The sequence below is a fragment of the Pseudomonas sp. OA65 genome, assembly GCF_017498305.1.
Lineage (GTDB): Bacteria > Pseudomonadota > Gammaproteobacteria > Pseudomonadales > Pseudomonadaceae > Aquipseudomonas > Aquipseudomonas zanjanensis.
In genome coordinates, this window is record NZ_JAGDEZ010000044.1 from 1 (window position 1) to 48759 (window position 48759).

49 protein-coding genes, 4 tRNA genes and 2 pseudogenes are annotated in these 48759 nt (G+C 59.2%); 37 read left to right on the forward strand and 18 right to left on the reverse strand.

The features are described 5' to 3' along the window. Positions 1 to 720 precede the first annotated feature (720 nt). Positions 721 to 1680: a tRNA-dihydrouridine synthase gene (locus tag J3361_RS24970; RefSeq protein ID WP_186707432.1), complete on the forward strand. Its 960-nt coding sequence runs from the start codon at positions 721 to 723 to the stop codon at positions 1678 to 1680. Positions 1681 to 1799: 119 nt separating this feature from the next. Continuing rightward, a complete protein-coding gene (locus tag J3361_RS24975; RefSeq protein ID WP_053123476.1) occupies positions 1800 to 2252 on the forward strand; it encodes an Hsp20 family protein in 453 nt (150 codons plus the stop codon). Positions 2253 to 2461: 209 nt separating this feature from the next. Here J3361_RS24975 and J3361_RS24980 read toward each other — a convergent pair whose 3' ends face one another. Together J3361_RS24980 and J3361_RS24985 are read right to left on the reverse strand one after the other, a co-directional pair. Next, positions 2462 to 5740: an EAL domain-containing protein gene (locus J3361_RS24980; protein WP_207966794.1), complete on the reverse strand. Its 3279-nt coding sequence runs from the start codon at positions 5738 to 5740 to the stop codon at positions 2462 to 2464. A 71-nt stretch (positions 5741 to 5811) separates the two neighbouring features. Continuing rightward, positions 5812 to 6702, reverse strand: a complete 891-nt coding sequence (locus J3361_RS24985; protein WP_207966795.1) for a LysR family transcriptional regulator — start codon at positions 6700 to 6702, stop codon at positions 5812 to 5814. Positions 6703 to 6859: 157 nt separating this feature from the next. On the opposite strand from J3361_RS24985, the gene leuC reads away from it, so the two are divergent. The 19 genes from leuC to J3361_RS25080 all read left to right on the forward strand — a co-directional run bounded on the left by leuC (position 6860) and on the right by J3361_RS25080 (position 26023). Next, positions 6860 to 8278: a 3-isopropylmalate dehydratase large subunit gene (gene leuC, locus J3361_RS24990; protein ID WP_003203866.1), complete on the forward strand. Its 1419-nt coding sequence runs from the start codon at positions 6860 to 6862 to the stop codon at positions 8276 to 8278. Positions 8279 to 8289: 11 nt separating this feature from the next. Further along, positions 8290 to 8934, forward strand: a complete 645-nt coding sequence (gene leuD / locus J3361_RS24995) for a 3-isopropylmalate dehydratase small subunit (protein WP_003203864.1) — start codon at positions 8290 to 8292, stop codon at positions 8932 to 8934. A gap of 138 nt (positions 8935 to 9072) precedes the next feature. Next, a complete protein-coding gene (locus J3361_RS25000) occupies positions 9073 to 9837 on the forward strand; it encodes a methyltransferase domain-containing protein (RefSeq protein ID WP_186707437.1) in 765 nt (254 codons plus the stop codon). A 66-nt stretch (positions 9838 to 9903) separates the two neighbouring features. Next, positions 9904 to 10986, forward strand: coding sequence for a 3-isopropylmalate dehydrogenase (gene leuB, locus J3361_RS25005; RefSeq protein WP_207966796.1), 1083 nt, complete (start codon positions 9904 to 9906; stop codon positions 10984 to 10986). Positions 10987 to 11040: 54 nt separating this feature from the next. Further along, positions 11041 to 12153, forward strand: coding sequence for an aspartate-semialdehyde dehydrogenase (asd, locus tag J3361_RS25010; RefSeq protein WP_207966797.1), 1113 nt, complete (start codon positions 11041 to 11043; stop codon positions 12151 to 12153). Between the two features lie 305 nt (positions 12154 to 12458). Beyond that, positions 12459 to 13469: an aspartate-semialdehyde dehydrogenase gene (locus J3361_RS25015; RefSeq protein ID WP_207966798.1), complete on the forward strand. Its 1011-nt coding sequence runs from the start codon at positions 12459 to 12461 to the stop codon at positions 13467 to 13469. A gap of 210 nt (positions 13470 to 13679) precedes the next feature. Next, positions 13680 to 16277 carry a FimV family protein gene (locus J3361_RS25020; RefSeq protein ID WP_207966799.1) on the forward strand — a complete coding sequence of 866 codons (2598 nt, stop codon included), beginning with the start codon at positions 13680 to 13682 and terminating at the stop codon, positions 16275 to 16277. Between the two features lie 307 nt (positions 16278 to 16584). Next, entirely contained in the window at positions 16585 to 17409 is an 825-nt protein-coding gene (gene truA / locus J3361_RS25025; RefSeq protein WP_003203852.1) for a tRNA pseudouridine(38-40) synthase TruA, read from the forward strand. A gap of 63 nt (positions 17410 to 17472) precedes the next feature. Beyond that, positions 17473 to 18096 (forward strand): phosphoribosylanthranilate isomerase, encoded by a 624-nt coding sequence (locus tag J3361_RS25030; RefSeq protein WP_207966800.1) that lies wholly within the window; start codon positions 17473 to 17475, stop codon positions 18094 to 18096. A gap of 265 nt (positions 18097 to 18361) precedes the next feature. Beyond that, positions 18362 to 19282 carry an acetyl-CoA carboxylase, carboxyltransferase subunit beta gene (gene accD / locus J3361_RS25035; protein ID WP_003179765.1) on the forward strand — a complete coding sequence of 307 codons (921 nt, stop codon included), beginning with the start codon at positions 18362 to 18364 and terminating at the stop codon, positions 19280 to 19282. Next, positions 19279 to 20586 (forward strand): bifunctional tetrahydrofolate synthase/dihydrofolate synthase, encoded by a 1308-nt coding sequence (folC, locus tag J3361_RS25040; protein ID WP_207966801.1) that lies wholly within the window; start codon positions 19279 to 19281, stop codon positions 20584 to 20586. Before accD ends, folC begins: the two co-directional genes overlap by 4 nt. Further along, positions 20570 to 21244, forward strand: a complete 675-nt coding sequence (locus J3361_RS25045) for an SPOR domain-containing protein (protein ID WP_207966802.1) — start codon at positions 20570 to 20572, stop codon at positions 21242 to 21244. Before folC ends, J3361_RS25045 begins: the two co-directional genes overlap by 17 nt. Positions 21245 to 21333: 89 nt before the next feature. Next, positions 21334 to 21894: a CvpA family protein gene (locus J3361_RS25050; RefSeq protein WP_030142022.1), complete on the forward strand. Its 561-nt coding sequence runs from the start codon at positions 21334 to 21336 to the stop codon at positions 21892 to 21894. A 40-nt stretch (positions 21895 to 21934) separates the two neighbouring features. Next, positions 21935 to 23440, forward strand: coding sequence for an amidophosphoribosyltransferase (gene purF, locus J3361_RS25055; RefSeq protein WP_207966803.1), 1506 nt, complete (start codon positions 21935 to 21937; stop codon positions 23438 to 23440). A gap of 57 nt (positions 23441 to 23497) precedes the next feature. Continuing rightward, positions 23498 to 24709: an O-succinylhomoserine sulfhydrylase gene (locus J3361_RS25060; RefSeq protein ID WP_207966804.1), complete on the forward strand. Its 1212-nt coding sequence runs from the start codon at positions 23498 to 23500 to the stop codon at positions 24707 to 24709. Then, positions 24706 to 25479, forward strand: a complete 774-nt coding sequence (locus tag J3361_RS25065) for an SDR family oxidoreductase (protein ID WP_207966805.1) — start codon at positions 24706 to 24708, stop codon at positions 25477 to 25479. Before J3361_RS25060 ends, J3361_RS25065 begins: the two co-directional genes overlap by 4 nt. A 167-nt stretch (positions 25480 to 25646) precedes the next feature. Next, positions 25647 to 25722 (forward strand) — tRNA-Val (locus J3361_RS25070). Positions 25723 to 25780: 58 nt separating this feature from the next. Further along, positions 25781 to 25857 (forward strand) — tRNA-Asp (locus J3361_RS25075). Positions 25858 to 25946: 89 nt separating this feature from the next. Continuing rightward, positions 25947 to 26023: transfer RNA gene (locus tag J3361_RS25080), tRNA-Asp, on the forward strand. 191 nt (positions 26024 to 26214) lie between these two features. Here the strand turns inward: J3361_RS25080 and J3361_RS25085 are convergent. Continuing rightward, on the reverse strand, positions 26215 to 27498 hold the full coding sequence (locus J3361_RS25085; protein WP_207966806.1) for an FAD-binding oxidoreductase: 1284 nt from the start codon (positions 27496 to 27498) through the stop codon (positions 26215 to 26217). Positions 27499 to 27681: 183 nt separating this feature from the next. Here J3361_RS25085 and J3361_RS25090 point away from each other — a divergent pair. From J3361_RS25090 to J3361_RS25100, 3 genes are all read left to right on the forward strand, one after another. Then, positions 27682 to 27758 (forward strand) — tRNA-Val (locus J3361_RS25090). Positions 27759 to 27893: 135 nt separating this feature from the next. Then, positions 27894 to 28217 (forward strand): DUF2388 domain-containing protein, encoded by a 324-nt coding sequence (locus tag J3361_RS25095; RefSeq protein ID WP_207966807.1) that lies wholly within the window; start codon positions 27894 to 27896, stop codon positions 28215 to 28217. A gap of 326 nt (positions 28218 to 28543) precedes the next feature. After that, on the forward strand, positions 28544 to 29197 hold the full coding sequence (locus J3361_RS25100; protein ID WP_207966808.1) for a hypothetical protein: 654 nt from the start codon (positions 28544 to 28546) through the stop codon (positions 29195 to 29197). A gap of 261 nt (positions 29198 to 29458) precedes the next feature. Here J3361_RS25100 and J3361_RS25105 read toward each other — a convergent pair whose 3' ends face one another. The 4 genes and pseudogenes from J3361_RS25105 to J3361_RS29605 all read right to left on the reverse strand — a co-directional run. Continuing rightward, positions 29459 to 30382 (reverse strand): hypothetical protein, encoded by a 924-nt coding sequence (locus J3361_RS25105; protein WP_207966809.1) that lies wholly within the window; start codon positions 30380 to 30382, stop codon positions 29459 to 29461. A gap of 325 nt (positions 30383 to 30707) precedes the next feature. After that, the gene (locus J3361_RS25110) at positions 30708 to 31058 is read right to left on the reverse strand and encodes a type II toxin-antitoxin system RelE/ParE family toxin (RefSeq protein WP_207966810.1); all 351 of its coding nucleotides are present in this window, start codon (positions 31056 to 31058) and stop codon (positions 30708 to 30710) included. Continuing rightward, entirely contained in the window at positions 31048 to 31335 is a 288-nt protein-coding gene (locus J3361_RS25115) for a type II toxin-antitoxin system Phd/YefM family antitoxin (protein WP_207966811.1), read from the reverse strand. Before J3361_RS25115 ends, J3361_RS25110 begins: the two co-directional genes overlap by 11 nt. A 594-nt stretch (positions 31336 to 31929) precedes the next feature. After that, positions 31930 to 32245: pseudogene (locus J3361_RS29605) on the reverse strand (DNA cytosine methyltransferase); the annotation flags it as partial. A gap of 454 nt (positions 32246 to 32699) precedes the next feature. On the opposite strand from J3361_RS29605, the gene J3361_RS25120 reads away from it, so the two are divergent. Then, positions 32700 to 33935 (forward strand): FYVE zinc finger domain-containing protein, encoded by a 1236-nt coding sequence (locus J3361_RS25120; RefSeq protein ID WP_207966812.1) that lies wholly within the window; start codon positions 32700 to 32702, stop codon positions 33933 to 33935. A gap of 133 nt (positions 33936 to 34068) precedes the next feature. Here the strand turns inward: J3361_RS25120 and J3361_RS25125 are convergent, their stop codons facing one another. Continuing rightward, a complete protein-coding gene (locus tag J3361_RS25125) occupies positions 34069 to 34938 on the reverse strand; it encodes an AraC family transcriptional regulator (protein ID WP_207966813.1) in 870 nt (289 codons plus the stop codon). Positions 34939 to 35357: 419 nt separating this feature from the next. On the opposite strand from J3361_RS25125, the gene J3361_RS25130 reads away from it, so the two are divergent. After that, a complete protein-coding gene (locus J3361_RS25130) occupies positions 35358 to 35630 on the forward strand; it encodes a hypothetical protein (RefSeq protein WP_003203821.1) in 273 nt (90 codons plus the stop codon). 261 nt (positions 35631 to 35891) lie between these two features. Here J3361_RS25130 and J3361_RS25135 read toward each other — a convergent pair whose 3' ends face one another. Next, complete coding sequence (locus J3361_RS25135; RefSeq protein ID WP_207966814.1) at positions 35892 to 36416, reverse strand: DUF2867 domain-containing protein; 525 nt, start codon at positions 36414 to 36416, stop codon at positions 35892 to 35894. Positions 36417 to 36440: 24 nt separating this feature from the next. Continuing rightward, positions 36441 to 37085, reverse strand: coding sequence for a DJ-1/PfpI family protein (locus tag J3361_RS25140; RefSeq protein ID WP_207966815.1), 645 nt, complete (start codon positions 37083 to 37085; stop codon positions 36441 to 36443). Positions 37086 to 37211: 126 nt separating this feature from the next. On the opposite strand from J3361_RS25140, the gene J3361_RS25145 reads away from it, so the two are divergent. The 5 genes from J3361_RS25145 to J3361_RS25165 all read left to right on the forward strand — a co-directional run bounded on the left by J3361_RS25145 (position 37212) and on the right by J3361_RS25165 (position 39978). Further along, on the forward strand, positions 37212 to 37781 hold the full coding sequence (locus J3361_RS25145; RefSeq protein WP_207966816.1) for a TetR/AcrR family transcriptional regulator: 570 nt from the start codon (positions 37212 to 37214) through the stop codon (positions 37779 to 37781). Between the two features lie 103 nt (positions 37782 to 37884). Continuing rightward, entirely contained in the window at positions 37885 to 38634 is a 750-nt protein-coding gene (locus tag J3361_RS25150) for a hypothetical protein (RefSeq protein WP_207966817.1), read from the forward strand. 201 nt (positions 38635 to 38835) lie between these two features. Next, positions 38836 to 39381: a DUF4410 domain-containing protein gene (locus J3361_RS25155; RefSeq protein WP_207966818.1), complete on the forward strand. Its 546-nt coding sequence runs from the start codon at positions 38836 to 38838 to the stop codon at positions 39379 to 39381. A 60-nt stretch (positions 39382 to 39441) separates the two neighbouring features. Next, the gene (locus J3361_RS25160) at positions 39442 to 39660 is read left to right on the forward strand and encodes a hypothetical protein (RefSeq protein WP_207966819.1); all 219 of its coding nucleotides are present in this window, start codon (positions 39442 to 39444) and stop codon (positions 39658 to 39660) included. A 117-nt stretch (positions 39661 to 39777) separates the two neighbouring features. Next, positions 39778 to 39978, forward strand: coding sequence for a hypothetical protein (locus J3361_RS25165; protein ID WP_207966820.1), 201 nt, complete (start codon positions 39778 to 39780; stop codon positions 39976 to 39978). A gap of 133 nt (positions 39979 to 40111) precedes the next feature. Here the strand turns inward: J3361_RS25165 and J3361_RS29610 are convergent, their stop codons facing one another. Both J3361_RS29610 and J3361_RS25170 read right to left on the reverse strand, forming a co-directional pair. Further along, positions 40112 to 40327: a DUF6434 domain-containing protein gene (locus J3361_RS29610; RefSeq protein WP_243459013.1), complete on the reverse strand. Its 216-nt coding sequence runs from the start codon at positions 40325 to 40327 to the stop codon at positions 40112 to 40114. Positions 40328 to 40365: 38 nt separating this feature from the next. Next, positions 40366 to 41214 (reverse strand): AraC family transcriptional regulator, encoded by an 849-nt coding sequence (locus J3361_RS25170; protein WP_207966821.1) that lies wholly within the window; start codon positions 41212 to 41214, stop codon positions 40366 to 40368. A 139-nt stretch (positions 41215 to 41353) separates the two neighbouring features. Here J3361_RS25170 and J3361_RS25175 point away from each other — a divergent pair. Further along, positions 41354 to 41627 (forward strand): annotated as a pseudogene (locus J3361_RS25175) (AAA family ATPase). A 140-nt stretch (positions 41628 to 41767) separates the two neighbouring features. Beyond that, positions 41768 to 41980 carry a hypothetical protein gene (locus tag J3361_RS25180; protein WP_053123419.1) on the forward strand — a complete coding sequence of 71 codons (213 nt, stop codon included), beginning with the start codon at positions 41768 to 41770 and terminating at the stop codon, positions 41978 to 41980. A 151-nt stretch (positions 41981 to 42131) separates the two neighbouring features. Here the strand turns inward: J3361_RS25180 and J3361_RS25185 are convergent, their stop codons facing one another. From J3361_RS25185 to J3361_RS25195, 3 genes are all read right to left on the reverse strand, one after another. Beyond that, on the reverse strand, positions 42132 to 42464 hold the full coding sequence (locus J3361_RS25185) for a type II toxin-antitoxin system HicB family antitoxin (protein ID WP_186730986.1): 333 nt from the start codon (positions 42462 to 42464) through the stop codon (positions 42132 to 42134). Further along, positions 42461 to 42724 carry a type II toxin-antitoxin system HicA family toxin gene (locus J3361_RS25190; RefSeq protein ID WP_347709643.1) on the reverse strand — a complete coding sequence of 88 codons (264 nt, stop codon included), beginning with the start codon at positions 42722 to 42724 and terminating at the stop codon, positions 42461 to 42463. The genes J3361_RS25185 and J3361_RS25190 overlap by 4 nt, the downstream gene beginning before the upstream one ends. Before the next feature lie 195 nt (positions 42725 to 42919). After that, a complete protein-coding gene (locus tag J3361_RS25195; protein ID WP_207966823.1) occupies positions 42920 to 43804 on the reverse strand; it encodes a LysR substrate-binding domain-containing protein in 885 nt (294 codons plus the stop codon). Positions 43805 to 43910: 106 nt separating this feature from the next. Here J3361_RS25195 and J3361_RS25200 point away from each other — a divergent pair, with 106 nt between their 5' ends. After that, entirely contained in the window at positions 43911 to 44360 is a 450-nt protein-coding gene (locus J3361_RS25200; RefSeq protein ID WP_207966824.1) for a PACE efflux transporter, read from the forward strand. A 159-nt stretch (positions 44361 to 44519) separates the two neighbouring features. Here J3361_RS25200 and J3361_RS25205 read toward each other — a convergent pair whose 3' ends face one another. Next, complete coding sequence (locus tag J3361_RS25205; RefSeq protein WP_207966825.1) at positions 44520 to 44948, reverse strand: DUF2628 domain-containing protein; 429 nt, start codon at positions 44946 to 44948, stop codon at positions 44520 to 44522. Positions 44949 to 45252: 304 nt separating this feature from the next. Between J3361_RS25205 and J3361_RS25210 the strand changes: the two genes are divergently transcribed. Both J3361_RS25210 and J3361_RS25215 read left to right on the forward strand, forming a co-directional pair. Next, entirely contained in the window at positions 45253 to 45963 is a 711-nt protein-coding gene (locus tag J3361_RS25210) for an AzlC family ABC transporter permease (RefSeq protein ID WP_207966826.1), read from the forward strand. Beyond that, positions 45960 to 46268: an AzlD domain-containing protein gene (locus tag J3361_RS25215; RefSeq protein ID WP_003203770.1), complete on the forward strand. Its 309-nt coding sequence runs from the start codon at positions 45960 to 45962 to the stop codon at positions 46266 to 46268. Before J3361_RS25210 ends, J3361_RS25215 begins: the two co-directional genes overlap by 4 nt. Before the next feature lie 53 nt (positions 46269 to 46321). Here J3361_RS25215 and J3361_RS25220 read toward each other — a convergent pair whose 3' ends face one another. Then, complete coding sequence (locus J3361_RS25220) at positions 46322 to 46528, reverse strand: hypothetical protein (RefSeq protein ID WP_207966827.1); 207 nt, start codon at positions 46526 to 46528, stop codon at positions 46322 to 46324. Between the two features lie 223 nt (positions 46529 to 46751). Continuing rightward, positions 46752 to 47963, reverse strand: a complete 1212-nt coding sequence (locus J3361_RS25225; protein WP_207966828.1) for an MFS transporter — start codon at positions 47961 to 47963, stop codon at positions 46752 to 46754. A gap of 128 nt (positions 47964 to 48091) precedes the next feature. Between J3361_RS25225 and J3361_RS25230 the strand changes: the two genes are divergently transcribed. Further along, positions 48092 to 48604, forward strand: coding sequence for an anti-virulence regulator CigR family protein (locus J3361_RS25230; RefSeq protein WP_207966829.1), 513 nt, complete (start codon positions 48092 to 48094; stop codon positions 48602 to 48604). The last annotated feature ends 155 nt before the right edge of the window (positions 48605 to 48759 follow it).

Below are 48759 nucleotides of genomic sequence, written 5' to 3' on the forward strand. Positions count from 1 at the left end.
GCCCTGGACCCCCTGTGGGAGCGAGCTTGCTCGCGATGGCGGCAGCCCATCCAGCATCCCTGCAAACTGCCCCACCGCCATCGCGAGCAAGCTCGGCTCCCACAGGGATTGATGGTGGACTCCAATGCCATGATCGCCCTGGACCCCCTGTGGGAGCGAGCCTGCTCGCGAAGACGGCAGCACATCCAGCATCCCTGCAAACTGACCCACCGCCATCGCGAGCAAGCTCGGCTCCCACAGGGATTGATGGTGGACTCCAATGCCGTGAACACCTCGGAACCCTGTGGGAGCGGGCCTGCTCGCGAAGACGGCAGCCCATCCAGCATCCCTGCAAACTGACCCACCGCTTTCGCGAGCAAGCTCGGCTCCCACAGGGATTGATGGTGGACTCCAATGCCATGATCGCCCTGGACCCCCTGTGGGAGCGAGCCTGCTCGCGATGACGGCAGCACATCCAACATCCCTGCAAACTGACCCACCGCCATCGCGAGCAAGCTCGGCTCCCACAGGGATTGATGGTGGACTCCAATGCCGTGAACACCTCGGAACCCTGTGGGAGCGGGCTTGCTCGCGAAGACGGCAGCCCATCCAGCATCCCTGCAAACTGACCCGCTGCCATCGTGAGCAGGCTCGCTCCCACAGGGTTTGGTGGTGAATTCCAATGTCGTGGGTAAAATCCGGTAAACTGCCGCACGTTTTTTCGTTCGAGTGTGTGTTTCCATGCAAATTGCCCTGGCGCCCATGGAGGGGTTGGTCGACAACATCCTGCGGGACGTCCTGACCCGTGTTGGCGGTATCGACTGGTGTGTCACCGAGTTCATCCGCGTCAACGACCGTCTGCTCACGCCGGCCTATTTTCATAAGCTCGCTCCTGAGCTGCTGACCGGTGCCCAGACCGCTGCCGGCGTGCCGTTGCGGGTGCAGTTGCTCGGCTCCGATCCGGTATGCCTGGCGGAAAACGCCGCGTTGGCGTGTGAATTGGGCTCGGAGGTGATCGACCTGAACTTCGGTTGCCCGGCCAAGACCGTGAACAAATCCCGGGGCGGGGCGGTATTGCTCAAGGAACCGGAACTGCTTAACGAAATTGTCGAGCACGTGCGCCGCGCCGTGCCGAAACACATTCCCGTCACCGCCAAGATGCGCCTGGGTTTCGATAGCCCGGATGGCGCACTGGTCTGTGCCACGGCGTTGGCCGAAGGCGGCGCGGCGCACATCGTGGTGCATGCGCGGACCAAGGTTGATGGCTACAAGCCTCCGGCCCATTGGGAGTGGATCCCCCGTGTCCAGGAAGTGGTCAAGGTGCCGGTGTTCGCCAATGGCGATATCTGGAGTGTCGAGGATTGGCGCCGTTGCCGTGAAATCAGCGGTGTCGAGGACATCATGCTCGGTCGCGGCCTCGTTTCCCGCCCTGACTTGGCCCGGCAGATCGCCGCCGCCCGAGCTGGCGAAGAGGTGGTCGAGATGTCCTGGGCCGAGCTGCAACCGATGCTCCATGACTTCTGGGTGCAGGTGGTTGAGCAACTGACACCGCGCCAGGCGCCGGGCCGTCTGAAGCAGTGGCTGGCGATGTTGACCCGCAATTACCCCGAAGCGGTGGCACTGTTTACCGCCCTGCGCCGGGAAACCGACCTCGACGCGGTGGGGCATTTGCTGGGTGTTCAGCGCACCGAAGCCGCCTGAAAAAATTTCAAAAAAACCTCTTGAAAAGTTTTTGGCGAACCCTAGATAGGGGTTACGCGATGCCGAATTCGGGTCGCGGAGACAAAAAACCTTGCTGATTTTTTCAGGAGATTTGAATCATGAGTACTGCATTTTCGCTGGCCCCTCTGTTCCGTTCCTCGGTAGGCTTCGACCGTTTCAACGATTTGTTCGAAACCGCCCTGCGCAACGAACCAGGCAGCAGCTATCCACCCTACAACGTGGAAAAACATGGTGATGACGAGTACCGCATCGTGGTCGCCGCCGCCGGTTTCCAGGAAGAAGACCTGGACCTGCAAGTGGAAAAAGGTGTGCTGACCATCAGTGGCGGCAAGCGTGAAGCCAGCAACGACAGCGTCACCTTCCTGCACCAGGGCATTGCCCAGCGTGCGTTCAAGCTGTCCTTCCGGTTGGCGGACCATATCGAGATCAAGTCCGCTGGCCTGCGCAACGGTCTGTTGAGCATCGACCTGTTGCGGGTGGTTCCGGAAGAGGCGAAAGCCAAGCGCATCCCGATCAACGGTGCGCAGCAGCAACCTGCGCTGCAAAACTGAAGCATCGCAACTGAAGAAGGGCGCCAAATGGCGCCCTTCTTCATTTTGGAGTGATTGCCAGATTAATTGTGGCGGGGGGCTGTGGGAGCAAGGCTTGCCCGCGATAAAAGCGATGCGGTCCTTCAGATACCGAGTCAGCTGCAGTCGCGAGCAAGCTTTGCTCCCACATAACCCCTCTCGCCACAAGGGTTCCCCGCCGCGTTTCCATGTCACGGCAACAACCGCTCAAACGCCTCCAGCGGCAACGGCCGACTGTGCAGGTAACCCTGGTACAAATGGCAATCGAGCCCTTGCAGGAAGTGCAATTGCTCCAGGGTCTCCACGCCTTCGGCAATCATCACCAGGTTGAGGCTGCGGGCCATGGCGACGATGGCGCGGATGATTTCGGCGTCGTTGGGGTCGCTGGTGGCGTCGCGCACGAATGACTGGTCGATTTTCAGCGTGTCCACCGGCAGGCGCTTGAGGTAGGTCAGCGACGAATAACCGGTGCCGAAATCGTCCATGGCGAAGCTCACCCCCAGTTTTTTGAGCCGGCGCATCTTGGCGATGGTGTCGTCGAGGTTCTGGATAACGATGCCTTCGGTGATCTCCAGCTTCAGCAGCGAGCAAGGCAGGCCGTGGCTGGCCAGGCTGTTTTCGATGCGCTCGACGAAGTCACTCTGGCGGAATTGCCGTGGGCTGATGTTCACGCACAGGCTGAATCGCTGCGGGTCGATCTTGCCCTTGGCGATCAGTTGCTTGAAGCCGTCGCAGGCTTCATCGAGGATCCAGGTCCCGACTTCGAGGATCAGGCCGCTGTCTTCCAGCACTTTGATGAATTCATTGGGCGATTGGGCGCCGAGGTCCGGGTGATGCCAGCGTACCAAGGCTTCGGCGCCGATGATGCGATTGTCCCGGGCATCGACCTGGGGCTGGAAATGCACGCTGAACTCGCCACGGGCCAGGGCCTGGCGCAGGTCGGTTTCCATGCGCAGCCGTTCGCTGGCAGCTTTTTGCATGGTGGTGTGAAACATCTGCGAGGTGTTGCGTCCCGAATCCTTGGCACGGTACAGCGCAATATCCGCGCGCTTGAGCAAATCGGTGGGCGTGGAACCGTGGTCGGGGATCAGCGCGATGCCGATGCTAGGCGTGACCTGCAGGCGTTGGCCATCGAGAAACATGGGTTCCGAGAGCAGTTCACGCAGGGTGTCGGCCAGGGTCTGCACTTGCTTGCTGACCTGGCTGCGCGAGCCTTCCAGGCCGCTGAGCAAGACCACGAACTCGTCGCCGCCCAGGCGCGCGACGGTGTCTTCCAGGCGCACGCTGGCTTCCAGGCGTGCGGTGATGATTTTAAGCACGGTATCGCCCACCGGGTGACCGAGGGAGTCGTTGATGTGCTTGAAGTGGTCCAGGTCGAGAAACAGCAGAGCACCTCGCAAGTTGTGACGCTTGAGCAGGGCGATCTGCTGGCTCAGGCGGTCCATCAGCAAGGCCCGGTTGGGCAGGTTGGTCAGCGAGTCGTGATAGGCCAGGTGACGGATCTGGGCTTCAGCGTTGCGCAGCAGGCTGACGTCCCGGGCGGTCAATAGCAGGCACGCGGTTTCATTGAGGGTGATGGGCTCGACCGAGACTTCTACCGTGAGAATTTCCCCCCGTTTATTGCGCCCGAGCATTTCCTGGTGGATCACGCGGCCCTTGAGTTGCAGTTCGGCCAGCAGGGCGGCGCGCTGTTTTTCTTCGGCCCAGATACCCACCTCATGGACTGTACGCCCGATCACTTCATCGGCGCGGTAGCCGGTCAACCGACAAAAACCGTCGTTGACTTCCAGGTAGCGACCGCTTTCGAGCTCGGTGATGGTGATGGCGTCGGGGCTGGAATGAAACGCCTTGGCGAACTTCTCTTCACTGGCCTTGAGGGCGGCTTCGGAGCGTTGCTGCTGTGTAATGTCGCGCAAGGTCGTAACGATGCAGGGTTGGTTGCCAACGTTGATTTGCCGGCTGGAAATCACGCAGGTCAGCGGCTGGCCGTTCTTATGGTGAACGACGATGGCGACATTGTTCAGCGATTGTTCGCGGATCACCCGCTCGATGCGTTGCAGGCTGCTGCCCGAGGCATCCCAGAGGCCGATCTCGTCGGCATTGAGGCCATTGACGTCGCTGGCAGTCCAGCCGAAGGTCTGGGTGAAGCTGGAGTTGATCTCGAGGAATCGGCCGCTGTCCTGGTGAGTGACGCAGATCGGGTCGGGACTGACCTGGAACAGCGTGGCGAATTTCTCTTCCGAGGCGGCCAGGCTTTGTTCGCGCTCCACCTGGTCGGTGATGTCCAGCAAGGTCCCGGCCATGCGCAGGGGGCTGCCGTCGTCGTTGCGGTAGAGGCGGGCGCGGCTTTCCAGGTAGCGCGAGCTGCCGTCCGGCAGTTGCACGCGGTAGGTCAACTGGTAGTTGCCCGCCGGACCTTCGCGCAGGCTGCGATAGGCGTTGCGCATGTTGTTGCGTTCTTCGGTGGGGACCCCCTCGAAAAACGCATCGAACGATTCGTGGAACGGCTTGGGTTCCAGGCCATGGAGCTGCGCGGCCCGGGCCGAGCCGTAGAGCATGCCGCTGGGAATGTGCCAGTCCCAGGTGCCCAGTTGCGCCGAGTCGAGGGCCAGGTCCAGGCGTTCCTGGCTGTCCTTGAGGGCCTGTTCGGCGAGTTTGCGCTCGGTGGTGTCGAGGAACGTGCTCAGCAGGTACGGCTGGCCTTCGAGTTCGACTTTCTGCGCACTGAGAATCCCGTTATGGATCTGACCGTTACTGGCTCGGAACTCCACTTCCATGCTGATCAGCTCGCCCTTGGCTTTGGTCGCCTCCACCAGTTTCGCCCGCTGCTTGGGGTCAACCCACAAGCCCAGCTCCAGCGTGGTGCGGCCGACCACGTCATGCACCGGCCAACCGAACAGACTTTCGAAATACTGGTTGGCCTCGCTGATCAGGCCGTCTTCCTGGCGGGTCAGCAGGACCATGTTCGGGCACAGGTGAAAGAGCGTGGCGAAGCGTTTTTCCGAACTGCGCAGCGCCTGTTCCCGCTCGCGCTGATGGGTGATTTCGCGAATCACCCCGATCATGCGCGGCCGGCCGTGCTTGTCGGGCAGGACGCTGCCACTGATCTCCAGCCAGTGCAGGCTGCCGTCGGGCCAGACGATGCGATGGTGCATGGCCTGTTCCAGCGGCGCCCCGGCCACCGCCGCATGAAAGGCGCGCACGGCCCTGGCCCGGTCTTCGGGCAACAGCAGGTCGAGGTAGTCCACGTCCGCCGGCAACGGCTGGCGCGGATCGAAGCCGAACAGTGCCTGGGTGCCGCGGGACCAACTGATCCGTCCGCTCTCGATGTCCCACGACCAGGCGCCCAGCCGCGCGCCGTTCAGGGCGGCCAGCAACTGTGGCGCGCTGTCCCAGCTTTGCTCGGACCGCTTCGGGTCGAGCGCCTGGATGCGCGGCAGGGGCGGGAGATGGTCAGCGGGTTTGGGCATTTTTCTAGCGAGCCTTGAGCGGGTTTGGGCATTAAACACAAGCATTCAAGGCCCTACAGGCGCGGCACAACCTATGCCTTTGTCCCTGGCAAATCGATTTGTGCGTCCAGTAAGGCCATGAAAGCCCGTGCGGCGTTCGATAGCGTCCGTTCGGTGTGCAAGATATAGCCTAGCTGGCGACTGAGCTGTATGCCTGGCAAAGGAATGCGCGCGACCTGTTCATCGAGCATGGTGCGCGGCAGAACGCTCCAGGCCAGGCCGATGGAGACCATCATCTTTATGGTTTCCAGATAATTCGTGCTCATGGCGATGTTCGGCGTCAGGCCCTGGGCCTCGAACAATCGTTGCACGATGTGATGGGTAAAGGTGTTGCCCCCCGGGAATACCGCCGGATGCAAGGCGATGTCCGCCAGGCTCACCGCGCCGTTTTCCAGCAAGGCATGCTCCGGGGCGACGACGAAATCCAAGGGGTCGTCCCACACCGGCGTAGCCCGTACCAGCGTGTGGGGTTCGGGAGCGAGGGTGATGACGGCCAGTTCCGCCCGGCCATGGAGGATTTCTTCGTAGGCCACTTCCGAATCCAGGAACTGGATGTCCAGCGCCACCTGGGGATAGCGCCGGGTGAACTCTCTCAATAAAGGCGGCAGGCGGTGCAGGCCGATGTGGTGGCTGGTGGCGAGGGTCAGGCGCCCGGTCACTTCGCCGGTCAGGTTGGTCAGGGCGCGGCGGGTGTCGTCGAGCACGTTGAGGATCTGATAAGCCCGTGGCAACAGGGCCCGGCCGGCCTCGGTCAGGCCCACTTCACGGCCCAGGCGGTCGAACAGGCGCACCTTGAGCTGCTGCTCAAGACCGGCAATGCGCTTGCTAATGGCCGGCTGTGTCAGGTGCAGGCGTTCGCCGGCGCCGGAGAAACTGCCCGTCTCGGCGATGGCAATAAAAGCATTGAGGTTGGCGAGGTCCATGGCGGTTCCGGTCAGATTCCAGTTGGTTATGCAAAGTATGAAAAATATGAATTTGAGTTATTTAATGTAACCCCATAGGATCAGCCTCACAAGCCAAGGGGTTATTGATTCGTTCAAGGCCCGGGGCATAGAAACAAGCTGATGAGGAAACCGTCTGATGGCCGGCAAAACGCTCTACGACAAGCTCTGGGATTCGCATTTGGTCAAGCAGCGCGACGATGGCTCGGCGCTGATCTACATCGACCGTCACATCATTCACGAAGTGACGTCGCCGCAGGCCTTCGAAGGCCTGCGCCTGGCCGGGCGCAAGCCGTGGCGCATCGATGCCAACATCGCGACCCCGGACCACAACGTACCGACCACGCCGGAGCGCAAGGGCGGCATCGAAGCGATTGCCGACCAGGTCTCGCGCCTGCAAGTCCAGACCCTCGACGATAACTGTGACGAATACGGCATCGTCGAATTCAAGATGAACGATGTGCGCCAGGGCATCGTCCACGTCATCGGCCCGGAGCAGGGCGCGACCTTGCCCGGCATGACCGTGGTCTGCGGCGACTCGCACACCTCGACCCACGGTGCTTTCGGCGCCTTGGCCCATGGCATCGGTACCTCCGAGGTGGAGCATGTGCTCGCCACCCAGTGCCTGGTCGCCAAGAAAATGAAAAACATGCTGGTGCGCGTCGAGGGCAAGTTGCCGTTCGGCGTGACCGCCAAGGACATCGTCCTGGCCGTGATCGGCAAGATCGGCACCGCCGGCGGTAACGGCCATGCCATCGAGTTCGCCGGCAGCGCGATCCGCGATTTGTCCGTCGAAGGCCGCATGACCATCTGCAACATGTCCATCGAGGCCGGCGCCCGTGTCGGCCTGGTGGCTGCCGATGAAAAAACCGTGGAATACGTCAAGGGCCGTCCGTTCTCGCCAAAAGGCGCGGAATGGGACATGGCGGTCGAGGCCTGGAAAGACCTGGTTTCCGACGCCGATGCCAAGTTCGACACCGTGGTCGAGCTCGACGCGACGCAGATCAAGCCGCAAGTCAGCTGGGGCACTTCCCCGGAAATGGTTTTGGCCGTGGACCAGAACGTACCGGATCCGGCCAAGGAAATGGACTTGGTCAAGCGCGACTCCATCGTCCGCGCCTTGAAGTACATGGGCTTGAGCGCCAACCAGGCGATCACCGACATTCAGCTCGACCGCGTGTTCATCGGTTCCTGCACCAACTCGCGGATCGAAGACCTGCGCGCCGCTGCGGTGATCGCCAAGGGCCGCAAGGTGGCCTCGACCATCAAGCAGGCCATCGTGGTGCCGGGCTCGGGCTTGGTGAAGGCCCAGGCCGAAGCGGAAGGGCTGGACAAGATTTTCCTCGAGGCCGGTTTCGAGTGGCGTGAGCCAGGGTGCTCGATGTGCCTGGCGATGAATCCCGATCGCCTGGAGTCGGGCGAGCATTGCGCCTCCACCTCCAACCGTAACTTCGAAGGCCGTCAAGGCGCCGGTGGCCGTACGCACCTGGTGAGCCCGGCCATGGCCGCCGCGGCCGCCGTAAACGGCCGTTTCGTCGACGTCCGCGAATTGATCTGAAGGAGCGCAGCATGAAAGCTTTTACCCAGCACACCGGTCTTGTCGCGCCTTTGGATCGTGCCAACGTCGACACCGACCAGATCATTCCCAAGCAGTTCTTGAAGTCCATCAAGCGCACCGGTTTTGGCCCGAACCTGTTCGACGAATGGCGCTACCTGGATGTCGGCCAGCCGTACCAGGACAACTCCAAGCGGCCGCTGAACAAGGATTTCGTGCTCAACGCCGAGCGCTACCAGGGCGCCAGCGTGTTGCTGGCCCGGGAGAACTTCGGCTGCGGTTCGAGCCGCGAGCACGCGCCATGGGCCCTGGAAGAATACGGTTTCCGCAGCATCATCGCGCCGAGCTACGCCGACATCTTCTTCAACAACAGCTTCAAGAACGGCTTGCTGCCGATCATCCTCAGCGATGCTGACGTGGATGAACTGTTCCAGCAGGTCGAGGCCAACCCCGGCTATCAATTGCAGATCGACCTGGCTGCCCAGACCGTGACCCGTCCCGACGGCAAGGTGCTGGGTTTCGAGATCGACGCGTTCCGCAAGCATTGCCTGCTCAATGGCCTGGATGACATCGGCCTGACCTTGCAGGACGGCGAGGCGATTGCCGCGTTCGAGGCCAAGCACCGGGCGAGCCAGCCTTGGTTGTTTCGCGATGCTTGATTTGCGTAAGGCATAACGACGTCTTCGCGAGCAGGCTCGCTCCCACATTGGATTTGCGGTGTTCACAAAACTCCTGTGGGAGCGAGCCTGCTCGCGAAGAGGCCCGCCCAGGCAACACAACACCAAAAGGAAGTCCCCATGACCAGCACCGCCCACAGTCAGGTTGTACAAAAGCAATTCGGTGAACAGGCCTCAGCCTACCTGAGCAGTGCCGTGCACGCCCAGGGCGCTGAATTCGCGCTGCTACAGGCTGCCTTGGCCGGTCGTGGCGATGCCCGTGTGCTGGACCTGGGGTGCGGCGCTGGTCATGTGAGTTTCCACGTGGCACCGCTGGCCGGTGAGGTGGTGGCTTATGATTTGTCCCAGCAGATGCTTGACGTGGTCGCCACGGCGGCGGCCGAGCGTGGCCTGGGCAACATCAGCACGGTTCGTGGCGCCGCCGAGCGCCTGCCGTTCGCCGACGCTGAGTTCGACTTCGTGTTCAGCCGTTATTCGGCGCATCATTGGAGCGACCTCGGCCTGGCGCTGCGGGAAGTGCGACGGGTGCTCAAGCCGGGCGGGGTGATGGCGTTCATCGACATCCTGTCGCCGGGCATGCCGTTGCTGGACACCTACCTGCAAAGCATTGAAGTGCTGCGCGACACCAGCCATGTGCGCGATTATTCCGCCGACGAATGGTTGCGCCAGGTCAGCGACGCGGGGTTGCACACCCGCAGCACCTCGCGCCAGCGCCTGCGCCTGGAGTACCGCTCCTGGGTCGAACGCATGCGCACGCCCGAGGTCATGCGTGCGGCGATCCTGCAGCTGCAGCGTTCGATGGGCGACGAAGTGCGTGAATATTTTGAGATTGAGGCCGATGGTTCGTTCAGTACAGATGTACTGGTGCTGTGGGCCGAGCGATAGCATTTTTCCCGGCCCGGCCTTGGCTACGAAGCCCCGGCCCGTGTCGACAGAGCAAATGAGGAAAGCATGAGCAAGCAGATTCTGATTCTCCCAGGTGATGGCATTGGTCCGGAAATCATGGCCGAGGCGGTCAAGGTCCTGGAACTGGCGAACGACAAGTACGGCCTGGGCTTCGAGCTCAGCCACGACGTGATCGGCGGCGCCGCCATCGACAAGCACGGCGTGCCGCTGGCCGATGAAACCCTGGACCGTGCCCGTGCTGCCGATGCCGTGCTGCTGGGCGCCGTGGGCGGCCCGAAATGGGACAAGATCGAACGCGACATCCGTCCTGAGCGCGGCTTGCTGAAGATCCGTGCGCAACTGGGCCTGTTCGGCAACCTGCGTCCGGCGATTCTTTACCCGCAACTGGCCGATGCCTCGAGCCTGAAGCCGGAAATCGTCTCGGGCCTGGACATCCTCATCGTCCGTGAGCTGACCGGCGGTATCTACTTCGGCGCCCCGCGTGGCACCCGTGAGCTGGAAAACGGCGAGCGCCAGGCCTACGACACCCTGCCGTACAGCGAAAGCGAAATCCGCCGTATCGCCCGGGTCGGCTTCGACATGGCCCGCGTGCGTGGCAAGAAGCTGTGCTCGGTGGACAAGGCCAACGTGCTGGCTTCCAGCCAACTGTGGCGTGAAGTGGTCGAGCAGGTGGCCCAGGATTACCCGGACATCGAGCTGAGCCACATGTACGTCGACAACGCCGCCATGCAACTGGTGCGTGCGCCGAAGCAATTCGACGTGATCGTCACCGACAACATGTTCGGCGACATCCTGTCCGACGAAGCGTCGATGCTCACCGGTTCCATCGGCATGCTGCCGTCGGCCTCCCTGGACGCCAACAACAAGGGCATGTACGAGCCGTGCCACGGTTCAGCGCCGGACATCGCCGGGCAAGGAATTGCCAACCCATTGGCGACCATCCTGTCGGTGTCGATGATGCTGCGCTACAGCTTCAACTTGAACGATGCCGCCGACGCGATCGAAAAAGCCGTCAGCGTGGTCTTGGACCAAGGCTTGCGCACTGGTGATATCTGGTCGCAAGGTTGTACCAAAGTCGGTACGCAGCAAATGGGCGATGCAGTAGTCGCGGCGCTGCGGAATCTGTAATCTTTCGGGCCCACCGCTTCGACGGTGGCCCACTTTTGTATAGGTGTAGTTGCGATGAAACGTGTAGGTCTGATCGGTTGGCGCGGCATGGTCGGTTCCGTGCTCATGCAGCGAATGCTGGAAGAGCAGGATTTCGATCTCATTGAGCCGGTGTTCTTCACCACTTCCAACGTTGGTGGCCAGGGCCCGTCCGTGGGCAAGGACACCGGTGTGCTCAAGGATGCCTACAGCGTCGAAGAGCTCAAGACCCTCGACGTCATCCTGACCTGCCAGGGCGGCGACTACACCAGCGAAGTATTCCCCAAGCTGCGTGAAGCCGGCTGGCAGGGTTACTGGATCGACGCCGCTTCCAGCCTGCGCATGCAGGACGACGCGGTGATCATCCTCGACCCGGTGAACCGCAAGGTCATCGACCAGCAGCTGGACGCGGGCACCAAGAACTACATCGGCGGCAACTGCACCGTCAGCCTGATGCTGATGGGCCTGGGCGGGCTGTTCGAAGCCGGGCTGGTGGAATGGATGAGCGCCATGACCTACCAGGCGGCGTCCGGTGCCGGCGCGCAGAACATGCGTGAGCTGATCAAGCAGATGGGCGCGACCCACGCCGCCGTCGCCGATGACCTGGCCAACCCGGCCAGCGCCATCCTCGACATCGACCGCAAGGTCGCCGAGGCGATGCGCAGCGATGCCTACCCGACCGAGAACTTCGGCGTGCCGCTGGCCGGCAGCCTGATTCCTTGGATCGACAAGGAGCTGCCTAACGGTCAGAGCCGTGAAGAATGGAAGGCCCAGGCCGAAACCAACAAGATCCTGGGTCGCTTCAAGAGCCCGATCCCGGTGGACGGCATCTGCGTGCGCATCGGCGCCATGCGCTGCCACAGCCAGGCGCTGACCATCAAGCTGAACAAAGACGTGCCGATCGCCGACATCGAAGGCCTGATCAGCCAGCACAACCCTTGGGTCAAGCTGGTGCCGAACAATCGCGAGACCAGCATGCAGGAGCTGAGCCCGACCAAGGTCACCGGCACCCTGAATGTACCGGTGGGCCGTCTGCGCAAACTGAACATGGGTTCGCAATTCGTCGGTGCCTTCACCGTCGGCGACCAACTGCTGTGGGGCGCGGCCGAACCGCTGCGCCGCATGCTACGGATCCTGCTCGAGCGTTGATCGATTGCGGCTGTGAAAGAGCCCGTGCCTTGTGAGAGGCGCGGGTTTTTTTATGGAGCTGGATGTATAGGATCAATTGTGGGAGCGGGCTTGCTCGCGAAAGCAGAGTGTCAGTCACTAGTTTTTAGCTGGCACACCGCATTCGCGAGCAAGCCCCACATTGGATCTTCAGTGGTCACAAAACCTGTGGGAGCGAGCCTGCTCGCGAAGAGGTCGGCACAATCACCACAGGTTTTCCTGCCAATTGCTTGCCCACCCACCACCCGGTAAAGTGCCGCTCCCCACGTTTTACCTGAGGTAGACCCATGAGCCAGTCCTTTGATATTGCCGTGATCGGCGCCACCGGTACTGTCGGCGAAACCCTCGTCCAGATTCTCGAAGAACGGGACTTCCCGGTCGGCAACCTGCACCTGCTGGCCAGCAGCGAATCGGCAGGTAGCTCGGTGATGTTTCGCAATAAAAACGTGCGGGTACGCGAGGTCGACGAATTCGATTTCAGCAAAGTCCAACTGGTGTTCTTCGCCGCCGGCCCGGCGGTGACCCTGAGTTTCGCCCCGCGAGCCACGGCGGCCGGCTGCGCGCTGATCGATTTGTCCGGTGCGTTGCCGCCCGAGCAGGCGCCGCAGATCGTGCCGGAAGCCAACGCCCAGGTCCTGGCTGGCCTGGGCAAGCCGTTTCAGGTCAGCAGCCCCAGCGCATCGGCCACAGCCTTGGCGGTGGTGCTCGCACCGCTGCGCGAATGCCTGGATCTGCAGCGCATCAGCCTGACCGCCAGCCTCGCGGTATCGGCCCAGGGGCGCGTGGCCGTGAGCGAGCTGGCGCGCCAGACCGCCGAGCTGCTCAACGCCCGTCCGCTGGAACCGAAATTCTTTGACCGGCAGATGGCGTTCAACCTGTTGGCCCAGGTCGGCGCGCCGGACGAACAGGGCCATACGTCGCTGGAAAAGCGCCTGGTCCGCGAGTTGCGCCAGGTGTTGGATCAACCTTTGTTAAAGATTTCCGTCACTTGCATTCAAGCCCCGGTGTTTTTTGGCGATAGCTTTAGCGTGGCCGTGCAGTCCGCCAAGGCCGTCGACCTGGCCAAGGTCAACGCGGCCTTGGAAGCGGCGCCTGGCATCGAGCTGGTGGAGGCGGGCGACTACCCGACTGCGGTGGGTGATGCAGTGGGCCAGGATGTGGTCTACGTTGGTCGGGTACGGGGTGGGATCGACGATCCGGCTGAACTGAATATGTGGTTGACGTCAGATAACGTGCGCAAGGGTGCAGCGCTCAATGCTGTACAGGTGGCTGAGTTGTTGATTAAAGACTTGCTGTAAAAGATACTTGGCGTCAATTTGTCGAATGATTCTAGCTGGGCGCTATGCTTGGTCGGAATGCTGAAGGCGAACATCCCTCTGGGCGGCTTTCCCGGGGCATGAGTGAAATGATCGCGCGCACCGTCGCTTCGGGGCTGCGCGCAATGCCTTACGGCAGCGGCATCAATACCTTCTCGCTGGCCGAGGAATGTTCAAACAAAGGAAGAGGCTATGGTTCAAGTTCGCAAACTGGTGTTAGCAATAGCGGCCGCCTCGGCGCTGTCCTCCGGTATGGCGCAAGCGCTCGGGCTCGGGGAATTGACCCTCAAGTCGCCGCCGAACCAGCCCCTGGTGGCCGAAATCGAACTGCTCGATGTTCAGCAACTGACTGCCGCCGAAGTGGTGCCGAGCCTGGCTCCTCCCGAAGAATTCGCCAAGGCGGGCATTGATCGCCAAGCCTTTCTCAGCGACCTGAGCTTTACCCCGGTGATCAACGCCAACGGCAAGAGTGTCCTGCGAGTCACATCCAGCCGGCCGCTGTCCGAACCGATGGTCAAGTTCCTGGTGCAGGTGATGTGGCCCAACGGCCGCCTGCTGCGCGACTATAGCGTGCTGCTCGATCCTTCCAAATTCTCGCCACAGGCCGCCGATGCCGCCCGGGCGAAACCGCCCCAGGTCGTGTCCACGCCGGTCACCGGGGCCACCAAGCCTTCCCAGTACACCACCACGCCGCGCGATACCCTGTGGGAAATCGCCGCGAAGGTGCGCAACGGTGGGTCGGTCCAGCAAACCATGCTGGCGATCCAGGCGTTGAACCCGAACGCGTTCATCAATGGCAACATCAACCTGCTCAAGACCGGCCAGGTGTTGCGCCTGCCTGACCCGGTACAAAGCACAGCGTTGCCGCAACCCCAGGCCATTGCCGAAGTGGCGGCGCAGAACGCCGCCTGGCGCTCGGGGCGTCGTAGCGTGGCGGGTGCAGGCAAGCAGCAATTGGACGCCACCAAGCGTGGCCGTGGTGAAGGCGCGCCGGCCCAGGCGGCCGGTCGCGACAACTTGAGCCTGGTGTCGGCCGATGCGGCGAAGGCGGGCGGCAAGGGCGCTGCCGGCGATGCCCAGGCGCTTTCCAACAAGCTGGCGGTTACCCAGGAAAGCCTCGATTCGGCGCGCCGGGATAACGAAGAGCTGAAAAGCCGCATGGCGGATCTGCAGAGCCAACTGGACAAGCTGCAACGCCTGATCGAGCTGAAGAACAATCAACTGGCCAAGATGCAGGCTGAAGGTGTCGCCGTTCCGCCTGCGGGCGAGGCACCTGCTGGCGAGGCGCCTCCGGCGATGTCCGCTGAGCTGACCCCTGCGCCAGCGCCACAGGCCCCGGCGGCTGCACCCACGCCGGCCCCGGAAGCGACCCCGCCTGCCTCAGCGGTCGAGCCGACGCCTGCTGCGTCCAACGAGCAAAAATACAACGACTTGCTGACCAATCCGATCCTGTTGGGTTTGATTGGCGGCGGTGCGTTGCTCCTGCTGTTGTTGCTGCTGTTGCTCGCCCGTCGCCGCAAGGCCCAACAGGAAGCGGAAAAGCATTTGCGCATGGCCCGAGCCCTCGAGGAGGAGGCCGACTTCTCCCCGGAGCTGGATCTGCCCCCGAGCAGCTTCGAGGGCATTGATGTTCCACCGCCTAGCGTAAAACTCGAGCCAAAACCCGCACCGGCCCCTGCGCCAGTGCCCAAGCCAGCCCCGGTGGTCGAGCCTGTGGTGGTCACGCCACCTATCGCCGCGCCATTGGTGGCACCGGCCGCCGAGCGCTCCGACGACGTGCTGCCCCAGGCCCAGTCCCATATCGACCGAGGTCGCTTGAACCAGGCCGCCGACCTGCTCGAACAGGGCATCAAGGCCGAGCCCCAGCGTAGCGACCTGCGCCTGAAGCTGATGGAAGTCTACGGCCAACAGGGTGACCGCGACGCCTTTGTCGCCCAGGAGCGCCAATTGGTGGCCAATGGCGACAACTTCGCCCAGGTCGAACAGCTGAAAAGCCGTTTCCCGGCCATGGTGGTCGCGACCACCGCTGGCCTGGCCGCTGCGGCCGTTGCGGCAGAACTGGACGCGCAGTACGTCAAGGACCTGCTGGAAGACAAGTCGCCGACCGACGAGGAACTGGACAGCGCCTTCGACCTGAGCCTGGATGACCTGGAAACGACCCCGGTCACGCCGGCACCGGAGCCTGTCGCCGAACTGGACGCATTCCCGGAAGACGATGACCTGAGCTTCGAGTCGGTGCTCAAGCAGCAGACCGAGGCCAACGAAAGCCTGGACGACTTGTCGGAATTCGACCTGGACCTGGGGGCCGATGCGCCGACGCCGATCCCGGCGCTCGACGATGAAGACTTCCTGCTGGATCTGGACGACGACCTCAAGGGCCTGGATGTGCCTGCGACTGAGACGCCAGCCTTGGCCGATACGCCGGCCGACGATCTCGAGCTGCCGGCGGATTTCGATCTGTCCCTCGCGGATGAGATGGACGCCCCTGATCAGCCCAAGGATGCCTTCGAGTCCGAGCTGGACGACGTCAACGCCGAGCTGGATCGCCTGTCCGACAGTCTGGGCCAGCCGACCTTCACCGCCGAAGATGCTCTGGTCGGCGCTGAAGACGAACCGGACTTCGACTTCCTCAGCGGCACCGATGAGGTGGCGACCAAGCTCGATCTGGCCCAGGCCTACATCGACATGGGCGACAACGACGGCGCCCGCGACATCCTCGGCGAAGTCCTCAGCGAAGGCGATGCGACCCAGAAGAGCGAAGCGCAGGAAATGTTGTCGCGCTTGGCGTGAGATTGTCGGGTTCAAGCCGATAGGTGTGGGAGCGGGCTTGCTCGCGAAGGCAATGTGTCAGGCGACATCAATGTTGACTGTACCGCCGTCTTCGCGAGCAAGCCCGCTCCCACATTGGTTTGCGGCGTTCACAAACCCTTGTGGGAGCCGAGCTTGCTCGGGCGGCGATCCGACGATGACGCCAGTCGATCCAGTCCCGGGTTACCGGTTGCACTGGCATCCCGCCCCGCCGGCCTTATAATGCCCGCCTTTGCGTACTTCAGCAGGCTGTAATTTCTTGGCAAACATAGACAACCCGGCCGCCGAAATGGCGGCCGACGGCTTTTTCCGGATCGCCTTGGGCGTTGAATACAAAGGCTCGCGCTACCGTGGTTGGCAGCGCCAGGCGTCCGGTGTATTGACGGTGCAGGAAACCCTCGAAAACGCGCTGTCCAAAGTCGCCGACTCGCCCGTGTCGCTGCATTGCGCCGGCCGTACCGATGCCGGCGTGCATGCCTGCGGCCAGGTGGTGCATTTCGACACCCAGGTCGAGCGTTCGATGAAGGCCTGGGTCATGGGCGCCAACATCAACTTGCCCCACGACGTCAGCGTTAGCTGGGCCAAGGTGATGCCGGCGCATTTCCATGCGCGGTTCAAGGCCATCGCCCGGCGTTACCGCTACGTGATCTACAACGACCAGATCCGCCCGGCGCACCTGAACGAAGAAATCACCTGGAACCATCGCCCGCTGGACGTCGAGCGCATGGCCGAGGCGGCGCAATACCTGGTCGGCGTCCATGACTTCAGCGCCTTCCGTGCCGGCCAGTGCCAGGCCAAGTCGCCGATCAAGGAGTTGCATCACCTGCGAGTGACCCGTCACGGCAAGATGATCGTGCTCGACATCCGCGCCAGTGCCTTCCTCCACCACATGGTGCGCAACATTGCCGGCGTGCTGATGACCATCGGCGCTGGCGAGCGGCCGGTGGAGTGGATCAAGGAGGTGCTCGATAGTCGTATCCGCCGTTCCGGTGGTGTCACGGCGCACCCGTTTGGCTTGTACCTGGTACAGGTCGAATATCGCGATGAATTCGAGCTGCCAGAGCGATACATCGGGCCACATTTCCTCACGGGCTTCTCGGAACTCGACGGCTGACGCCCCCCGCAGCATTTGTTACCATCCGGGACTTTCACGGATTTGCCTGAGGTTTTACTCACCATGCCGGTCGTTCGCAGCAAGATTTGCGGGATCACCCGCGTCGAGGACGCGTTGGCGGCGGTCGAGGCCGGGGCCGATGCCATCGGGCTGGTGTTCTACGCCCAGAGTCCACGGGCGGTGACGGTGCAGCAGGCGCGGGCGATCATCCAGGCCCTGCCGCCGTTCGTGACCCCGGTGGGGTTGTTCGTCAATGCCAGTCGTTGCGAGCTGGGCGAAATCCTCGATGCGGTGCCGCTGGGCCTGTTGCAGTTCCATGGCGATGAAGTTCCGGCCGATTGCGAAGGCTGGCATCGTCCGTACATCAAGGCGTTGCGGGTCAAGGCCGGTGACGACATCGCCGCCGCTTGCGACGCCTTTGCCAGTGCCAGCGGCATTTTGTTGGACACCTATGTGGAAGGCGTGCCCGGTGGTACTGGCGAAGCGTTCGACTGGTCGCTGGTGCCACGAGGCTTGAGCAAGCCGATCATCCTGGCCGGTGGCCTGACGGCGGAAAACGTCGCCGCGGCCATTCGCCAGGTTCGCCCTTACGCGGTGGACGTGAGCGGCGGGGTGGAGCAGGGCAAGGGCATCAAGGATCCGGCAAAGATTCGTGCGTTCATGGCTGCTGTTCGCAACAGCCAGTAGTCAATGTGACGGCTGGCAGACTGCCGCCGTCCATACCTGCACTGTACAAAGCAGGCAGGCACCACCTTCGGGTGGGCCGATAACGTAGGGGCAACCGCAGTGCAGCGGTTGCCGGGATGGTTGAGGAGATTGGGCTGTACGCAGGTCATGTTTCGCGCTGACCGTGGTGGCCGTTCGATCCTCGCCGCACAATGAATTTAGCTCAAGGGCATACGCGGGGCCGCGAACCAGAGCGTTCGGGCCGCCGGTACTGGAGAAAGAAAGCATGAGCAACTGGTTGGTAGACAAACTGATCCCTTCGATCATGCGTTCCGAGGTGAAGAAAAGCTCGGTGCCCGAAGGTCTGTGGCACAAATGTCCATCCTGTGAGGCGGTGCTGTACCGTCCCGAGCTGGAAAAAACCCTGGACGTTTGCCCCAAGTGCAACCACCACATGCGCATCGGTGCGCGTGCCCGTATCGATATTTTCCTCGACGCAGAAGGCCGCGTGGAGCTGGGGGCCGACCTGGAACCAGTGGATCGCCTGAAATTCCGCGACGGCAAGAAGTACAAGGATCGCCTGACCGCAGCCCAGAAGCAGACCGGTGAAAAAGACGCCCTGGTATCCATGAGCGGCACCTTGCTGGGCATGCCGGTGGTGGTCTCGGCTTTCGAATTCTCCTTCATGGGCGGTTCCATGGGCGCCATCGTCGGCGAGCGTTTCGTTCGCGCCGCCAACCATGCCCTGGAAAACCGTTGCCCGATGATCTGCTTCGCCGCTTCCGGCGGTGCGCGGATGCAGGAAGCGCTGATTTCCCTGATGCAAATGGCCAAGACCTCCGCGGTGTTGGCGCGTTTGCGTGAAGAAGGCATTCCGTTCATCTCGGTGCTGACCGATCCCGTCTACGGTGGTGTTTCCGCCAGTCTGGCGATGCTGGGCGACGTGATCGTCGGCGAGCCGAAAGCCCTGATCGGTTTTGCCGGGCCGCGTGTGATCGAGCAGACCGTGCGTGAAAAACTGCCGGAAGGCTTCCAGCGCAGTGAATTCCTGTTGGAGCACGGCGCCATCGACATGATCATCCATCGTCAGGAGCTGCGTCCGCGCCTGGGCAACCTGCTGGCGCAACTGATGGGGCTGCCGACGCCGAAGTTCGTCGCCGCACCGATCGAGCCGATCGTCGTTCCGCCAGTGCCTGCCGGGCTATGACCCAACGCACCCTGGGCGACTGGCTTGCCTACCTCGAGCAGTTGCATCCAACGGCCATCGACATGGGGCTGGAGCGCTCGCGAACGGTAGCGTCCCGCATGGGACTGGCCAAGCCGGCGCCCCGGGTCATCACCGTCACCGGCACCAACGGCAAGGGTTCGACCTGCGCCTTCGTGGCTTCGCTGCTGCGGGCCCAGGGGCTGAGCGTCGGTGTCTACAGCTCGCCGCACCTGCTGCGCTATAACGAGCGGGTGCAGGTAAACGGCGTCGAAGCCACTGACGCCCAGCTGTGCGAAGCCTTTGCCGCGGTGGAAGCCGGGCGAGGCGATACAACCCTCACCTATTTCGAAATGGGCACCCTGGCGGCGTTCTGGTTGTTTGCCCGTGCCGGTCTCGACGCGGTCGTGCTGGAAGTCGGCCTGGGCGGGCGCCTGGATACGGTCAACCTGGTGGACGCAGACATTGCGTTGGTCACCAGCATTGGCGTGGACCATGCCGATTACCTGGGCGATACCCGCGAATCCGTGGCCTTCGAGAAGGCCGGCATCTTTCGCCAGGGGGCGCCTGCACTCTGTGGCGATCTCAATCCTCCCCAGTCATTGCTGGACAAGGTTCGTGAGCTGAGCTGCCCGTTCTTTTTGCGGGGGCGGGACTTCGACCTGGCGATGACCGAGCAGCATTGGCAGTGGCGCGGCACTGACCTGCGCGGCAATCCGGTGGAATTACGCGACCTGCCGCTGCTGGACCTGCCGATGGAAAACGCCGCACTGGCGCTCCAGGCCTACCTGTTGCTGGGCTTGCCCTGGGAGGCCGGGCACATTGTCCAGGCGTTGCAGGCGACCCGTGTGGTCGGGCGCCTCGATCGCCGTCAGTTCGATTGGCAAGGCAAGCGCCTGAACCTGTTGCTGGACGTCGGCCATAACCCCCATGCGGCGCAGTACCTGGCCGAGCGCCTGGCCCGACGGCCCGTGGCGGGGCGGCGCCTGGCCGTGTTCGGGCTGCTGTCCGACAAGGATCTGGATGGCGTTGTCGAGGCGTTGAATGCTAGTGTCCAGCACTGGGCGGTGACGCCGCTGGATTCGCCGCGCTCGCGTACGGCGGCTGAGTTACAGGAAGCCTTGCAGCGTCACGGCGCCCCAGTGCAAACCTACGCCAGCGTGGCTGCTGCCCTGGAAGGGCAGTGCGAGCTGGCGACAGCCGATGACGAAATCCTGCTGTTCGGATCATTTTTTTGTGTTGCCGAGGCCCTTCAATGGTTGGCCCGGCGCTCCACGGAGGAAGCTGCAGATGGCATTGCTGGATAAGGCGTACAAGCAGCGCATGGTCGGGGCCCTGGTGTTGGTGGCCCTGGCGGTGATTTTTCTGCCGATGCTGTTTTCCCGTCAGGACGAGCAGCGCCAGGTCACGGTCGACGCGCCGGCCGCGCCCCAGGCGCCTTCGGTGCCGCCCGTGCAGGTCGAGCCCGTGGTCGTGCCTGAGCCCCAGGCGTTGCCCCAAGAGCCTGTGCCAAGCGACGAGGAGCTGGCTGAGCAACCTGTCGCGCCTTCCACGCCGATTGCGCCCGCACCGGCTCCTGTGCCAACTCCTGCCGCACCGAGCAAACCGGCTGTGGCACCCGTGCCTGTTCCAGCGGCACCGGCGGTCAAGCCGGCCCCGAGCCAGCCGATCACCGCTGCTCCGACCAAGCCGGACACAACCCAGAGTCGTGTGGACGCTAATGGCCTGTCGGTCAGTTGGTCGGTGCAACTGGCCAGCCTGACCAGTCGCGAAAGTGCCGAGAACCTGCAGAAAACCCTGCGCAGCCAGGGCTATAACGCCTACATCCGTTCCGCCGACGGCAAGAACCGGGTGTTTGTCGGTCCGCTGATCGAGCGCGCCGAGGCTGACCGCCTGCGTGACCTGCTCAGCCGCCAGCAGAACCTCAAGGGTTTTGTGGTGCGCTTCCAGCCAGAGCGTGGTTAACAGCGATTTTGCTGATTTGAATCACGCAGCTTACCGACAGCCCTGCGCTCTGCTAAAATGCGCCGCCTTATCCGTCTGTAGGCTGCACCGTGCCATTTACCTGGGTTGACTGGGCGATCGTTGCGATCGTCGCCATCTCCGCATTGATCAGTCTGAGCCGAGGCTTCGTCAAGGAAGCCCTCTCGCTGCTGACCTGGATCATCGCGGGAGTCGTCGCCTGGATGTTTGGTGGTTCGCTGTCCCAGTACCTCGCCGGATACATCGAAACTCCCTCGGCCCGCGTGATCGCGGGCTGTGCCATCTTGTTTATCGCCACCTTGCTGGTGGGCGCAATGATCAATTATCTGATCGGCGAACTGATTCGCGTCACCGGGCTTTCCGGGACGGACCGGTTCCTGGGCATGGCCTTCGGCGCGGCGCGTGGCGCGTTGCTGGTGGTCGTGGCCGTCGGGCTCTTGAGCCTGGGGCCGGTGCAGCAGGATACGTGGTGGCAGGAGTCCCGGCTCGTGCCACAATTTCTATTGGTCGCAGACTGGTCCAAAAACCTGATCCTGGGTTGGAGTAGTCAGTGGCTTGCCAGCGGTATCAGCGTACCCGCTGAAATACCGTTCAAGGAACACCTCTTGCCGACGGCCAAAACGCCGCAGTAAGTGTGTTCAGTTCAGATCCATTAAGTAGGGGTTGCGTCGCATGTGTGGCATCGTCGGTATCGTCGGTAAGTCGAACGTCAATCAGGCGCTGTATGACGCGCTAACCGTGCTCCAGCACCGCGGCCAGGACGCTGCCGGTATCGTGACCAGCCATGACGGCCGGTTATTCCTGCGCAAGGACAACGGCCTGGTGCGCGACGTGTTCCACCAGCGCCACATGCAGCGCCTGGTCGGCCACATGGGTATCGGCCATGTGCGCTACCCGACCGCGGGCAGCTCGACGTCGGCTGAAGCCCAGCCGTTCTACGTCAACTCGCCTTACGGCATCACCCTGGCGCACAACGGCAACCTGACCAACGTCGAGCAACTGGCCAAGGAGATCTACGAATCTGACTTGCGCCACGTCAACACCAGTTCCGACTCGGAAGTGATGCTCAACGTGTTCGCCCATGAACTGGCTCAGCGCGGCAAGCTGCAGCCGACCGAAGAAGACGTGTTCGCCGCCGTGACCGACGTGCACAACCGTTGCGTCGGCGGCTACGCCGTGGTGGCGATGATCACCGGCTACGGCATCGTCGGTTTCCGCGATCCCCACGGCATCCGCCCGATCGTGTTCGGCCAGCGTCACACCGACGAAGGTGTCGAGTACATGATCGCCTCGGAAAGCGTGTCCCTGGACGTGCTGGGCTTCACCCTGATCCGCGACCTGGCCCCGGGCGAAGCGGTCTACATCACTGAAGACGGCAAGCTGCACACCCGTCAGTGCGCGACCAACCCGTCCCTGACCCCGTGCATCTTCGAGCACGTCTACCTGGCCCGTCCGGACTCGATCATCGACGGTGTCTCGGTCTACAAGGCGCGCCTGCGCATGGGCGAGAAACTGGCCGACAAGATCCTGCGCGAGCGTCCGGAGCACGACATCGATGTGGTCATCCCGATCCCGGACACCAGCCGCACCGCGGCCCTGGAACTGGCGAACCATCTGGGCGTGAAGTTCCGCGAAGGCTTCGTGAAAAACCGCTACATCGGCCGGACCTTCATCATGCCCGGCCAGGCCGCACGGAAAAAATCCGTACGCCAGAAGCTCAACGCCATCGAACTGGAATTCCGCGGCAAGAACGTGATGCTGGTGGATGACTCCATCGTCCGTGGCACCACCTGCAAGCAGATCATCCAGATGGCCCGTGAAGCCGGCGCCAAGAACGTGTATTTCTGCTCCGCGGCCCCGGCCGTACGCTACCCGAACGTCTACGGCATCGACATGCCGAGTGCCCATGAGCTGATCGCTCATAACCGCACCACCCAGGACGTGGCCGACCTGATCGGTGCCGACTGGTTGATCTACCAGGACCTGCCGGACCTGATCGAAGCGGTGGGCGGCGGCAAGATCAAGATCGAGCAGTTCGATTGCGCGGTCTTCGACGGCAAGTACGTCACCGGCGACATCGACGAGGTCTACCTGAACAGGATCGAGAACGCCCGTAACGATGCGTCCAAGGCCAAGACCCAGGCGGTCAGTGCGATCATCGATCTGTACAACAACTGAGTCACCAACCGGCCCCGAGGGGCCGGTTTGCGTTTAACCGATTAAAGGAGTGACAGCATGAGTCAGGATTGGGATGCCGGTCGACTGGACAGCGACCTTGAAGGCGTAGCGTTCGATACCCTGGCGGTTCGCGCGGGTCAGCACCGTACACCGGAAGCCGAACATGGCGATCCGATGTTCTTTACCTCCAGCTACGTGTTCCGCACCGCTGCCGATGCGGCGGCGCGGTTTGCCGGCGAGGTGCCGGGCAACGTCTACTCGCGCTACACCAACCCGACCGTGCGGGCCTTCGAGGAGCGCATCGCCGCTCTGGAAGGCGCCGAGCAAGCCGTGGCGACCGCCACCGGCATGGCCGCGATCATGGCTGTGGTGATGAGCTTTTGCAGTGCCGGCGATCACGTGCTGGTATCGCGCAGTGTCTTCGGTTCGACCATCAGCCTGTTCGAAAAGTACTTCAAGCGTTTCGGTGTGGAAGTCGATTACGTGCCCCTGGCGGACCTTTCCGCTTGGGATGCTGCCATCAAGGCCAATACCAAGCTGCTTTTCGTCGAGTCGCCTTCCAACCCCCTGGCCGAACTGGTGGACATCGCCGCACTGGCGGAAATCGCCCACGCCAAGGGCGCCATGCTGGTGGTCGATAACTGCTTCTGCACCCCCGCGCTGCAGCAACCGCTGAAGCTGGGCGCGGACGTGGTGGTGCATTCGGCAACAAAGTTCATCGACGGCCAGGGCCGTTGCATGGGCGGCGTGGTGGCTGGTCGTGGCGAGCAGATGAAAGAAGTGGTGGGTTTCCTGCGCACCGCCGGGCCGACCCTCAGCCCGTTCAACGCCTGGGTCTTCCTCAAGGGCCTGGAAACCCTCGGCCTGCGCATGAAAGCCCATTGCGCCAACGCCCAGGCCCTGGCCGAGTGGCTGGAACAACAGGACGGCATCGAAAAAGTGCATTACGCCGGCCTCAAGAGCCATCCGCAACATGACCTGGCCTTGCGTCAGCAGCGCGGTTTCGGCGCCGTGGTGAGCTTCGAGGTCAAGGGTGGCAAGGAGGGCGCCTGGCGCTTCATCGATGCGACCCGATTGATTTCCATCACGGCCAACCTGGGCGACAGCAAGACCACCATCACCCACCCGAGCACCACCTCCCATGGTCGCCTGTCGCCCCAAGAGCGTGAATCGGCGGGTATTCGTGACAGCCTGATCCGCGTCGCGGTCGGCCTGGAAGATGTAGCGGACCTGCAAGCCGACCTGGCCCGCGGGTTGGCGGCCTTGTGATCGAGCTGGCGACGCCGCCGAGCGGCACTCATGGCCGGGTTGCACTGGTTACGGGCGCCGCACGGGGCATCGGCCTGGGTATCGCTGCCTGGCTGATCTGTGAGGGCTGGCAGGTGGTGCTGACCGACCTGGACCGCGAGCGCGGTTCCAAGGTGGCAAAGACCCTGGGCGACAACGCCTGGTTCATCGCGATGGACGTGGCGGACGAAGGGCAGGTCGCCACCGGTATCGCCGAAGTGCTCGGGCAGTTTGGACGGCTCGACGCGCTGGTGTGCAACGCGGCCATCGCCGACCCGCACAACATCACCCTGGAAAGCCTGGACCTGGCTTATTGGAATCGGGTCCTGGCGGTAAACCTGGGTGGGCCGATGCTGCTGGCCAAGCACTGTGCGCCGTATCTGCGCGCCCACAACGGCGCCATTGTCAATCTGGCCTCGACCCGCGCCGCGCAATCGGAACCCGACACCGAGGCCTATGCGGCGAGCAAGGGCGGCCTGTTGGCCCTGACTCATGCCCTGGCAATCAGCCTTGGGCCGGAGATCCGGGTCAACGCTGTCAGCCCCGGCTGGATCGATGCGCGAGATCCGTCCCAACGTCGCGCGCAACCCCTGACCGATGCCGATCACGCCCAGCATCCTGCCGGCAGGGTCGGTACGGTAGAGGACGTAGCGGCGATGGTGGCGTGGCTGTTGTCGCGCAATGCCGGTTTTGTCACGGGGCAGGAGTTCGTGGTGGACGGTGGCATGACCAAGAAAATGATTTATGAATAAGTAGCAGCTGCAAGTGGCGAGCGACAAGCTGCAAGCGATTGGTGCTGCTGACGCTTCTGACTTGCAGCTTGAAGCTTGCCGCTCGAAGCTGTTTTTGAAAAAAACTCAATCCTGCTATTGACTTAGCTTCGGTACCTGCGTAAATTTCGCGGCCTCAACGAAGCAAAGGGTGATTAGCTCAGCTGGGAGAGCGTCTGCCTTACAAGCAGAATGTCGGCGGTTCGATCCCGTCATCACCCACCATGTTTTACGAGAGTTTTGCGAAAGCAAGACGGAAGCTGTCAAAAGCCTCCACCGACGCGCAGCGGTAGTTCAGTCGGTTAGAATACCGGCCTGTCACGCCGGGGGTCGCGGGTTCGAGTCCCGTCCGCTGCGCCATATTTTCCGAAGCAGGTTCGCCTGGTTCGAGATCCAGACCCAAGGGTTTTGATCAGACGAGTTAACTGGACGCAAGTCCATAGCGATACGCAGCGGTAGTTCAGTCGGTTAGAATACCGGCCTGTCACGCCGGGGGTCGCGGGTTCGAGTCCCGTCCGCTGCGCCATATCTGCTTCGAGGCCCACTGAACGCCTTGAAGCTAGGAAGCAAGCTGCAAAGCTACTTCTAGTCGATAGCAAAGACCCTGGTCGAAAGACCGGGGTTTTTTGTTTTCAGGATTTGAAAAATTGAAACAGGCCCCGTGGCGAGGAAGCTTGCTCCCGCTGGGCTGCAAAGCAGCCCTTCGGTGTTGAAGTCTCAGAACCCCAACCGATCCCGCAACCCATAATACCAAGCCCCCAACGCCGCAAACGGCGTACGCAACAACTGACCGCCGGGGAAGGGGTAGTGCGGCAGGTCCGCAAACGCATCAAAACGCTCAGCCTGCCCACGCAGCGCCTCGGCCAGGACCTTGCCCGCCAAGTGCGTATACGTCACGCCATGGCCGCTACAGCCCTGGGAATAATAGATGTTATCCCCCAGCCGCCCGACCTGCGGAAGACGCGACAGCGTCAGCAGGAAGTTTCCGGTCCAGGCGTAATCGATCTTCACATCTTTGAGTTGCGGGAACGCCTTGAGCATCTTCGGCCGAATGATCGCCTCGATGTTCGCCGGATCCCTCGCGCCATACACCACGCCGCCACCGAAGATCAGGCGCTTGTCACCCGTCAACCGGTAGTAATCGAGCAGGTAATTGCAGTCTTCGACGCAATAATCCTGCGGCAACAAGCTGCGAGCCAGCTCATCGCCCAACGGCTCAGTAGCGATCACCTGAGTACCGCAAGGCATCGACTTGGCCGCCAACTCCGGCACCAGATTGCCCAAGTAAGCATTGCCCGCCACGATAATGAACTTGGCCCTGACCTTGCCTTGTGGCGTATGCACAACCGGGCTCGCACCACGCTCGATGCGCACCGCGGGCGATTGCTCATAAATCACCCCGCCCAGCGACTCCACAGCCGCCGCTTCGCCCAAGGCCAGGTTGAGCGGATGAATGTGCCCGCCGCTCATATCGAGCATGCCGCCCACATACTCATCGCAAGCCACCACCTCGCGAATGCGCCGCTGATCCAGCAGTTCCAGCTGGGTATGACCGAAACGCTCCCACAATCGCTTCTGCGACTCCAGGTGGCCCATTTGTTTAGCGGTGAGGGCGGCGAACACACCGCCGTCCTTCAAATCACACTGAATCTGATATTTAGCCACCCGCTCACGAATGATCCGTCCGCCTTCGAACGCCATGTTGCCCAGCAACTGCGCCTGCTGCGGGCCGACGCTGCGCTCGATCACATCAATGTCGCGGCTATAGCTGTTGACGATCTGCCCACCGTTGCGACCCGAAGCGCCAAAGCCGACCTTGGCTGCCTCCAGCACGGTGACCTTGAAACCGTTTTCCAGCAAAAACAGCGCAGAAGACAACCCCGTATAACCCGCGCCGATGACGCACACATCAGTCTCGACGTCGTCCTGCAGAGCCGGGCGCGCCGGAACCGGGTTGGCCGATGCGGCGTAATAGGACGCTGGGTAGGATGTGTTCGTCATTCTGGAACCTCTGTTTTATATTTTTTACGAATGCGACGATCCTACCCGAGATAAAAATCGGCCGCCAGCCACCCCCGAATCTTCGTTGCGGCAGGGAAATTAAATATTTTGCATATTCATAGGGTTAGGTGAAAAAAAGGTGTTGACACCCCTCCGGAATTCCGTAGAATGCCGCCTCACAGCAGGCACGTAGCTCAGTTGGTTAGAGCACCACCTTGACATGGTGGGGGTCGTTGGTTCGAGTCCAATCGCGCCTACCAAACAAAATCCGCTCTGCTGGGCGGTCTAGAAGGGCTCACCGAAAGGTGGGCCTTTTTTTGTTGTGTGGCGTTTGAAAGAGTTTTTGAAAACAGCCACCGATATCAACCCTTTGATCGCAATGGAAGTATCAAAGTATGGGTTCATGGAAGACGTTGGCAATCGCGATCACGGTCTCGATCAGCGCTCAAGCTGATGCGGAAGATCGGGGCTCGTATCAAAACTCGATGATGATGATAACGATGGCTCCAACCTTCCTCCTTTCGGGGACGACGGGGCTTTCTGCGCTGGCTGCGAAAAACTTCAAGCCTGCCAAGGCCGATGCGCTTGCGTTCATTGGCTCAGATGGCGAAATTCGCGGCGCTCAGTTTGAGCAGGCCGTACGTTATTACCGTACGACATACAGGCCGGCGCTGATGACGGACCAGCAGTTGGCCTTGGCGATCGTAACTTCGTATTGAGTCGGGACTTTCGCATCTCTTTGAAGGCACGACTGGAAAACCGGGACATGGAAAATGGGGCAGACCCTGAGGGATCCCAAGGGAAAAGGGGACAGATTTATTTTTACTTCGCTGCGCTGAGAATTTTCATCGAATGGATTTGCTTGGATCAACTGACAGCGGGCTAGAAAATAAATCTGTCCCTTCTCTCGTTACTACTTTTTAAAGTTCTAGAATGAGGGGGAAATTGAGTGCGGCGAGGACCTGATTGGGTAGTTTGGTGTGTCAGTTTTGGACTGTTTATAGCAGGAGGTATTTTTTTTAAAATTACCCCTGGCAAAATAAGTATGACCGATTTTGTGGGAATAGTTTCTGCTATAGGAACATTTGCTGCGGCGGTAGCAGCTTGGCAAAGTGCAAAAATTTCGAAGGACGCAGCAATTCAAAGCCGCAGTGCGACTAGATTTAACGAGTTGACCTCCCACAAGAAACACTTCGATGAGCTCCTTCAGCAGGTTGAGCGTGATTTGGGGGTTGTTTTCTATAATGGTGCAAAGCTCTATGATGATATTTTTCCCAATAATAGAGATTTAACTAAGTCATTCTCAATTATAGGTACTGGAGAGTGCTTGCATTCTTGGGAGAGTACTTATGTTGCTTTGGGTAATTTTTCTCATGGGGGCTATAAAAAATCAATAGGGATTCATCGGTGGGTAATAGCTGCTATGCGGTTGTCAGGTAGCATGCAGATGCGTAATTTAAAAAGCGATTGTCAGCAAATATATTTGGACGGTTTTACTCCTACGGGTTTTGATGAGGAGCATCCTGCCAAATATATGATTAAAGTCTGTGATGTTTTGAATAGAATTTATCAATTCAGCTTTGTTGATATCTCTGTAAGTGTATTTCCGACTTCAAGTGTTTTCGAAGAAGCATTTAAAGAGTATTTTTTATCCATCGTGAGTGGGGATGCAAATCATCAGTTTCGCGGGCCTCGATAAATTTTAGATGCCACGTACTGTTTCAACAGCGAAAAAGGGGGCAGTTTATTTTTTGCTTCGTTGCGCTGCGGGCTTCCATCGAATGGATTTGCTTGGATCAATTAGCTGCTGGTTAGAAAATAAATCCATCCACCTTTCCCCACCGGTGAAATATATCGCCCCGGCGATTCGGATGGATTAAGTGTCCGATCGGGGACAGATCACGGTGATGAGAAGGGCTGATTATAAAATAACTCAATCGTGGTCCGTCCCTAGTTTCACTTACTGAGCTTCGAGACCAGGAATAGAAAGTGGGACAGGAGTATCAGTTGCCGGCGCAACGGGCGGAGCTAAAGAATGGGGCTGATTGCCAGGTTGGCCTTTGACCTGGGGCAAGGCATAGGCGGTTACGAATAAGTTTCGGCGCTCATTTAGTGCAAGTATCTGTTTGCTAAGAGTAGACTTCTCTGCGGATGAAAAGCTCAGGCTTGAGTCGTTGAGTAAGTTTTTTATTCTATTTATTTCATTGTCAATTGAGAGGATTGCCGCGCTGTTATCAATAGTGCTAGCTGGGGCTGCTTCTGCCTTGTTTACTAAACCTACGAGAGCGAATGGAATGGAACAGAGGTTGTGGTAGGCAATTGCGTCGACTATTGCTAAAGGGTATGGGTAGGCACTAATATCATCTTGCTGGCGCGTAGCAATTTTTGCGTATAGATCCTTTCTTGTTTGAAGGATTTCTTTGGTGATAGCGGGCATTAAGATGCCCTGGTACATCTCTTGATTAATCGAGTTGTTGGTGGAACTGAGGACGGCGGCTGCACCTGCAAGGTTCTGACCTGCTCTGCCTGCCACGATGGCAGCAGCAGTTGAGGCGATAGTTGTCATTGTGCCGAAGCTTATATTTCTTGCGGCGCGCTGGTTGTGGATACTCTCAACAAAGTAGTTGCAATTTACTTCTGATTTGGCAAGGAGTTTAGATTGCTCAAAGTTTCTGATTTTTCTTTGCTCATTCTCCGATCTGGTTGAATCCTCTCCCTTCTTAAGCAGGTCTTCAATGCTGGTAGGGGCCGTGGATTCGGGGGTTATTAATCTGGATGAATAGCCTTGATTGGCAAGGTTTTGTTGCTTGAAGGCTTCAAAAAAATTCTCAGTCGTGGTGCAGCCGCTCAACAGCGTCGCTGAAAGCAGTAGTACGGCTCGCATAATTGCTTCCTTTCGGCGAGGGGACAGGGTTTCCATTACTTATAGCGTACTAATGGCACAATGCAAGCAGTGCTCATTTTTGACATCCGATGCCACTCTCGATCTACCGCGTGCTTGGCAGGGAACACGAGGATAGACCACGACTATGAGACGGGTCGATTACAAGGGACCTCAAAATTGTGGTCTGTCCCCAGTCTCATGATGGCTCTGGACGACTGAATAGGTTAGCCGGCCAACGGTGAGGTTCTCAGCGCAACCAAGCGAACGAAGCCCTGTTCAAGGCACGTACCCGCGCATTGCGGGAAAAGGGGGAAAGGGGACAGATTTATTTTTTGCTGCCCTGAGGGCTTCCATCGAATGGATTCGCTTGGATCAGCTGGCAGCGAGCTAGAAAATAAATCTGTTCCCTTTTCCCTCTGCTTCGTTCCCGCTTGCCGACGGCCAGCACCAGGATGACAATCCGTCCATCCTCAACGCGGTACACGAGTCGGTAACCGGCGCCGCGCAATTTGATCTTGTAGCAGTCCTTCATGCCGTGAAGCGCATCTCCTGGCACTCGTGGCCCGGCCTGCCGTTCTTGGAGCTTTCGCAAAAACTGGAGGCGGATGGTGCCGTCGAGTTTGCGCAGTTCCTTCAGCGCTCTCGGATCCCACTCGACTCCGTACTCAACGGCCATTGGCGATATCTGCCTCGGCCTCGCTGATGAGATCGTCGAGGGATACTCGAACGGGTGTTTCGTTGGCGTCGAGCCGTGCCTTGACCAAGTGAACCAGTTCCAGTTCGTCCAAGCGCTCAACCATCGCCTCGTACACGTTGGCAGGGACCATATAGCCCATAACGCGGTTGTGATTCAGCACGGCCACGGGCAAGCCGTTGGCACCGCTCAGGACGGCAGAGGGGTTCTTCTTGAGTTCGGATACGCTGACGGCCACATCGGCCAGGATATTCTGCATAGATAAGACTCCGATTTAGGTCGTTATTCTGGTCTTTTGGTGCTGTGTAGGCAAGCGTTCAGCGTTCCAATCCCTCGTTCTAAGGTTGGATGGAGCTTGACTGCGCCGGACGTTTTTGTTTTGGGAGAAAGGGGGGCGCGGAAAGCGGGGGACAGACCACGATTATGAGATTGGCCGATTATAGACGGACCAAAATTGTGGCCTGTCCCCCTCGCTTCCTGTCCCCGGTTTCACTAAGTGGTGGGCGGCAAGCTTGGTTCACCGAGCCCAAGAGCGTTACCGGCGTTGGCGGGAACCTTCTCCTGGTTCCGCATCAACCCGAGGTGGTGTCGAGTCCGATCGTAAGAAGCACAGCAGTGTGATGAGCAGGATGAAGCGAAAAATGAAGCGGGATAGCTTGGACATTGTCGACACCTGAAGTTGAAGTCGACTCCTATTGTCTATATCCGCTCTCGCTGTTCCACTCAACTCGGTGCAATTACGCTGTGCTAGCTTTTGACGGCCAACAATCGAAGAAGCGAGGACAGACCACAACTATGGGGAGGCTGAGTACAGGTGAGCTCTAATCGTGGTCTGTCCCTAATTCAGTCCCTAATTCATGCAGTCGGGCGACATGGAACCGGCCAACGGCGTTGCCGCCGCACTCGGTATCAGGGTCGCCATCGAAAACATCCGTGGTGAAGTGCACCGCGCCCGGGTGGTTCACGGTGTGCATGCTTATCGCCTGCAGGCTGTGGGTCTTCGCGACGTTTTACCGTGCGTCCCAGGCCCATTTCCAGCCGGTACCGGCACCGCCGCAGAAGAAGTCGACAACGATCTCATCGTCCTGAGGATTGAGGCCGAGTCCGTATTGGGAAATCGAAGGGGGAAAGGGGACAGATTTATTTTTTGCTGCCCTGAGAGTTTTCATCGAATGGATTCGCTTGGATCAACTGGCAGCCGGCTAGAAAATAATCTGTCCCCTTTTCCAAGGCCCCTCACTGCGCGAGCGAGCAGGGGGGCGGTACCGTGGCTCTCCTTTCAGAAGAAAAACGGCGACTGGCCACGATTATTAGATGGGCCGATTACAAGTGAGCTCAAATCGGGGCCGTCCCCGGCTTTTATTCGCCGGTTGGCGTGATTCGATTTTGTGGGCTATTCCTTGGTGTTCCGACATTGGGTCAGTTCAAGGCGCGAGTCATGAGCAATCAAGCGCAAGCTGATGTCTTGGAACGCTTGCTCTCGATCAGCAAATCGAGCGAAGTGATCATTGCGGCATACGAGACTCTCGAGAATGCCCAGGCCATCACTGATGGCTAGCGCAGCCACGTGTTGCTAAGCGGCCAAGCGATCCACCCGCCAATTTCTTCTCTCAAGGACGAGCCATGTTAACGGTCAACGAGATCCTTGTTTTCGACTGCACCGATGAGGGCGTGGAGCAACTGCTGCGGGAGAGAAAGATCCGGCCTTTCCGCAGCAAACAACTCAAGACGACATTCTGGAGCACGCAGGTGGCGCCACGGCTCGCCGCCAACGAATCGGCGCTGCTCCTGCCAACGTTCAACGATTGGGTAGCAGCACCCATTGCGAGCGGCAATGCCCGCGGGCAATTCGTCTCCGTGTCTTCGAACAGTCCGTTCGCGCCTGCCGGGCGCCTGGACGGTGCACCTACCGGTCTGGCATTGCAAAGCACGCAGGAAAAAATATTCACGTCGATCGACGCGCTGATCATCGCGCTACGAGGGCATGTTGCAGCCACGGATAACAGGCAAAAAGAAGAGCGCCTGGCGCTCGATGTCCTCGCCAACGTCAAGATGTTCGAACGTTATGTGCTGGACCGATTGATAGGGAATATCCAGCGGGCTATCACCAACAGAGAACGCAACTGCCCTGAGGGCGAGTCGTACTACGGCCCTGGCGCCACACTGGATTGGACCCGGGACATTGTCGTCGCCCTCGCAAATGAGCTGCCGCTGACCCGGCTGTATAAAAAGGTCGCCGCTATCCACGACTTCTGCCGCTGCAACAGGTTTGAGACGCCAAATCGAGGCACTACCCGAGGTATGCGTATCGGCAACGAGAAATACAGCCTTGCGGAGGACAACCTCTGGATCGCCAACCAGCGCAGCCTGAACAACTCCATCTGGGCAGGTAAATCCGGCTCGGCGATGGATATGGTTTACGCCGCCACGCAAATGGGTATCGAGGACGATGATAGCCTTGCCGCGCTGGCGTTCTGTATTGTCGCCTTCTTTCATTTCATGCCGACCAGCCAGAGTTCGACCCACACCTACCACGAAGTCATGACCGGCGCGACGAGCGTGCATAAAGGAATCGAAACGTTCTACAAGGCTGCGGAAGTTCCCGGCGGGCAGGACGTGTTTCGCCAGTTGCAAAGCCGCCCCAGCCTCTGGAAACCAGACGACAGCGTCCAACGCTGCCCCGGCTGCAATACTGCCTTTGGCGTCTTTACCCGTAAGCACCACTGTCGAGCGTGCGGCGGCATCTTTTGTGATAACTGCAGCAAAGAGACGAAGGTGGTACCAATGCCGGCTATCCGGCCGGGCAAAGCGCCCGAGACAGGGAATCTGCGCGTCTGTAAATCCTGTGCTATTGGCTGATTGCCGCCGGAAAACGGGGCAGACCACGATCTGATGATGAGTAAACTCAACGTCATGGGCTGTCACTGGCTCGCTGGCCTGTCTGAACGGACATTCATCGACGTCAGTTCAGGATCGAAAACTGCTTGCTCCGCTACTGCAGCGGAACATACACATCAGTTTGCCAGTGATCCTGCGGTGTCTCGGGATAGATGCTCAGGTAATGGAAGAACAGCGGCTGGTCACGAAGTTCCTCTCCACTGGCAGGAAGCCAGTCGCGGTAAATCGGATAGATCGTTTCGCCGATGTGATCCGGTGACCCCTCATGTCGCACCACGACACAGCGACCGCCGGGAATGACGATTTCGCGAACGCCGAACTCATTCGGCGCCACGGCCTCGTGAATCTCGCCGCAGATTGCGAAGCGGAATGCTTGCGCAGGTGTCGTATCGGGGTTGCCATAGGGAATGCCAAAGCTGCGACTCGACGCCACCGGCGACTGTCCGCTCTGCTTACGCCACTCGATGAACTTGCGCACGCTCTCATTGACGAGCCCGGCGGGTCCGCAGTGCTCAAATGCAGCGACCCTGACTTCAGGGAATTGCACGATTCGTATTTGCATGATGATAGTCCTGGAAAAATGAGGGATTGCGAACACCGCATTCCAGACCTGCCAATTCGGCTCTTTCCTGAACGCACTCGGCGTCATACCGAACGCCCGCCTGAACGCCCTGCAAAATGCCTCCGGACTTTCGAAGCCGGCACCGAGTGCGGCCTCCAGTACCGAGTGATCAGCGACGGCGGCTAGGCGATGCGCCGCGCGTCGTAATCGCATCAGTTGCACATAACGTGAAACAGGCACGCCTACGAACGCGGTGAATTGTCGATGGAAGTGAAATGCCGAAAAGTTCGCCACATGGCTCAACGTATTCACCGACAAATCACTTTCGAGATTCTCGTTAATGTAGGCGAGGACGGCGTTGAAGCGTTTTGTGTAAGCGAAGTTGGTCGACATGTCAGACACTGGGAAAAGGCTCCTGGAAGTACGGTCGGCAATAGAGTCGACTATAGCGACGTGAACGCGCCTAGCCGCGTTTGCTCAAGGTACGTTTTGGGTTGGCACATGCGATCTCTTCCAAGGTGATATGAAGATCGGGGCATTTCAGGTGAGCACATCTGGCCGTTCTCTGCTGGTGCTCACTACCTCGCGTGCTTCCGTCTCCTTTCCCCTACGTCCCTTCGCTGTGACTTATGAGGGCTCTAACGAGCACCGCGAGAGGCATTGACGCAAATTCCTACACAAACCTCGGAAACCAGCGCATTGCAGCATCTGGATAGGCAACTTATTGTCTCTACATCGCCCAGATGGCGATTCGGGTTTGGCGACTCGATTGAATGAAGCGCAGAAGCTCCTGCTCCTTATCAATTGAAGAGGTACTGCTCATGACCCGATACATGCCCATCACCGGCATCGACTGCATCCCCGCAACCCTGCTTATCGACACCGAAGCGCCTCTGGACGTCCTTTTCGAAACCGCCGATTACCGCATCCGCACGGTGACCCAAGTCTTGGAAAATATCGCGTTTCGCTCGGACATCAGCTCAGACACGGTGGTGCTGACTGATTTTTGTAAATTGCTGACCACGTCATTGCGCGATGGCTGTGATGTCATGGATGTGATTGGAAGACGATTGCGGGCGCAGGCGGCGGAGTAATGAAGACGGGCGACCTATAAGCCGCCCGTTCATAAGAGGAGAGCGGGGGACAGACTACGATTAAGAGACGGTCCGTGGTTTGTCCCCGGTGCTTCAACAAGCGAGGGTGGCTTTATCGCCGAGTGGGAGCTTGCTCCCTTTCGGCGGCGCAGCCGTCGTAAACCGGTTGATGCGGTTTGTCTGTAAAACGGCGCCATCCCTTTTTGGGGCGGCTTCGCCACCCAGCGGGAGCAAGCTCCCTCGCCACGGGGGTGTCGCGCCTCAGGCAGCCAAAGGCCAACCAATGCGCGCTGCACGGCGCAGGCTCGCCTTAACAACCAAACGATGAAACGGGGCAATCACGAAGATGTAGGCCCGGCCCAGACGGTTGTGGCACTGCACCACGGTTGAAAAAACCAGTTGGCGACTGCCTTCTGGCTCTGCCTCTTCAGAACATAGGATTGATATCCGGAAGTCGAGGTGCTTGTCGTCCTCTCCCAACACGATTTCAGTCTGGTTCGTGCTGTAGACCTTGAAGATTTGAATCCGATGAGCAAGTGTCGCCAGATGTCTGGCTGTCTTGAGACCAAAACAGGCAACGACAGTGTCTCGGACTTTCATGAGCCATCCGATCCAGGCTGGCTGGTGGGAAAGGATGAACCGTGCGAGCAAGTCTGGGTCGCTGGACGCGCCCGCAGGGAGCTGAATCGCAAAAGCGTCCGCCAGGTTCGTCGACTTGTAGAGGTGGGTGACGCCGGACCTCGCGGGGACCGGCACGGACTTGATGAGCTCAAATTCTCGGGGCATCGGGGATCTCTTCCTGAGTGCTAACTACCAATTAGATGACATGCCATGTCGCGTTTCTTGCTGGGAGGCGGTAACTTCTCCTTGTCGGATACTGAGCCCGATCAGCACATCATACAGCGCCTGCTGCCCAGCGGGCAGGACAGGGAGCAACGTCGCGCGGCGCTTGTCGGCATCGAACCACGATTCAACCAACCATCCCACCAGATAGAGCGCCGAAAGGCATCCGCCAGCGGTTGCAACGTTGCCTTGGCATACAAGAGGCTGGTCCATGGGTTCAAGTCCCAGCGCTTGCAAGCTTGATCGTGCATCGGGGTGTGTCGTTGCTCGGCCGCTGAGCAGCCCAAGACGTTGAAGGATGAAAGCGCCGGCGCAGATGGAGCCGATTCGCTGGTGTCTGGGGTCAAGTTCAAACGACGGCAGGAAATCCGGGGAGGCCAGTGCGGCGGGTATTCCTTCCTTGCCGCTGGCGAACAATACCGCGTCGGCACTATTGGCCTCGGAAAGCGGACCGTGTACCGAAACAGGCAGCCCGTGGGCCGATCGTACGACAGGGCTGGAACCTAATATTCGGACGTGCCAGTCCTCGGTGTTGCGGCCTAAGATGTCCCACATCAGGAATAGGTCGATATCGGTGAATTGGTCGAAAGCAACCAGAACGATTTTCTTCAAGGCGAGCTCCATGAAAAGTGCTGGCGTGCAAAACGCTACGGCCATCTTTGCTGGTGTTCGCAGGGTATCTATCGGTTGCGCGCCATACACAGTCTGTATGGCGCTAAATAGGGAGCGAAATAACAAATGGAAAAGCTAACGCGTCACCATTGGATCGCGGCTGGTTTCGAGGCCCTAGACCAGACAGGACATATTGGCGTATCCGCCGAGAGTCTATCGCGCCGCTTGAATGTGACCCGCGGATCGTTCTATCACCATTTCCGCAATCGCGAAGATTTTGTCCGCACCTTGTTGGCCGCTTGGGAAGAAGACTACACGGAGCGCATGCTCGCTTTTGCGGCGCAGGGTCGTAGCGCGGGCGAAATCTTGAAACGCTACTTGAGTATTGCCGCTGCGAAGCAACCTGGGCGGGAAGTTTCCATCCGAGCCTGGTCCCTGCACGATCCGTTGGTAGGCGAGTTTCAGCAGCGTGTTGACACACGACGGTTGGACTTCGCGGTACGGACGTGCCGCCGCTTGGCCCATAGGCCAGGCGAAGCAGAAGTGATGGGGCAGGTGGCCCACCTGTGCCTGATTGGGGGGCAACAGGCAGGGCTGCGGCGTGATGCCGCTCGCTTCAACCGTTTCGTGCATCGAGCCTTTTCACTTTTCGAAGGGGCTCTTCCACCGTGGCGGCTTAGGCATGAGAAGAAATGAGCATGGGGAGTCCTGACCTGATAGCGTTGTGGACGGGTCATGGGTGGGGGCCGCGAATGGCCAAACCCTGTGTTCCGATGTCTATTCGGGATGAGGACCGTTAATGCCGTACAACTACACGAACGGCCGGTACTTGGTCTTCAAAGGCCGGGGCAGCGATGGGGCGCCCTTGGGCCGGCTTCATGAGGACGGAATAGTTCGAAATCTTCAGGGTGAGCCGCTGTATTACGTAAACACGGACGAACATGCGTTCGTTTCGGTCGATTTTATCTTTCAAGGCGGTATACAAAAATGTAGCGGCACGTTTTATGTGCTCGGCGACACAGTTCTTTTCACATTTTCCGAGATGACGGTTAAGCCACAGGGAAACGAGACCGAGGAGGAGGCGCTTCACAGGGAATTCAAAAAAAGGGCGTTAAGTTTGGCAGGGCAGATCGTCCTGGCGAAGAATGAGATGGTGCAGGCACGCTTGGATATGGCTTGGTCCAATTTAAATCTTTTCCACCGTTTTCGTGCCTTCTTGACGAGCCGAGCCCGTAGGGAGCGAACATCACCAGGGTGGCGTTACAGCGGGCTCGACAGTGATCATGAGCTCAAATCGAATGTCTCTTCATCGTCACTCGCAACAATGATCTTGTGGGTTGCGGATGCAAGGAAAACGCAGGCAGACCACGATTATGAGGTGGTCCGATTACATGTGAACTCAAGTCGCGGTCTGCCCCCAGCTTTCTGGTTTCCGCCGATTGCGGTGGGTTCTATAGCGACACTTGCGGGAAGTCCTCGTCGTAGCTCGCGCTGGAAAAGCATCCAGTCAATCTATACTCCGCGTTTTACCCGGACACTTGCCAATTGATTGGGACTTACATGAAAAAGGTATTTTGGCCGCAGATTAATGTACGCAATCGTGGGCTGTCCCAGTTGTTCTGACTCTCACCCTTGGCTCGTAGCCGCGAAGCAATGGTGCTAAATTCTGCGCGTCCAGCGTGTGGGCCCATCTGGCTCGGCGGGGATATTCAACGCCTCTCTCAACCGATTTTGTGGATATGGAAATTCAATGAACACACCTAAGCTTTCGATTGCGCTGTCCTGTGCTGTTGCAGTTTTGATGTTGAGCGGGTGCGCTGCCTCTGTAAAAAGCGGCGGGACTGAAACGCTGGTCATTCAGGAGTCAGCCAAGCAGAACCTGGTCGTAAACTTTGAGGGAAATAGCAAGGTTCAACAAAACGAGGACTGGCCTCGCTTGAAGCGGGAGTGGAATGACGCTCTGCAAGTCGAAGCGACTCGCGCCGGGTACAGGCTTACAGAGGCTCAGGCATCAAGCCAGGCGGGCAAGGACGGTGTTGGTATCAAGATCAACGTGACCAATTTTCGTTACCTGACCCCAGGCGCTCGTTACGGAGCAGGGGTCATGGTGGGGAATGCGTGGGTCAATTCCAGTGCAGATTACTCGGACTTGAAATCGGGTCTTCTGATTGGAACTCGCACCTATGACACCTCCTCGTCGGCTTGGGAAGGTGTCATGTCGGCCATGACCCAAGAGCAGGTACAGGCTATTTCTCAGAAAATCATAAGTGATATCAAGAGCGCAAAAGCCAAGTAATGCGCTCCTGGTAAACCGGCGTCATGAGTGAACGAAAAAAGCGGTTGCGGAAGGGCACGGATGAGTCAATGGAAAACACAGGGATTCTGGAGCAGGGCGTGGTTTTTTGCGCTGTTGCTATTTATCGTAGGGTTTACCACTGACTCCGATGCGACCTGGTTGGGCGACGGCTCATCCAAGCCCAAGCGGGTCTTCAGCCCTGGCTTCATCGCGTTCTGCGCATTGGTGGCTGTGTTTGAGCTGATGGTGCTGAATCACTTCTATGGTGCGAGTAGATGAGGTGAAGGTTAAGGATTGAGGGGAGCGGGGCAGGCCACGATGATGAGACGGGCTGATTACAGATGAGCTTGAAATCGTGGCCTGTCCACAGTTCCCATGCCCGAGGACGATTAATCAATGCCCAAGAAACTTCAGGAAAGCAAAACAGCGACGGCTGCTGATATTGAGCGCTCTATCCAGGCATTGAACAAAATGGCTGAACGCCTCTGGGGTGATGGTCGGGAGGCAGAGGCGAAGGCCCTGCTCGATGCCTTGGATGCTTTAAACAGGGCGCTCGACAGGATCAGGATTGGGGAGAGCCGCAGGGTTCTTCATTAATGCTTGAAGGGAAATGGGCCGGCTCAAAAACGGGGCGATTACACGAGGCAAAATTGGTCTGTCCCGGTTCCACACCGGTTCCACAGGACTACGGCATCGTGGCCTGTCTCCGGTTTTAGTCATGCCCGCTCGTTCAATGACCGTCGCGATTGCGCCGCAGCCACTCGTCAACGACCTCTCCAAGCGTCTTCGGGACCCCATCCCGTATCCAGGCCATAAAGCCTCTATCAAATTTAAACTTCACGCCGCAGTGCTCCACCATGAATCGGCGGACGTTCTGTGTGTTTCGGTAGTGCTTGCAAACTGGCGTATCTCTTGTGAGTTGATCACTGTGCCAATTAAAACTCATGGGAGAGGGCTCCATGCTGAGTGGTCTGATTCATGAGTTCATGGCATGGGAGGCTTGACGTCTGCAAGCGGTATCCATACGTCCACGTAACCCGTTCCTCGGGAGGGTTCGAAATCCGGGCTGTACTGTTCGAACTCAGGCGCATCGGCGAGCTCGTATTCGGATTCAGGCAACCAGTGATTGAAAATGGTGAAGAACGTCTGATGGATAGTCGAGACATGGCCTTGGTGTCGAAACACGCCATAGTTTTGCTGCGGCACCTTGAAAGAGCGAAAAGCCGGAGGAAGACCATCGATGCAGGACACCTCCGTGCCGGCAATGTACTCAAAACTACCGTCCAGTCCAGGGTTACAGCACAAGCCATAGCTCCAGTTGTTTACCTGATCGGGTACTTGCCCCAAGTAGGGGGAGAACGCTTGCCACAAACCGACGATGCCTTCGTTCTTGTCGAAGGTAAAACGATCCCCCAGACCCGCGATGATAAAGTCCGCCCTGGTTTCAAAGCGGGGTTCAGAGAGTGTTGTGAGCTTCCTTTCTTTCATACGTAATGGCTCCACCAGCGAGAGATATTCATCCTCGTGCCCGCGCACCTGCTTTGGCGTGACGCCAAACAGATCGCAGAAGGCGCGCGTAAAAGCTTCATGGGAGCCGTAGCCTGCATCCAGTGCTACCTGCAGGATATCCGGCGCACCTCGACGCAAGGCCAGTGCTGCTTGGCTCAAACGCCGCGCACGGATGTAACGCATCACCGACCAGCCCGTCGACAGTGCAAACAAACGGGCCAATGCAAAGGGGGACAGGTTGCAATGGCGCGCGACACGTCCCAGATCGAGTGGGGATCCCAGCTCCAACTCGATGTACCACAGGGCCCTTTCGATATTCAGCATGACGGTCTCCATGAATGCTGAAGCGACGTTATCAAATGCAAGGGCGCAATATTTGATCGTTCTTGCGGTTTCTGCTTTCTGCTGCCGTATAACGGGCTGCCGCCTACACTGGGTTCACTCACTCATCGAAGGACATGGAATGCTCATCGTCTTCAGCGGCCTTCCCGGTACCGGAAAAACGACGATCGCCAATGATCTTGCAGCTACAACAGGTGCCGTGTACCTGCGGACATCAGCGCCGGGTAGAAACAAGGAAAGGTGACATTCCCGGGCTGACGCCACCTACCTGGCAATCTGTACTGGATCATGAATTTGAGCCATGGGACGAAGCTCCGTTTTGCATAGACACAGCCATGGCCTCTGCGGCGCAGGCGGTCTCGATGATCATCAAGCGATTTCTGTCCAGGGAGTAGGATTGGGACCGGTAGAAGGTTGGCTTCGAAATGAATTGACCGGCGGTCCGACCGTTTGGAATTACCGCCGCCGGGGGAACTCCATTCATCGAGGAATATGTATTCCTCAATGGCGGTGAACACCGCCCGAGGCAAATGGAATGACGTCGTTCGAAGAATTCAGGGCCACATCCCATGAGCTTCTCAAAGAGCTGGATGCCGCGACGATTAAGATGATGATGTTGGTTTCTGCGAAAGAGGTATCCGGTCCTTTTTGGGAAGATGCCGCCCAACGGCATCATGACGCTGTAGATGCCTGGCATTCCTTTCTCAATATCCCTACGGATTTCGCGGCGAGTCCGCCTCTTCCCTGAGGGCGAGGAAAGAAGGGGCGCGAGTCGCGCTCCGCTGTTCTTCTGCGCTGAAGGCGCTACAGGGATCCGTTATGCTCGGACGGCCACAGATTCAGAAGATGAATTTTCCTTCTTGGCCTGGGGTGGGCTGGCAGGAACATCCGGTTTATCGTCAGGCGTGTGCTGCGCGCTCAAACACCTCGTCGGCCCATTGGTTCAGGCTCTTGCCAGCAGCTTGGGCGGCAATGGTCGCGGCAGCATGCACTTCAGGACGAATGCGCAGCATCACCTTTCCAGAGGCAGGCTTCTCGGGGCTTACCCCTTGTTCGGCACAGTCCGCCAAATAATCCTCGATAGCACTAGCAAGTTCGGCGCGCAGTTCTGTCACTGAGGCGGCGTGAAAGCTGATGATGTCACGTACTCCCAGAACTCGACCGACGAAGATGTCGTCACGCTCATCAAACTCAACACGGGCTGTGTAGCCCTTATAGGTCATGCTGTTCATAGTTCAACTCCTGCCCGCTGGAGAAATTCTCGAGCTTCTTCTACCTGATACTTCTTGGCTTCCTTTCCAGGATGCGGCCGATGGCAGCGCCACTGGGTCTCTCGTAACATGAGCTTGACCCGCGATCCTTGGCGCTCCAGTATTTGGCCGCCCAAATGAACGACTAAGGCCTCAATGTCAGCAAACACTACTGCCGCGCTGGTTGGCGTGCGGTAGATCGCTTCTAGGATTTTCCGGTGCCTGTTCTTCATTTCGCTCATGCTATCAAAAAAAGATAGCAGGATCCTATCAGTACAAATCCACCAAGGCTTGGACCAGAGACGAGATTTTCATTTCTGCCTTTTTCTAAAGGAACAAATCTGTCCATACCCTACGCTCTGATGCGGCTTCCTATGCAGGGATCCAAAAAGCCGCTCTTTAATCGGACAGCAAACGATCTTTCATGCTGATCCAATTCAACCAATACTCCACCCCAATAACCACTCACTAAAAGCCCTCACCTCCACCTGCCGCTCCCGCCCCGGCACGCACACCACCGTATACCGCGCGCCCGCCAAACGAACCTCAGGCCGGTAATCAACCAGCTCCCCCCGCGCAACCGCGTCGGCAACCAGCACATTGCTGGCGAGCACCAGCCCATGCCCGGCGATCGCCGCTTGCAGGGCGTGCTGTTCCTCGTCATAACGCCGAAAACGTGCCTTTTCCAGCCAGCCCAGGGTGCCGGCCTTGGAGCACCATGCCGGCCAATCGACCGCCACCTTGGCGCTGCTCAGCCATGGCACGTCGATCAGTTCAACAGGCGAGCCTGCTGCGGGTGGTTGCCAGCCGGGGCGGCAATACACACCAAAATACTCATCCAGCAAAGGCCGTTCGAACAGTTGTGGATCCGGCGTGAACAGGGCGCGGATCGCCAGGTCGATGCTGGCGTCACGTCGCAGGTCCACTACGTCGTTGCTGCTGTGCAGGCTGACGTCGATCTCCGGATGCAACCGATGGAAATCCCCGAGCCGAGGGATCAGCCACAGGCTGGCGAACGCCGGTGTTGTGCTCACCACCAGGGATTGCGCGGCACACGAGGGCGACAGTATGTGCAGGCCCTGCTGGATATCGAGCAGGGCGCGGTGAATGTAAGGGAGAAGGCGTTCGCCGTCGGTGCTCAGGCGTACGTTTTGGCTAGAGCGCTCGAACAGGTGCACACCCAGGAAGGCTTCAAGGCTTTTAACTTGATGGGAGATCGCCGCCGGGCTGACGTTAAGTTCCTGGGCCGCCGCCTTGAAGCTGCCCAGCCGTGCGGCGGACTCGAAGCCGCGCAGGGCGGTGAGGGGCAGTTTGGCGAACATGGGCGGGTAGGTTACTCAGGTTGAGCGTGGCTCAATTTAGCTCAATTGTGCGCGGGGGCTCAACTTGCGAGGCTGTGGTCTTCCAACCTAGCCAAGGAGCCCAGCGATGCAAGGCACACCCCGTAAAATCCTCCAGGCCATCCTCTATGAAGCTGGTGGTGTGCTGTTCGTCGCCCCGGCGCTGGCGCTGACCTACGAACAAGGGATGGGCTATTCAACCCTGCTGTCGCTGGTGATTTCCGCCGTCGCGCTGGCCTGGAATATGCTTTTCAACGGCCTGTTCGAGGGGTGGGAGCGTCGCCAGCCCAGCCGCCATCGCAATTGGCAGCGACGGTTGTTGCATTCCCTGGGATTTGAAGGCGGCTTGACGTTGATCCTCACGCCGGTGATTAGCGCATGGTTGGGCATCAGTCTGTGGCTGGCGCTAGTGACCAACCTGGGGTTGTTCGTGTTTTTCTTTTTTTACGCGTTGGTTTTTCAATGGGTGTTTGATCGAATGTTTGATGTTCCGCTTTCGGCGCAGGCCGATCAGGGTTCTGTATCCAACGCCCGTTGAGAGGAGGATGGATTGGAAAAACAGTAACGTTCAATCCCCGACCAGATTGTTGGCGACTACCTTGAAATGTTTGGATTGTTCCGAGAAATTTAACGCTCAGAAACAACAAGCCCGCACACTCATGATGAGGTGCGGGCTCTTGATGACCCAAGCCTGCAATCAGAGGCGCATGCCTTTGAACGGGTTCCAGCCTTGCTCGCCTTTCACTTCCTTGAGGTAGTAGGCGTAGTTGGCCATCAGTGCGTACATCATCGACAGGGCGATGCTCAGGCCTGTACTCAACGGTCGGGGAAACTCCATTCCGATGATTGCGAAAATTACGCTCAATGCGATATTGATCGCCAGGAAAATACCCAGCAGGGCAAGGTTCTTCTTCCAGAGGCCCAGGACGAACAGGTAGATAGGGCCGAAGAAAAACGAGATCACGTTGGCGTTGATGAGGATTTTCTTCTTGACGCCAGGTAGCGTCTTGACGGCTTCCTTGTAGCGCGGGTCACTTGGCGCACCGTAGTTGTCAAAGAAATCAAAGCGTTCCTGCCACTTGGCGCTGTATTTACCCGTGCTTTGTACTTGTTCAGTTGTGCTCATTTTCAAGGCTCCTGTTTTCCATAAATAATTTTCTTTCTTCCAAGAAATCCTGCGCTCTGATTTCAGAGCATTGGCTGCTTTGGTTTTTGTCGACGAACGCGCGTGAATCTTCTGAGGCGTTTATTTTGCCGCTTTATGGCTGGAGGTGTGGAACATTCCGCACTGGCCGCTTGTGCGGTCGCCTGGTCTGTGACGGGCTTCACTCTATTGATTCGCTGGACTGCCCGGTAAAAAGTTTTTCGGCATACAGAATCAGCCTCATACTCCCAGTTTTACACCGTGGATAACCAGAAGAGGCGATGTTTTGTCGAGCGATCAACCCCATCTGCATAAGCTAACGCTGAAGCACATTTACGACGGTTTCAAGCAACTGATCCCCATTTCTCTTTTTGTCGTCGTGTTCGGCGTTGCTTTCGGCCTGGCGGCTGCGCAAACGGGCTTGAGCGATACGTCAGCCGTGCTCATGAGCACGCTGGTTTTTGCTGGCGCTTCTCAATTTGCCGCGTTGGATCTGTGGGGGCAGCAAGTGCCGGTCGTGCCGCTGATGATCACCGTCTTCGCGATCAACGCCAGGCACTTGTTGATGGGCGCCACGCTTTATCCATGGTTGCGGGAGATGCCCGTTGCCAAACGCTACGGTGTCATGCTGGTTGTTTCGGACGCCAACTGGGCCATGGCGATGCAGGCGTTCAGCCGGGGCAAGCCAGGACTGGGGATTTTATTCGGCGGCGGCATTGCGCTCTGGGTCGCCTGGATCCTGGGCAGTTGGCTGGGGCTGCATTTTGGCAGCGCCATCGACAATCCGGTCACTTTCGGGCTCGATATGGTGATGGGCTGTTTCTTGTTGGCGATGGTCGTCGGCGGGAAGAAGAACCTGCGCATGTTCATCATCTGGACGGTGGCGGCTTGCTCATCGCTGTTGGCCTATTGGTATTTGCCGGCTAACAGTCATGTCGTGGTAGGTGCTTTGGCGGGGGGCATTCTGGGTGCGCTGTGGATGGAGAAAAAACAATGAGTATTGAAACGGCGGGTTACGGCACCCTGGTTGTCATATTGATAATGGCCGCAGTGACATTGGCGACTCGGTGGGGCGGTGTTTTCGTGATGTCGTTCGTGCCGATCAATTATCGGGTGCAGCAGTTCATCACGGCCATGTCCGGCTCGGTGTTGGTGGCGGTGCTGGCTCCGCTGGCGGTTAAAGGTGATAACGGTGCGCGCCTGGCTTTGCTGACCACGGCAATCGTCATGCTGACACTGAAAAAACCGCTACCGGCGATTGCGGCCGGCATACTTGCAGCGGCTCTAGCCAGACAATTTTGAACGGCCGAGTCGCCCGCTTTCAAACGGGCGACGGAGCCTCATCAACACCCGGGTCAAAAGCTCAGCGCAGCCGCATCCCCGAACGCGTGATCCTGTACACCTGTCATAAAGTGCAGCGACATCTCTCGGGGCGCCTCGATGGGCGGAATTTCAAAACTTCCTACCACTTGTCCCTGAAGCGCACTCAACCGCATCGACTCTTCTTCCTTTAACTTTGCCATTCTCGCGTGGTTCGCTGCGATTTCGTTGAGAGTTGACACGGTACATCTCCGTTTGCTGACCAAGCATTGATTAATTTGCCGCCGCGTCAGAATTATGTCGTTCTTGGCTGCTGAGACAGGCCAGTGCAAACCCTGAGCCAGACATGGCCGCCTGTAGATTTCAACATTTAACAGGTGACGAATGGTGGGGTAGAGGCGCATCGACGCTGGCAACGTTGCAACCATGCCTCAAGAATAAGTCACTGATAATACAAACCGAGGGTCAATCTGCATCGGTGCGGTAGACGCTTGTCCCCTGTGTTGATCGCCTGTTCATCACGACCACACCGACTCCGATCAGGCTGGTGACCACCGCCAGCAGCAGAATCACTTCCTGCGTCCCAACAGGCGCCGCCAACACCGCGACGAGCAAGCCCGCGAACGGTTGCGACAGGTTGTTGAGCAGCGTAATCACGCCGACGGTCTTGCCAAAGTCCTGTGGGGGAATGACCTGCTGACGGATGCTGCGCATGTACACGTTGAACATCTTGTCAAAGCCGACGATCAGCAGGAAACCGACGACGTAGCCCCAGAGGGTCGGGCTGAGCGCGGTGATGAAAGCGCCGACGGCAATCAGCGTGTAGGAGAGGGCGCCGAGAAGTTTCAAGGGCAAGGTGACCCGGGCCAGGAGAAACAGGATGACGATGGTGGTCACGGCACCGGCCGCCTGCAACCCGGCGTAATCATCTTTTCCGGCGCCATAATGGCCGATGACCATGGCTGCCGACGTGGCGAGGGTGACGCCGATGATCAGGTTGACGCCCACCGCCAGGCTGATGACTTTTTTCAGTTCCGCCAGGTTGCAAATGTGGCCCAGGGCAATGCGCAGCGGGTTCAACCAGAGGTCATGGTGTTGCTCGAAGGACTCAAGGGTGACCGAGCTGGTGCGCTGCCAGTACAACATGGCCAGGTCTGCCAGCAGGAACAGCCCGGCGATCGCCAGCACCACCCAGTGCCACGCCCACACTTCAAGCAGCAGCGCAGCGATCAGCGGGCCCAGTACCAGGCCGGTCTGGTCGGCGATTTGCGAATAGGACAGCGTCTTGGTGTAGGTGTAGTGCTTGAAGATGTAAGGCATCACCACTTCGCGGGCCATGATGCCTTGGGTGGTCAGCACGCCACAGAGGGCCGATAGCGCCACGATCCAATAGACACCGCCGAAGACGCCATAGAGTACGACCGCGACGCCACAGGCGGCGGCGCGATAGACCTGGCTGATGTGCAGGATGCGAATCGGCGGGAACTTGTCGCACAGCGCGCCGCAGATCGGGAACGCCAGGTAACGTGGCAAGGATTCGACAAAGAAGGCCAGGCCCGCCCAGGAGACGCTGTTGGTGGTCTGGAAAACAATCAACGGGACGATGAACAGCAAGATCTGGTCGGCCAATCGCGAGAGGAACATCGAGACGAAAAAAGCCAGGTAATCCTTGCGCATGGAGCTCCTTGATTGCGATGTTCAGGTGTTATCCGTCCAAGCAAGCGACGCGCAGCGTGATATGGAACTAATATCACCGTTAGTCTCTATATCTTTACAGGGGATGTCCCTTTTTCGAGAGAACTGCCATGTTCAAATCGCGCTCGTTGATTGCTGCTGTTACCTGTTTCGCCTTGGCGGCGGGCCCAGGCATTGTTGTCGCGGACCCGGGAAACGGCAAGGGAAACGCTCAATTTGATCAAGGGCCCGGTCAAGGGCAAGGAGGCAAGGGCGGGCAGGGCAACAAGGGGGGACAAGGCAACTCCGGTAACAAGGGCAACCAAGGCGGCAAAGGAAACCAAGGCGGTGGCGGCGGCGATTGGCATAACGGCCCGAGCATCGACCGTGGCGGCATCCTGGGTGTGATTGGCGGTTATCGCGATTATTGGAGCCCCGGCCCGGCATTGCCGCCGGGCATCCAGAAAAACCTGGCCCGAGGCAAGCCGTTGCCACCCGGCATTGCCAAGAAGCTTGATGGCCGGCTGCTGGGACGCTTGCCGCACTATGACGGTTATGAATGGCAGCAGGTCGGCACGGACCTGATCCTGGTGGCGATCGCCACTGGCATCATCTATGAAGTGCTCAATGGCGCGTTCGATTGACCCGGTGCTTCGACGAGATGGCAGCCACTTCGGCGTGATGCCCGTCAGTCAAGTGGATACCACCGGTAAACACACAAACTGTGGCGAGGGAGCTTGCTCCCGCTGGGGCGCGAAGCGGCCCTGTTTTTGGGCTGCTGCGCAGCCCAGCGGGGATA

Coding starts and splice junctions, on each gene's coding strand:
- J3361_RS24970 (WP_186707432.1), top strand. CDS start 721: ATGCAAATTGCCCTGGCGCCCATGGAGGGGTTGGTCGACAACATCCTG.
- J3361_RS24975 (WP_053123476.1), top strand. CDS start 1,800: ATGAGTACTGCATTTTCGCTGGCCCCTCTGTTCCGTTCCTCGGTAGGC.
- J3361_RS24980 (WP_207966794.1), bottom strand. CDS start 5,740: ATGCCCAAACCCGCTGACCATCTCCCGCCCCTGCCGCGCATCCAGGCG.
- J3361_RS24985 (WP_207966795.1), bottom strand. CDS start 6,702: ATGGACCTCGCCAACCTCAATGCTTTTATTGCCATCGCCGAGACGGGC.
- leuC (WP_003203866.1), top strand. CDS start 6,860: ATGGCCGGCAAAACGCTCTACGACAAGCTCTGGGATTCGCATTTGGTC.
- leuD (WP_003203864.1), top strand. CDS start 8,290: ATGAAAGCTTTTACCCAGCACACCGGTCTTGTCGCGCCTTTGGATCGT.
- J3361_RS25000 (WP_186707437.1), top strand. CDS start 9,073: ATGACCAGCACCGCCCACAGTCAGGTTGTACAAAAGCAATTCGGTGAA.
- leuB (WP_207966796.1), top strand. CDS start 9,904: ATGAGCAAGCAGATTCTGATTCTCCCAGGTGATGGCATTGGTCCGGAA.
- asd (WP_207966797.1), top strand. CDS start 11,041: ATGAAACGTGTAGGTCTGATCGGTTGGCGCGGCATGGTCGGTTCCGTG.
- J3361_RS25015 (WP_207966798.1), top strand. CDS start 12,459: ATGAGCCAGTCCTTTGATATTGCCGTGATCGGCGCCACCGGTACTGTC.
- J3361_RS25020 (WP_207966799.1), top strand. CDS start 13,680: ATGGTTCAAGTTCGCAAACTGGTGTTAGCAATAGCGGCCGCCTCGGCG.
- truA (WP_003203852.1), top strand. CDS start 16,585: ATGGCGGCCGACGGCTTTTTCCGGATCGCCTTGGGCGTTGAATACAAA.
- J3361_RS25030 (WP_207966800.1), top strand. CDS start 17,473: ATGCCGGTCGTTCGCAGCAAGATTTGCGGGATCACCCGCGTCGAGGAC.
- accD (WP_003179765.1), top strand. CDS start 18,362: ATGAGCAACTGGTTGGTAGACAAACTGATCCCTTCGATCATGCGTTCC.
- folC (WP_207966801.1), top strand. CDS start 19,279: ATGACCCAACGCACCCTGGGCGACTGGCTTGCCTACCTCGAGCAGTTG.
- J3361_RS25045 (WP_207966802.1), top strand. CDS start 20,570: ATGGCATTGCTGGATAAGGCGTACAAGCAGCGCATGGTCGGGGCCCTG.
- purF (WP_207966803.1), top strand. CDS start 21,935: ATGTGTGGCATCGTCGGTATCGTCGGTAAGTCGAACGTCAATCAGGCG.
- J3361_RS25060 (WP_207966804.1), top strand. CDS start 23,498: ATGAGTCAGGATTGGGATGCCGGTCGACTGGACAGCGACCTTGAAGGC.
- J3361_RS25085 (WP_207966806.1), bottom strand. CDS start 27,498: ATGACGAACACATCCTACCCAGCGTCCTATTACGCCGCATCGGCCAAC.
- J3361_RS25095 (WP_207966807.1), top strand. CDS start 27,894: ATGGGTTCATGGAAGACGTTGGCAATCGCGATCACGGTCTCGATCAGC.
- J3361_RS25100 (WP_207966808.1), top strand. CDS start 28,544: ATGACCGATTTTGTGGGAATAGTTTCTGCTATAGGAACATTTGCTGCG.
- J3361_RS25105 (WP_207966809.1), bottom strand. CDS start 30,382: ATGCGAGCCGTACTACTGCTTTCAGCGACGCTGTTGAGCGGCTGCACC.
- J3361_RS25110 (WP_207966810.1), bottom strand. CDS start 31,058: ATGGCCGTTGAGTACGGAGTCGAGTGGGATCCGAGAGCGCTGAAGGAA.
- J3361_RS25115 (WP_207966811.1), bottom strand. CDS start 31,335: ATGCAGAATATCCTGGCCGATGTGGCCGTCAGCGTATCCGAACTCAAG.
- J3361_RS25120 (WP_207966812.1), top strand. CDS start 32,700: ATGTTAACGGTCAACGAGATCCTTGTTTTCGACTGCACCGATGAGGGC.
- J3361_RS25130 (WP_003203821.1), top strand. CDS start 35,358: ATGACCCGATACATGCCCATCACCGGCATCGACTGCATCCCCGCAACC.
- J3361_RS25135 (WP_207966814.1), bottom strand. CDS start 36,416: ATGCCCCGAGAATTTGAGCTCATCAAGTCCGTGCCGGTCCCCGCGAGG.
- J3361_RS25145 (WP_207966816.1), top strand. CDS start 37,212: ATGGAAAAGCTAACGCGTCACCATTGGATCGCGGCTGGTTTCGAGGCC.
- J3361_RS25150 (WP_207966817.1), top strand. CDS start 37,885: ATGCCGTACAACTACACGAACGGCCGGTACTTGGTCTTCAAAGGCCGG.
- J3361_RS25155 (WP_207966818.1), top strand. CDS start 38,836: ATGAACACACCTAAGCTTTCGATTGCGCTGTCCTGTGCTGTTGCAGTT.
- J3361_RS25160 (WP_207966819.1), top strand. CDS start 39,442: ATGAGTCAATGGAAAACACAGGGATTCTGGAGCAGGGCGTGGTTTTTT.
- J3361_RS25165 (WP_207966820.1), top strand. CDS start 39,778: ATGCCCAAGAAACTTCAGGAAAGCAAAACAGCGACGGCTGCTGATATT.
- J3361_RS29610 (WP_243459013.1), bottom strand. CDS start 40,327: ATGAGTTTTAATTGGCACAGTGATCAACTCACAAGAGATACGCCAGTT.
- J3361_RS25170 (WP_207966821.1), bottom strand. CDS start 41,214: ATGCTGAATATCGAAAGGGCCCTGTGGTACATCGAGTTGGAGCTGGGA.
- J3361_RS25180 (WP_053123419.1), top strand. CDS start 41,768: ATGACGTCGTTCGAAGAATTCAGGGCCACATCCCATGAGCTTCTCAAA.
- J3361_RS25185 (WP_186730986.1), bottom strand. CDS start 42,464: ATGAACAGCATGACCTATAAGGGCTACACAGCCCGTGTTGAGTTTGAT.
- J3361_RS25190 (WP_347709643.1), bottom strand. CDS start 42,724: ATGAGCGAAATGAAGAACAGGCACCGGAAAATCCTAGAAGCGATCTAC.
- J3361_RS25195 (WP_207966823.1), bottom strand. CDS start 43,804: ATGTTCGCCAAACTGCCCCTCACCGCCCTGCGCGGCTTCGAGTCCGCC.
- J3361_RS25200 (WP_207966824.1), top strand. CDS start 43,911: ATGCAAGGCACACCCCGTAAAATCCTCCAGGCCATCCTCTATGAAGCT.
- J3361_RS25205 (WP_207966825.1), bottom strand. CDS start 44,948: ATGAGCACAACTGAACAAGTACAAAGCACGGGTAAATACAGCGCCAAG.
- J3361_RS25215 (WP_003203770.1), top strand. CDS start 45,960: ATGAGTATTGAAACGGCGGGTTACGGCACCCTGGTTGTCATATTGATA.
- J3361_RS25225 (WP_207966828.1), bottom strand. CDS start 47,963: ATGCGCAAGGATTACCTGGCTTTTTTCGTCTCGATGTTCCTCTCGCGA.
- J3361_RS25230 (WP_207966829.1), top strand. CDS start 48,092: ATGTTCAAATCGCGCTCGTTGATTGCTGCTGTTACCTGTTTCGCCTTG.